Origin of the sequence: Neorhizobium puerariae (assembly GCF_042429745.1) — a bacterium.
In the GTDB taxonomy this organism is placed as follows: Bacteria; Pseudomonadota; Alphaproteobacteria; order Rhizobiales; family Rhizobiaceae; genus Neorhizobium; species Neorhizobium puerariae.
In genome coordinates, this window is the sequence record NZ_JBHMAA010000029.1 from 1 (window position 1) to 57,671 (window position 57,671).

Annotated in this window: 47 protein-coding genes and 3 pseudogenes; 15 read left to right on the forward strand and 35 right to left on the reverse strand. The window is 62.3% G+C overall.

What is annotated here, in order from left to right; genetic code table 11:
* From ACFFP0_RS23500 to repC, 3 genes and pseudogenes are all read left to right on the forward strand, one after another.
* Positions 1-147 (forward strand): annotated as a pseudogene (locus ACFFP0_RS23500) (plasmid partitioning protein RepA); the annotation flags it as partial.
* A 65-nt stretch (positions 148-212) separates the two neighbouring features.
* On the forward strand, positions 213-1,184 hold the full coding sequence (repB, locus tag ACFFP0_RS23505) for a plasmid partitioning protein RepB (protein WP_377264647.1): 972 nt from the start codon (positions 213-215) through the stop codon (positions 1,182-1,184).
* Positions 1,185-1,343: 159 nt separating this feature from the next.
* A complete protein-coding gene (gene repC, locus ACFFP0_RS23510) occupies positions 1,344-2,558 on the forward strand; it encodes a plasmid replication protein RepC (RefSeq protein ID WP_377264648.1) in 1,215 nt (404 codons plus the stop codon).
* 105 nt (positions 2,559-2,663) lie between these two features.
* On the opposite strand, the gene ACFFP0_RS23515 is transcribed toward repC, so the two are convergent.
* The gene (locus ACFFP0_RS23515; protein ID WP_377264649.1) at positions 2,664-3,593 is read right to left on the reverse strand and encodes a LysR family transcriptional regulator; all 930 of its coding nucleotides are present in this window, start codon (positions 3,591-3,593) and stop codon (positions 2,664-2,666) included.
* Positions 3,594-3,767: 174 nt separating this feature from the next.
* On the opposite strand from ACFFP0_RS23515, the gene ACFFP0_RS23520 reads away from it, so the two are divergent.
* Positions 3,768-4,544, forward strand: coding sequence for an SDR family oxidoreductase (locus tag ACFFP0_RS23520; RefSeq protein WP_377264650.1), 777 nt, complete (start codon positions 3,768-3,770; stop codon positions 4,542-4,544).
* Positions 4,537-4,938 (forward strand): GlcG/HbpS family heme-binding protein, encoded by a 402-nt coding sequence (locus ACFFP0_RS23525; protein ID WP_377264651.1) that lies wholly within the window; start codon positions 4,537-4,539, stop codon positions 4,936-4,938. Before ACFFP0_RS23520 ends, ACFFP0_RS23525 begins: the two co-directional genes overlap by 8 nt.
* Positions 4,939-5,866: 928 nt before the next feature.
* Here the strand turns inward: ACFFP0_RS23525 and ACFFP0_RS23530 are convergent.
* From ACFFP0_RS23530 to ACFFP0_RS23570, 9 genes and pseudogenes are all read right to left on the reverse strand, one after another.
* Positions 5,867-7,030, reverse strand: coding sequence for a PI-PLC domain-containing protein (locus ACFFP0_RS23530; protein ID WP_377264652.1), 1,164 nt, complete (start codon positions 7,028-7,030; stop codon positions 5,867-5,869).
* A 767-nt stretch (positions 7,031-7,797) separates the two neighbouring features.
* Positions 7,798-8,019: pseudogene (locus ACFFP0_RS23535) on the reverse strand (IS66 family transposase); the annotation flags it as partial.
* A 63-nt stretch (positions 8,020-8,082) separates the two neighbouring features.
* Positions 8,083-9,003, reverse strand: a complete 921-nt coding sequence (locus ACFFP0_RS23540) for an aldose 1-epimerase family protein (RefSeq protein WP_377264653.1) — start codon at positions 9,001-9,003, stop codon at positions 8,083-8,085.
* A 152-nt stretch (positions 9,004-9,155) separates the two neighbouring features.
* Positions 9,156-9,962 carry an inositol monophosphatase family protein gene (locus ACFFP0_RS23545; protein WP_377264654.1) on the reverse strand — a complete coding sequence of 269 codons (807 nt, stop codon included), beginning with the start codon at positions 9,960-9,962 and terminating at the stop codon, positions 9,156-9,158.
* A 99-nt stretch (positions 9,963-10,061) separates the two neighbouring features.
* Complete coding sequence (locus ACFFP0_RS23550) at positions 10,062-10,889, reverse strand: glycerophosphodiester phosphodiesterase (protein ID WP_377264655.1); 828 nt, start codon at positions 10,887-10,889, stop codon at positions 10,062-10,064.
* A gap of 75 nt (positions 10,890-10,964) precedes the next feature.
* Positions 10,965-11,786, reverse strand: coding sequence for a carbohydrate ABC transporter permease (locus ACFFP0_RS23555; RefSeq protein WP_377264656.1), 822 nt, complete (start codon positions 11,784-11,786; stop codon positions 10,965-10,967).
* On the reverse strand, positions 11,786-12,754 hold the full coding sequence (locus tag ACFFP0_RS23560; RefSeq protein ID WP_377264657.1) for a carbohydrate ABC transporter permease: 969 nt from the start codon (positions 12,752-12,754) through the stop codon (positions 11,786-11,788). The genes ACFFP0_RS23555 and ACFFP0_RS23560 overlap by 1 nt, the downstream gene beginning before the upstream one ends.
* The gene (locus ACFFP0_RS23565) at positions 12,751-13,992 is read right to left on the reverse strand and encodes an ABC transporter substrate-binding protein (protein WP_377264658.1); all 1,242 of its coding nucleotides are present in this window, start codon (positions 13,990-13,992) and stop codon (positions 12,751-12,753) included. Before ACFFP0_RS23565 ends, ACFFP0_RS23560 begins: the two co-directional genes overlap by 4 nt.
* Before the next feature lie 78 nt (positions 13,993-14,070).
* Positions 14,071-14,844: a DeoR/GlpR family DNA-binding transcription regulator gene (locus tag ACFFP0_RS23570; RefSeq protein WP_377264659.1), complete on the reverse strand. Its 774-nt coding sequence runs from the start codon at positions 14,842-14,844 to the stop codon at positions 14,071-14,073.
* Between the two features lie 419 nt (positions 14,845-15,263).
* Here ACFFP0_RS23570 and ACFFP0_RS23575 point away from each other — a divergent pair, with 419 nt between their 5' ends.
* From ACFFP0_RS23575 to ACFFP0_RS23585, 3 genes are all read left to right on the forward strand, one after another.
* Positions 15,264-16,376 (forward strand): ABC transporter ATP-binding protein, encoded by a 1,113-nt coding sequence (locus ACFFP0_RS23575; protein ID WP_377264660.1) that lies wholly within the window; start codon positions 15,264-15,266, stop codon positions 16,374-16,376.
* 461 nt (positions 16,377-16,837) lie between these two features.
* A complete protein-coding gene (locus ACFFP0_RS23580; RefSeq protein WP_377264661.1) occupies positions 16,838-17,080 on the forward strand; it encodes an AbrB/MazE/SpoVT family DNA-binding domain-containing protein in 243 nt (80 codons plus the stop codon).
* Positions 17,067-17,471 (forward strand): type II toxin-antitoxin system VapC family toxin, encoded by a 405-nt coding sequence (locus ACFFP0_RS23585; RefSeq protein ID WP_377264716.1) that lies wholly within the window; start codon positions 17,067-17,069, stop codon positions 17,469-17,471. Before ACFFP0_RS23580 ends, ACFFP0_RS23585 begins: the two co-directional genes overlap by 14 nt.
* 29 nt (positions 17,472-17,500) lie before the next feature.
* On the opposite strand, the gene ACFFP0_RS23590 is transcribed toward ACFFP0_RS23585, so the two are convergent.
* The 4 genes from ACFFP0_RS23590 to ACFFP0_RS23605 all read right to left on the reverse strand — a co-directional run bounded on the left by ACFFP0_RS23590 (position 17,501) and on the right by ACFFP0_RS23605 (position 19,723).
* Entirely contained in the window at positions 17,501-18,616 is a 1,116-nt protein-coding gene (locus tag ACFFP0_RS23590) for a site-specific integrase (protein WP_377264662.1), read from the reverse strand.
* Positions 18,613-19,020 (reverse strand): type II toxin-antitoxin system VapC family toxin, encoded by a 408-nt coding sequence (locus tag ACFFP0_RS23595; protein ID WP_377264663.1) that lies wholly within the window; start codon positions 19,018-19,020, stop codon positions 18,613-18,615. The genes ACFFP0_RS23590 and ACFFP0_RS23595 overlap by 4 nt, the downstream gene beginning before the upstream one ends.
* Entirely contained in the window at positions 19,020-19,274 is a 255-nt protein-coding gene (locus ACFFP0_RS23600; RefSeq protein ID WP_377264664.1) for a type II toxin-antitoxin system Phd/YefM family antitoxin, read from the reverse strand. The genes ACFFP0_RS23595 and ACFFP0_RS23600 overlap by 1 nt, the downstream gene beginning before the upstream one ends.
* A 158-nt stretch (positions 19,275-19,432) precedes the next feature.
* Entirely contained in the window at positions 19,433-19,723 is a 291-nt protein-coding gene (locus tag ACFFP0_RS23605; RefSeq protein ID WP_377264665.1) for a DUF1330 domain-containing protein, read from the reverse strand.
* 63 nt (positions 19,724-19,786) lie between these two features.
* Here ACFFP0_RS23605 and ACFFP0_RS23610 point away from each other — a divergent pair, with 63 nt between their 5' ends.
* Both ACFFP0_RS23610 and ACFFP0_RS23615 read left to right on the forward strand, forming a co-directional pair.
* The gene (locus ACFFP0_RS23610; protein WP_377264666.1) at positions 19,787-20,275 is read left to right on the forward strand and encodes a MarR family winged helix-turn-helix transcriptional regulator; all 489 of its coding nucleotides are present in this window, start codon (positions 19,787-19,789) and stop codon (positions 20,273-20,275) included.
* Between the two features lie 113 nt (positions 20,276-20,388).
* A pseudogene (locus tag ACFFP0_RS23615) lies at positions 20,389-20,544 on the forward strand (DUF1403 family protein); the annotation flags it as partial.
* A 60-nt stretch (positions 20,545-20,604) separates the two neighbouring features.
* On the opposite strand, the gene ACFFP0_RS23620 reads toward ACFFP0_RS23615, so the two are convergent.
* The 13 genes from ACFFP0_RS23620 to ACFFP0_RS23680 form a co-directional block, all read right to left on the reverse strand.
* Positions 20,605-21,693, reverse strand: a complete 1,089-nt coding sequence (locus ACFFP0_RS23620; protein ID WP_377264667.1) for a nucleotidyltransferase family protein — start codon at positions 21,691-21,693, stop codon at positions 20,605-20,607.
* Positions 21,694-21,979: 286 nt separating this feature from the next.
* Positions 21,980-23,716 carry a zeta toxin family protein gene (locus tag ACFFP0_RS23625; RefSeq protein WP_377264668.1) on the reverse strand — a complete coding sequence of 579 codons (1,737 nt, stop codon included), beginning with the start codon at positions 23,714-23,716 and terminating at the stop codon, positions 21,980-21,982.
* Positions 23,706-24,050: a hypothetical protein gene (locus ACFFP0_RS23630; protein ID WP_377264669.1), complete on the reverse strand. Its 345-nt coding sequence runs from the start codon at positions 24,048-24,050 to the stop codon at positions 23,706-23,708. The genes ACFFP0_RS23625 and ACFFP0_RS23630 overlap by 11 nt, the downstream gene beginning before the upstream one ends.
* Positions 24,051-24,241: 191 nt before the next feature.
* Positions 24,242-26,146 (reverse strand): ATP-binding protein, encoded by a 1,905-nt coding sequence (locus tag ACFFP0_RS23635; RefSeq protein WP_377264670.1) that lies wholly within the window; start codon positions 26,144-26,146, stop codon positions 24,242-24,244.
* An 11-nt stretch (positions 26,147-26,157) separates the two neighbouring features.
* Complete coding sequence (locus ACFFP0_RS23640) at positions 26,158-26,877, reverse strand: response regulator (RefSeq protein WP_377264671.1); 720 nt, start codon at positions 26,875-26,877, stop codon at positions 26,158-26,160.
* Positions 26,878-27,118: 241 nt separating this feature from the next.
* A complete protein-coding gene (locus tag ACFFP0_RS23645; RefSeq protein WP_377264672.1) occupies positions 27,119-28,762 on the reverse strand; it encodes a Na/Pi cotransporter family protein in 1,644 nt (547 codons plus the stop codon).
* Positions 28,763-28,921: 159 nt separating this feature from the next.
* Positions 28,922-29,998, reverse strand: a complete 1,077-nt coding sequence (locus ACFFP0_RS23650; protein ID WP_377264673.1) for an ABC transporter ATP-binding protein — start codon at positions 29,996-29,998, stop codon at positions 28,922-28,924.
* Between the two features lie 25 nt (positions 29,999-30,023).
* Positions 30,024-31,142, reverse strand: coding sequence for an ROK family transcriptional regulator (locus ACFFP0_RS23655; RefSeq protein WP_377264674.1), 1,119 nt, complete (start codon positions 31,140-31,142; stop codon positions 30,024-30,026).
* Positions 31,143-31,146: 4 nt separating this feature from the next.
* Positions 31,147-32,505, reverse strand: a complete 1,359-nt coding sequence (locus tag ACFFP0_RS23660) for a phosphodiester glycosidase family protein (RefSeq protein ID WP_377264675.1) — start codon at positions 32,503-32,505, stop codon at positions 31,147-31,149.
* Between the two features lie 47 nt (positions 32,506-32,552).
* Positions 32,553-33,386, reverse strand: a complete 834-nt coding sequence (locus ACFFP0_RS23665; RefSeq protein ID WP_377264676.1) for a carbohydrate ABC transporter permease — start codon at positions 33,384-33,386, stop codon at positions 32,553-32,555.
* Positions 33,379-34,257 carry a carbohydrate ABC transporter permease gene (locus ACFFP0_RS23670; RefSeq protein ID WP_377264677.1) on the reverse strand — a complete coding sequence of 293 codons (879 nt, stop codon included), beginning with the start codon at positions 34,255-34,257 and terminating at the stop codon, positions 33,379-33,381. The genes ACFFP0_RS23665 and ACFFP0_RS23670 overlap by 8 nt, the downstream gene beginning before the upstream one ends.
* Positions 34,258-34,396: 139 nt before the next feature.
* Positions 34,397-35,674, reverse strand: coding sequence for an ABC transporter substrate-binding protein (locus tag ACFFP0_RS23675; protein ID WP_377264678.1), 1,278 nt, complete (start codon positions 35,672-35,674; stop codon positions 34,397-34,399).
* Between the two features lie 420 nt (positions 35,675-36,094).
* Positions 36,095-37,732 carry a hypothetical protein gene (locus ACFFP0_RS23680; RefSeq protein ID WP_377264679.1) on the reverse strand — a complete coding sequence of 546 codons (1,638 nt, stop codon included), beginning with the start codon at positions 37,730-37,732 and terminating at the stop codon, positions 36,095-36,097.
* A gap of 558 nt (positions 37,733-38,290) precedes the next feature.
* Here ACFFP0_RS23680 and ACFFP0_RS23685 point away from each other — a divergent pair.
* Positions 38,291-38,794 (forward strand): hypothetical protein, encoded by a 504-nt coding sequence (locus ACFFP0_RS23685; RefSeq protein WP_377264680.1) that lies wholly within the window; start codon positions 38,291-38,293, stop codon positions 38,792-38,794.
* A 293-nt stretch (positions 38,795-39,087) separates the two neighbouring features.
* Here ACFFP0_RS23685 and ACFFP0_RS23690 read toward each other — a convergent pair whose 3' ends face one another.
* The 6 genes from ACFFP0_RS23690 to ACFFP0_RS23715 form a co-directional block, all read right to left on the reverse strand.
* Positions 39,088-40,257, reverse strand: a complete 1,170-nt coding sequence (locus tag ACFFP0_RS23690) for a hypothetical protein (RefSeq protein WP_377264681.1) — start codon at positions 40,255-40,257, stop codon at positions 39,088-39,090.
* A 916-nt stretch (positions 40,258-41,173) separates the two neighbouring features.
* The gene (locus ACFFP0_RS23695; protein WP_377264682.1) at positions 41,174-41,812 is read right to left on the reverse strand and encodes an outer membrane protein; all 639 of its coding nucleotides are present in this window, start codon (positions 41,810-41,812) and stop codon (positions 41,174-41,176) included.
* A 296-nt stretch (positions 41,813-42,108) separates the two neighbouring features.
* Entirely contained in the window at positions 42,109-43,752 is a 1,644-nt protein-coding gene (locus tag ACFFP0_RS23700) for a hypothetical protein (RefSeq protein WP_377264683.1), read from the reverse strand.
* Between the two features lie 448 nt (positions 43,753-44,200).
* Positions 44,201-45,121: a response regulator gene (locus tag ACFFP0_RS23705; protein WP_377264684.1), complete on the reverse strand. Its 921-nt coding sequence runs from the start codon at positions 45,119-45,121 to the stop codon at positions 44,201-44,203.
* An 84-nt stretch (positions 45,122-45,205) separates the two neighbouring features.
* Positions 45,206-46,918, reverse strand: coding sequence for a DAHL domain-containing sensor histidine kinase (locus ACFFP0_RS23710; protein ID WP_377264685.1), 1,713 nt, complete (start codon positions 46,916-46,918; stop codon positions 45,206-45,208).
* Positions 46,919-46,979: 61 nt separating this feature from the next.
* A complete protein-coding gene (locus ACFFP0_RS23715) occupies positions 46,980-48,062 on the reverse strand; it encodes a cytochrome-c peroxidase (RefSeq protein WP_377264686.1) in 1,083 nt (360 codons plus the stop codon).
* A 327-nt stretch (positions 48,063-48,389) separates the two neighbouring features.
* On the opposite strand from ACFFP0_RS23715, the gene ACFFP0_RS23720 reads away from it, so the two are divergent.
* The 4 genes from ACFFP0_RS23720 to ACFFP0_RS23735 all read left to right on the forward strand — a co-directional run bounded on the left by ACFFP0_RS23720 (position 48,390) and on the right by ACFFP0_RS23735 (position 55,826).
* Positions 48,390-51,572 (forward strand): FHA domain-containing protein, encoded by a 3,183-nt coding sequence (locus ACFFP0_RS23720; protein WP_377264687.1) that lies wholly within the window; start codon positions 48,390-48,392, stop codon positions 51,570-51,572.
* Positions 51,573-51,628: 56 nt separating this feature from the next.
* Positions 51,629-53,581 (forward strand): FAD-binding oxidoreductase, encoded by a 1,953-nt coding sequence (locus ACFFP0_RS23725; RefSeq protein WP_377264688.1) that lies wholly within the window; start codon positions 51,629-51,631, stop codon positions 53,579-53,581.
* Between the two features lie 272 nt (positions 53,582-53,853).
* Complete coding sequence (locus ACFFP0_RS23730) at positions 53,854-54,858, forward strand: LysR family transcriptional regulator (protein WP_377264689.1); 1,005 nt, start codon at positions 53,854-53,856, stop codon at positions 54,856-54,858.
* A gap of 5 nt (positions 54,859-54,863) precedes the next feature.
* Positions 54,864-55,826 carry a LysR family transcriptional regulator gene (locus ACFFP0_RS23735; protein ID WP_377264690.1) on the forward strand — a complete coding sequence of 321 codons (963 nt, stop codon included), beginning with the start codon at positions 54,864-54,866 and terminating at the stop codon, positions 55,824-55,826.
* 29 nt (positions 55,827-55,855) lie between these two features.
* Here the strand turns inward: ACFFP0_RS23735 and ACFFP0_RS23740 are convergent, their stop codons facing one another.
* On the reverse strand, positions 55,856-56,527 hold the full coding sequence (locus ACFFP0_RS23740) for a VirC2 family conjugal transfer protein (RefSeq protein WP_377264691.1): 672 nt from the start codon (positions 56,525-56,527) through the stop codon (positions 55,856-55,858).
* Between the two features lies 1 nt (position 56,528).
* Positions 56,529-57,224, reverse strand: coding sequence for a conjugal transfer ATPase VirC1 (locus ACFFP0_RS23745; protein ID WP_377264692.1), 696 nt, complete (start codon positions 57,222-57,224; stop codon positions 56,529-56,531).
* Positions 57,225-57,671: the final 447 nt, after the last annotated feature.

Consider the following 57,671-nt stretch of genomic DNA (forward strand, 5'->3'; position numbering starts at 1 on the left):
TCGGATGCCGGCCTGACCAAGCAGACGCTTTATGAAGTCGAGCGCAACAATTTCACCCGCGGCACCTACGACCGGGCCATCGAGTGCATGGACGCGGTGAATTTCGAGGTTCAGGGCCTGATCCATCGCGCATGGGGGCGGCTATGATGTTGACGGCCGTCAAAAGACCTGTTTTCGGCAACTTTCTCAATGAGATAGGAGGGTATTAGCCCATGGCGCGCAAAAACCCCTTCGCCAACCTGATGAACGAGGCCCGCCCGGATAACGGCGTCGCGCTGGATTATACGGTCAAGGGCGCCTCGCGCTCGATCATCTCCACCATCGACGAGCTGGCGGAACGGGCCGACAAGCTCCTGGAGGGCGAGACGGTGGTCGAGCTCGATCCGGCCGTGGTCGACGCCTCGTTCGTGCGCGATCGCCTGGAGGACGACCCCCAGGCTTTCGAGGATCTTGTCGCCGCGATCCGGGAGCAGGGCCAGACGAGCCCGATCCTGGTGCGGCCGCATGCCACGGAGAGCGGCCGCTACATGGTCGTGTTCGGCCATCGGCGCCTGAAGGCGGCCGAGCGCCTGGGGCGCAAGGTTCGCGCCGTGGTCAAGTCGATGGCGGACAGGGAGCATGTCATCGCGCAGGGGCAGGAGAATTCCGCCCGCTCGGATCTCTCCTTCATCGAGAAGGCGATGTTTGCCAGGCAGCTCGGCAGCCTGAATTACGACAGCGACAGCGCGACCGTGATGGCTGCCCTTTCCATCGACAGGGCGACGGTGTCCAAGATGCTGTCCGTGGCGAACATGCCCGACGACATTCTCGCGGCCATCGGGGGCGCGAGAGCGCCCGGCCGGGATCGCTGGTACGAACTGAAGCAGCTTCTGGAAAAGCCGAGCAATCTCGAATCGCTCCGCCGGACCCTGGCGGAGACCGATCTCGACGGCCTCAACGGAGACGCGCGTTTCGCCTTCGTCATGGATGCCCTGACCCGCCGCAAGCCGGTCGGGTCGGCCCGCGCGCCCAAGCAGGAGAAGTGGACGCCGCGCGACAAGACCGTGACGGCCAATATCCGCAACGACGGCAAGAATTACACGCTGGCGTTCAAGGCCAGGGATGCCGTCGGTTTCGGTGAGTTCATCGCCGCGAGCCTGGACGAGCTCTACGCGGCATATCGAAAGCAGGTCGGCAAGGAATAGGAGCAGACGCAAAAGAAAAAGGCCCCCAAAACGTTTCCGTCGTGGACGCCTCTCTCTGATTCAGCACCAGAAGAATCGCATTTCCACGAATCACAGTCAAGAGTCTTTGGCGCCGTTTTGGTGAGCGGGTTTCTTTTGCCTGAAGAAAGGTGAAGGAAAATGCGAAGTGGATATGTGACGACGCCCTTCGGGCGGCGGCCGATGACGCTTGCCCTGGTGAAACGGCAGGTCGCCGCGACGGAGATCAGGGAAGGGAAATCGGCCGAGAAGTGGAAGGTGTTTCGCGACGCCTCGGAAGCGCGGATGCTGCTTGGGCTGCAGGATCGCAGCCTGGCGGTCCTGGACGCCCTCCTCAGTTTTTACCCGGATAACGAACTGCGCCACGATGCGCAGATGATCGTTTTTCCCTCCAACGCGCAATTGACGCTGCGCGCCCACGGCATTGCCGGCGCGACCTTGCGCCGGCACCTGGCGATCCTCGTGGAGGCCGGCTTGATCGTGCGCAAGGACAGCGCCAACGGCAAGCGATATGCGCGCAAGGACGACGGGGGCGGGATCGAAAGCGCCTACGGGTTCGATTTGTCGCCCCTTCTGGCGCGCGCGGAGGAGCTGGCGATGATGGCGCAGCGGGTGATCGCCGACCGTGCGGCTTTCCGGCGGGCGAAAGAGAGCCTGACCGTCTGCCGGCGCGACGTCCGCAAGCTGATCACGGCCGCGATGGAGGAGGGGGCGGATGGCGACTGGGAGACGGTCGAAAGCCTGTATGTGGCCCTTGTCGGCCGTATTCCGCGCATTCCGTCGATCGACGACGTGGCCGATATCCTCGACGAGATGCTGCTGCTGAAGGAAGAAATCCTCAACCGACTAGAAACGCAGGCAAATTTCGAAAAAAACAACACCAATGCCGCCCATGATGAGCGCCACATACAGAATTCAAATCCCGAATCCATCCATGAATCTGAACTTTGCTCCAGAAACGAGCAAGGCGCAAAGCCGACGGGGAAAGATCGGCCGAAGAGCGGGCCGATGAAGGCGTTTCCGCTCGGTCTGGTCCTGAAGGCCTGTCCGCAGGTGCTGGACTATACCCCCGGCGGCGCGATTGGAAACTGGCGCGACCTGATGTCGGCGGCGGTCGTGGTCCGGTCGACGCTCGGCATCAGCCCATCCGCCTATCAGGAGGCCTGCGAGATCATGGGACCGGAAAACACGGCGATTGCGGTTGGCTGCATCCTGCAGCGGGCGAATTTCATCAACTCGGCCGGCGGCTACCTGAGAGATTTGACGCGACGGTCGGAGCGTGGCGAATTCTCGCTGGGACCGATGCTCATGGCTCTGCTGAAGGCGAATGGCGGGAGCGGGCGCAAGGTGGGATGACGCGCGGCTGCCCGGAAGAAGGAATGGCCGGGCCGGCTGAGAACGGGATGAAGGAGTGCGGCTTTCCGCGCCGCATGCCACGGCCTGCATGAAAACCGCAATCGGCTACGGGTTGAGATTCTGCGCTCGCAGTTCTTTCCTGATGGTGTCGATCAACGCTCGCAAGGCCGACGAAACATGGCGATGGCCCGGATAATAGAGGCACACGCCGGGGAAAGGCGGACACCAGCTGTCCAGCAATCGTTCGAGGCGTCCCGTGCGAAGGGCATCGGCAACAAGGAAGTCGGGCACGAAAGCAATTCCGATACCATCGATCGCCGCCTCCACCATCAGCGTCTGGTCGGTCAGGGTCAGCGGGCCGTTGACATTGATGGTTTCGACAATGCCGTGACGTTCGAATTCCCAGCGGTAGATCGCGCCGCTTTCGAAGCGAAAGCGGATGCAATCGTGTTGGTAGAGGTCTTGCGGTGCGGCGGGCCTGCCGCGAGCGGCGAGATAATCCGGCGATGCGATGGCGGCAAACCGTGCGGTTTCGGTGAGGCGAACCGCGATCATGTTCTGCGGCACCGCTTCCTCCAGGCGAATGCCTGCGTCGAAGCCTTCGGCGACGATATCGCCAAGCCTGCCGTCCGTAACGATATCGAGATGGACCTGGGGATAGTCGCGCCGGAAACGAGCCAATATCGGCCGCAGGATCATGCGGATGGCCGTGTCGCTGGCATTGATCCGCACCGTGCCGGTCGGAACGCCGCGAAAGTCGTTTACCTCCCGCAATGCTTCGGTGACCGACGACATGGCCGGCCGCAGTTTCGCGGCAAGCCGTTCACCCGCCTCCGTCAGCGAAACGCTGCGCGTCGTTCGGTTGAACAGGCGGACTCCAAGGCGCTGCTCGAGGCTTCTGATGGAGTGGCTGATCGCGGAGGGCGTTATATCGAGTTCAGGCGAGGCGGCCCGAAAACTCAGGTGATTGGCGACCGCCAGGAATACGTTCAGGGCGAACAGGTCGCCGCTTGTCGATTGGTGAATATCTTTCATCGCACCATCAAGCATTGTTGACATTGTTGTTGCAGTCAAGATTGCCTAGCTTTGAATCCGGCCGAGGAAATTTTGCGACAGGCGAAATTGCACATCGGATCTTCGCCCGACACGGGGATTCGACCTCCGCCGCGAAGATCGAACCGACATCAGCCATGGAGAAGAAGAATGACCATGACAAAGAAAATCCTGATCACGGGTGCCAGTTCCGGTTTTGGCCGTGGCGCGGCGATCGAGCTTGCGCGCCGTGGACACCAGGTTGTTGCAACCGCCGAAGCCTGGCCTCTGGTGCGGAGCCTGCGGTCCGATGCGGCGGAAGCGGGCGTCAAGCTTGAAGTCATCAAGCTCAATCTGCTGGACGACATCGACATCGCCCATGCGGCGACCTACGATCCCGACGTGCTCGTGCTCAATGCCGGTGTCATGGAAAGCGGCTCCGTCGTCGACATTCCGATGGAGCGGGTGCGCGAATCCTTCGAGATCAATGTTTTCGGCCATCTCAAGCTGGCGCAGGGCGTCGTTCCCAAGATGGTGGCGCGCAAGACCGGCAAGGTGGTGTGGACCTCGTCGATGGGCGGCATCCTCGTCATTCCGTTCGTGGGCATCTATTGCGCCACCAAGCATGCCATCGAGGCCATTGCCGGTTCGATGAGGGCCGAGCTGGCGCCATATGGCATCAAGGTCGCCACCGTGAACCCCGGCGTGTTCGGTACCGGCTTCAACGATACCGGCGCGGAGAGCCATACGCAGTGGTACGATGAAAGAACCGCTGTCGCCCCGATGCCGGATTTCGGCAATTCGCTGGCGGATCAAGCCGACCCGAAGGATATGATCGACGCGATGGTCGAGATCATCCCGGCGGAAGATCATCTCTACCGCACGATGCGTCCGCTCGGAACCATCGACGTCGCAAAGCAATGGCAGGAAACGGAGTGGACCCAGAATGCCTGACATTACGCTCGAATACGCGCAAGGCCTTGTCGCGAAGGGGCGAGCGGCGGCCGGGGATGCCGGCATGAAGGCGGTGTTTGCGGTTCTGGACAAGGGCGCGAATCTGGTGGCGTTCTCCCGTATGGACGGGGCCTGGCTGGCATCCAACGAACTGGCGATTGCCAAAGCACGCACGTCGGTGATGTTCCAGGCCCCCACCGACGCGCTGAACGCGCCGTTGGAGCTTGGCAAACCGGTCCTGCATTTCGATCATGTCCACCATGGCGGGCTGCTCCTGGTCGGTGGCGGCGTGCCGCTGTTCGACATCGGCGGGGTCCTGATCGGCGCTCTTGGAGTATCGGGCGGCACGCCCGAGCAGGATGCGGCGATCGCTCGCGCGACCACCGCCGGATAGAGCCACCGCCTCTGCCCGATCCCGGCGGCGGCAAGGACCACCCGATCATTCCGGCCGGTTCTTGCCGCCGATCACGTTGCATCGCCTACGGCTGCGGCCGAGGCGACGACCATCAAGACGGCAGAGCAACCGGCTGTTTCCGATACTGCCTGCCGAACCAAGCGGCCTGCTCGAAACCTGCATTCCGCCGTTGCGCGCCAACAAGACCGCCAGAACGCAGCGTCTGCGGCCGGCCCGTCGGGAGACGCTGGAAGACCCGGCTTCCGAACGCGCGATGACAAGGGCAAGCGGATTCCCCAGGAGCGGCTTGTGGCCGGGGCGGGGAGGGGCAACAGCATCAGCGTGCCGATGGGCTGCTATCGCGTACCCTGACCGGACGGTTACGCTGAAATAGGGTCAAATTATCCCTGTTATGTGGGTTGGCAGGATATATAGACATGTAGTCTTTTCCTAACCCTAACCCTAACCCTAACCCTAACCCTAACCCTAACCCTAACCCTAACCCTAACCCTAACCCTAACCCTGCGATTAGATCCGACGGTCATCCGTTCACGCCGAGGGGCTTCGGAACCGATCCATGCCTGCCTGCGGAACACGGTCTATCAAGATGCACGGGTATTCACGGAAGCAGTTGGTTTGAGCCGAAGTACGTGTATTTCGCGGCTAGCTAATTGGTTTATGGGATCAAGCAAAACAGCCCCGATAAGCGGGGAACGAAAATCAAGAAAGCATCAGGTGTCAAGCGAGCGGAAGGGGAAGTCGCATGCGCAGCGCGCCGACCTCCCGGACAAGAACAAATTGAAGAGAACCATTTCCCAACCAGGCATGCGTGTTGAAGCACATGCCACCGTGTCGTTGAAGACATCTCACCCACGTTCCATCTGCGACTGCAATCCTGCTCCTGCTACATCAGGTTCCCCGCAAGGCATCAATTGTCCGAGGACAAGACCAGGTCGAATTGGGGGTGGCGATATCCGTTGCTGTCATCGGCCTCGATGCCGCAGCACTCCAGGGCCGCCTTCTCGGGGGCGTCGGTGATCATCAGGTCAGGGCGAAGAACTCTCTCGCAGACGCCGGGAGTTGCGTACAGCTCCTTGATCTTCCTGAGAACCGCCGACTTGGGCCAGGGCACCGGCTTGCAGGTCATGAGATCGAAGGTATGGAACTCCAGCTGGCCATCCTCAAGAGGGATGGAGTAGTCGTAGGCACGGGTGCCGGACCCGATCTTCAGGTAGGGGAGTGCGGCGTTGTCCCGAGACCAGTTGACAAGCTTCACCATCGCCTCTTCCGCGAAAACGTTCTGGCGTTCGACCTTGGTCAAGTAGTCAAAACCGGGGAAATCCGACGGGGTCAGGCCGGAGTTCATCGCCAGAAGTCCGAAGAGGGGAAGCTGCGCCTTGATGTAGCTGTCCATAACAGCCTTGCCGGCATCCAGAAGCTGCTCGCAGGTATCCGCAGGCATGCCGAGGCGCGAGGCGACGGTGATCAACTCGCTCGGGTAGAAGTTGAGGAGGCGGTGGGTGCGGGCCTTCCAATCGGGGTGGTGAGGGAAACTCTCGACCTGACGCGCATGATCGTCGCCAAGCACAATCCGGAACGTGTAGAACATCATGACGACATGGTCGCAGATTTCATCCTCCATGAGACTGAGCTTGGCCGTGAACGGGGCACATTGCTCGTTGCGGAGGTCGGGATAGAAAGTGGCGGTGGGATCGAGCGACAATCCGTATCGGATCAGTCCGAACATCTCTTCGACGGTGTCGGCAGCCACGTTGACCCGGGGAGCGAAGCCAGCCGCCTGGAACTTGGAGATCGTCATCTTCACTCCGATGATCTGCTCGGACAGAAGGTCGCCGACCGGAGCATCGATGCCTGCTTCGCGCAACGCAAAGAAATCATGAAGGATGGCCACGACCTGGTCCTTGGTGAGCACGCCATCCAGTTCGTTGTGCCTTCGCCCCTGCTGAAGGTTCGCAACAAGGGAGCTGCGACTGTTCGCAGGCTTGCCCACGGCGGGAAACATCTGCGCGCGATGGTGGCCGAGCTGACGGTGTTTCCAATGCTCGTTGCGATGCTTGACCATGTCGGGCATGCAATGAAGTTTCCAGAACACCTCCTCCGACATGCCCTCGGGCAGGCGGGGCTTGGGCTGGTCTGCCTTGGGGTAATCGTAGATGGGGTCCTAGGATGCTGTCAGCACGAGTTTCGTGACACACTGGAGAGTTACTCACCGCCATTGCCGATGTTCGCTGCGGTTGGATTGGGATGCTGTGAGTATGCTGATGTTTGTTGGGGAAGATGATGGTGATGATGGTGTCGAAATCAGGAGAAATCGCCTGGCTTTATAGAAAGAAGTGCCTCTGGCCAGCGGAGGGTTGTTCCTCCGCGCTTACGCGTGATTGCGCGGATTTGAGCAGGTTTTCGTCAAGCTGACGTGGCCTTCAGCCCGAGGGGGCAGTGCATGCGTCATGCATGTCAGACAATTCGCTTATTTGTACCGTGCCGGAGGGATTATTGCTCCGTGCTGACCCGAGTGGCGCCTTGGCATGCATTAGCGTCACTTGGCATTCCGGCGGAGGGATTGTTGCCCCGAGCTGACCCGAGTGGTGTCTTGGCATGCATTAGCGTCTTGGCATTTCTTGGCATTGGCAGGATGTATATATGTGTATTGTTTGTAAGTTTGTCCGATAAATTGTGCGAATGATTGCAAATAAATTCGTACAGGCGCGACGTTTATTTGTCTCTTTATTCGTTTGTTCGTGCCGGGGTTGGCCAGAAAGATGGCGGCGGCGGCGCAGGCAAACCGTCGAATGGCCGGCATGGCATGTTCGCCCGCGATGCGGGAGAGATCGGCATGTTTGCTGCCCGGCCAACCTGGTCGGCCACTGTGGAGCGGTCGGGGGAAATGCCCTGTCGGCTCATGATCCGGTCCTGCCAGAGCGCCATGTGCGATGGTCGCTTCCGCCGGCAAGCCGGCCTGGATCGGTCGAGCGGAGCTGCGGGTGCAGGTCTCAGGGTTTCCGGCTCGACGATGAGTTCAATGCGCGGAAGGTGAGCGGTGATGGGCGGTCTCGTCGGCGCATTCTCGCCGATGGCAGGCACGTCCCTGGATAGGCATTGAGCCGCGGGCCCGACGATGTGAAATCAGGACATCAGGTTGAGTCCCAGCCGATAGGATGCCCGTTCTCCCGGCAGGAGCTCGGTCTCCCTGGACGCGCGTCTCATGGGTTCAAATGCGAGCGCGTAAACGCCTGACTGAAACGCGCGCCATATACCGAAGTCCGGTAGATTATCCCTGTCGAAAACAAGCTGCGTTCTTATGCCGCCCCCGATTGTCTCATTGCAGAGTTCGACAACGACTTCGGACGTGTCGGTCGCAACCGGGATTTCGCTAAAATAATCAATGAAATTATCCCGAGGAGCCTTATTTTCGGAGTTGAACATCTCCATCTGCGAGGGTTCCAGATTTCCCGCGATTCTGATCGTCTCGTCCAGAAACGGATAGCCGAAATTGACGTGATACAGGATGGCGTGCGGGGTCGGGCGAAAGCCTCTGTTCTCGACAATATCGTTGATCCGGATGGTTCCGCCGAAAACCTCGACTTCCACCCGGCGTCGCAGCACGAGATTCTCGCCAAAGACCGAGCTCTGCCTGACTACGCCCTCCGCCCAAATGACAGGAGCATCCTTCTCCCATTCGATGCCATAGCCGGAGATCGTCGCGCGCTGGCTGGAGATCCTGCCATGCAGCGGATTAAAGACTTCCTTCCGATGCTTATGCATGAAATGGGTTGCATCGCTCCGGCCCGCGGCACCGAAGTGATCCAGTCCGCAGGTGACGATGAAGCCATCCAGATTTCTGTAAAAGCCGACGCCATCTTCGGCATCGACGGAGTTGGGCGGCCAGGGCAGGTTGTTGGCACTGTTCCAGCCGATATTCACCCCGCGCCAGGTCGCGCTGCAAATGTCAAAGCCCCGATCGACGGCGATCTCCAGCCCGAGGCCGGTGGAATTGCGAAGGATGAACAATCGCTGCCCCCGGCCCGGGCCGTCCTCGACCTGCATCAGGCGTATATCGGCAACGCCACGAAGATCGACCGTCCTCTTGCGAAGTTCCGGAAGCGGTCGCGTGCCGACGGCACAGTGGTCTCCATATCCATTTGATGTCACGAGATCCTCTCAGGCCGGGGCAAGCGTCGTCTGGAACGCAGGATGCTCTAGGCGGCTTCGAGGAGCGGACGCAACCTTGCCAGATATGCGTCGCTTCCGCAGGCAAAACGAAGCTTGTCCTGCAGGTTGACCTTTTTCCAGTCGATCGTGTGGGACACGCCGAGACTTGCAAGTATGGCGAGGCCCGCCATGACGTCCCATGTGGAATCGTAGAGCGCGACATAGCCGTCGGTTTCCCCCGTGGCGATCTCGATGAGGGACAGGGTTGAAGATCCGCAGCAGCGGAAATTGATGTTGAGCTCGTCGAATATGAAGCGCAGGAGGTTCAGCCGGTCTTCCGTCGCCAGCGACGGATGAAGGCCGACGCCCGTTGAAGCACGGCTGACGTCGAACTCGGGAAGCTTTGGCACCGGGTTGCCGTTGATGCGCGCTTCGCTCGTCACTCCACCCGTCACCATCAGATCACGAGCCGGAGCGTACACCGCGCCGAAAATGGGCTGATGATCTTCATAGAGCCCGATCGATACGGCCCAGTTGTGGCTTCCGCGCACGAAATTGAACGTGCCGTCGATCGGGTCGAGGACCCAGATTCGCCCTGATCGTCCGGCGATCTCGCCACCCTCTTCGCCAAAAAATCCATCTTGTGGAAACGCTTCCCGCAAGCTCGCAATCAGGTACTCTTCAACCTCGCGATCGGCATTCGTCACCAGATCCAGATGCCCCTTCCTTTCAACCGGCAAGGTCGCCAGCGATCGAAAGTGCCGCAGCGCGATCTCTCCGGCACGGCGGGCTATCGCCTCGACGACGGTTGCCATGGAAGCGGGGGAAGACGGATGGTCTGCATTGTCAGCCATAGGCTTATTTCCTCATATCTACTGAAACATCGACACCATCGCGATGATGCCGATGACTCTTGCGCAGGACCCTTCGACGGGGTGGCTCTGCCCGGCGCTCTAGTCCGCGAACGGCAACCGGGCTGGTGACAGGCCGCAGGCCTTTGTGAACTCGACGATCCAGGCGACGTCGTCGCAGATGAGCATGTCTACCAGACCTGCCTGCATGTGGGATCGCAGCAGGTCGAGATAGTCGAAGCCGTATGCGCGTCTCAAGGCAAAGTGCTGCGGCGGGGGGACGTAGTGGCTGACGCAGACCCCTGCGGCGTGGAGGCTTTCGGCCAGGTCGGGCATGAACTGCGGATAGTCCGTGTTCATGACGTCCATGGCCGCCGAGCGGGCCGTCGAAGCGGGATCAACCAGCCGATGGTAGTTGATGCCCATCGTGCGGATGTCGGGGGCGAGACGCTTGATATCGCGCAACACCACATAATCGAACGAGCTGATCAGCACGCGCTCGATCATATTTGCCTGGCTGAGCAGCCGGATAACCTCTTCGAGATAGGACGTGCCCTCGAACTTGTCCTTGATCTCGACGATAAGGCCAAGGCCAAGGTCCCGGCTGTAGGCCAGGATGTCTTCGAACAGCTCGATCGGCTGGCCGCCAGCCGCCATGCCATTTCGGTTTTTCGTCTTCAGCCCGGTTATCCCGGCATAGTCCATTTGAGAGATCAGCCCTCGTCCGGTCGACGCGTTGTCGAGAATATCGTCGTGAAAAACGACAAGCCGACCATCGCGGGTCATGCGAAGATCGATCTCGCATAACGAAGCCCCGAGTTCCTTTGCCCGCAGCAGGGCAGGGCGGGTATTTTCATGTCCCTCGATCGAATGGCCGCGATGGCCGCCGACGAGTATGCGCCCGGAGCGCGAGGGCAAAAGGTCGAACATCGATTCCTCGTTCATTAAATGCGGGTTCCCCGGCATGTGCGGAACCGGGAAACTCAGGAAGACTGTCGAAGCGGGCTATTTCAGCCCGCTTCGGGCAAAGCTGGCGATGAACCTCTTCTGGAGGATCAGGAAGATGATAACCATCGGCAGGGCGGCCAGCACGCCCGCGGCCATCAGCACATTCCAGTCGGTCGTGTATTCGCCGCGCAGCAGGGCGAGGCCGGGTCCCAATGTCATCCTGTCGATGGATCTGTTGACGACGATCGGCCACAGCAGCTCCTTCCATTCGGCGAGCGTCGTCAGGATCGCCAGCGAGATGATGCCGCTGCGCGCGATCGGCACGACGATCGTCGCCAGGATGCGCAGATGGGAGGCGCCATCGATCCTCGCCGCCTCGATCAGCTCCTTCGGGACGCCGCGGAAGAACTGGTAGAGCAGGAAGACGCCGAACACGTCGAACAGCGACGGCAGCGCGAGCGCCACCAGCGTATCGGTCAGGCGCATCGAGGTGATGATCGAATAGCTCGGGATGATGAAGATATCGCCCGGGACCATGATCAGCGCCAGGATGATCAGGAGAATGAACTTCGCGCCGGGAACCTTGATGATGGCCAGCGCATAGGCCGCCATCGAGCAGATGACGATCGTGCCGATCACCCGCCCGATCGACACGACGATGGTGTTGGACAGCAGGATCGCGAAGGGAAGCCGGTTGAAGACTTCCCGCGTGCCGTCGAGGGTGGCCGGGGACGGTATGATGTTCGGCGGGACCTGCAGCGTCTGCGCCGTCGTCATCAGCGCCGTCGACACCATCCAGGCGAATGGTGCGAGGATCAGCAGGCCGACGAAGGTGACGGCAACGTAGGTCCACCATTGGACGCGATATTGAATCAACACTAGCCGTCCTCCCCATAGTGTACGAACCGGCGTTGAAGCCGGAGCAGAACGATCGAAACGCCGAGGATCAGGATGAGCAGGAACAGGGAAACGGCTGCCGCGTAGCCACGCTGGCCGGCGTCGACGAATGCGAGGTAGTAATAATAGTAGACCAGCGTGAGGCCGTAGTTCGTCGAGACCGAATGGTCGACAGGCGGCAGCAGGATGTAGACCGTGTCGAACAGCTTCAGAATGCCGATGGTCGACGTCAGGATCACGAAAAACAGCGACGGCGTCAAAAGCGGCAGGGTGATCGAGAAGAACCGGTGGACGGGCCCCGCGCCGTCAAGCATGGCCGCCTGGTAGACATCGGAGGGAATGTCCTGCATGCCTGCATAGAGGATGATCGCGGGAACGCTGAACGAGAGGTAGACCACGATTATCGAAACGACGGCCGTCACGCCGGCCTCGCTCCCGAACCAGCTGACCGGAGAAGAACCCATGGTCTGGATGACGGCGTTGACCAGGCCGTATTGCGTCTGGAACAGCCATCCGAAGACGAGGATGATCGCCGTCGGCAGACAGACCGCCGGCAGGAAGACGATCGCCCGGAACACCGACTCGCCGCGGAACCGGTATTGCATGAGCAACGCGCAGAGCAGCGAGACGATCACGACGCCCGGCACCGCGATCAGGGCAAATTTCACGGTGTTGTACAGTGCGACCACGAGCTGGCTGTCGGAAAGCAGCCGCCGGTAGTTGTCGAGGCCGATGAAGCGCGGCGGGCCGAACGCGCCGGCCTTCGTGAACGAAAGCCAGACATTGTAGCCGAACGCATAGAACCGGAAGACGATCAACCCGGCGAACAGCGGGATCAGAAAGAGATATCCTGCCCGCGCCTGCCGCCACTTCAGCCCCCCGGGCCACAGTTTCCTGTGGCCCGGTTGCGGTTCGGCGCTGTTGAGTGGAATTGGAGCGGCGCTGGTCACCGCAGTGCCTCGTCCAGTGCCTCGTCGATCTTCTTCGCGGTATCGGAAGCAGATACGGAACCTGCGTAGAAGGGACCCATCACCGCACTGTTGATCTTGCTGTTGGCCGTGATGATTTTCGGATACCGGGTGGTGGTGCGAAGGTAGCTCTTGTCGATCGTGACCGACAGCGCTTGCTCCAGGCCGCCAAGCTTCTCGTTCGCCTTCACAAAGGCCGAGAGCGTGGCCTTCGCGGTGTTGGCCGGGAGGCCCGCCCCGCCCTCGGCATGAAGCACGGCGCCCTCATCCGAGGTCAGAAACTTGATGAGCTTCCACGCCTCGTCCTTGTGCTTCGAATTGGTGTTCATCACGTAGACGAGGCCGTTGGTGTCCGTGGTCCACGATCCATTGACCGACGGCATCCGGACAGCCTGAAAGGTGCCGGCCGGAAGATCGGCCTTCGAGAGGAGGCTGAGGTTCCACGAGGGGATTTCGCCCATGGCCAGCTTGCCGGAGATCAGCGACGAAACCGGATTGAAGTCCGAGGAGTCGGCCACCTTGAGGATAAGCCCCTCGTCCTGGAGGGACTTGACCATTTCCAGCGCCTTGGTGCCGGCGGCCGACGACATGGCGCTCTTGTTGTTGTCGATCACCTTGCCGCCAAGCGCGTGAACGAGGCTCGCGACACCGTTGTTGAAGGAATAGTTGTAATAGAGCGGAACGTCGGAGGGGGCCTGTTTCGCCTTCAGTTCCTTCGCGATGCGAACCATGTCCTCCCATGTCCAGTCGGGCTTGGGCGCTTCCACGCCAAGCTTCTTGAAGATGCTGGCGTTGTAGATGAACGTCCAGGCGTCCATGTCCTTCGGCACGCCGTACTGCTCGCCGCCGATGTTGTAGAGGCCGGCGATCTGCTTGTTGTAGCCGTCAAGCGACAGGTTGTCCTTCTTGATGTAGCCGGTCAGGGGCTCCAGGGCGCCGCCCTCGACATAGTAGGACGCCCTCGAGCTCTGCCACATGACGTCCGGCCCCTCGCCGGCGCCGAGCGACGCGTCGAGCTTGGTGTAATACTGATCCGGAGGAACCTGAACGAGCGAGACCTTGATGGCAGGGTTCGCCGTCTGGAATGCATCCACCGCCTTCTGAACGCCAGCCTTCTGGGCCGGGTCCCAGATCATCAGGCTGAGGTTCACGTCGCCGGCGCTCCAGGCGCTGTCGACGCCCGACAGCGACGCAAGCATCATCACGGCCGTACCGAACATGATATGTCTTCTGCTGGCAAACATGGTCTTCTCCCTATTTCCGTTGGAAACTGTTGTTGGGTGGCGCGGCATCGCTACTCAGTTTGCGATGACGAATTTCCTTCTGAGCTTTTCCGGCGCGGTTTCGATGATGGCCTTGGCGCCCGCGTCGGTGACGATCGCGCCGACATCCTCGATCTTCGCGGTGACGGAAAAACTGGACTTCGTGAACTTGGTGTGGTCCGCGACCACGATCGTGCGGCTCGAAACCTCGATCATCGCCTTCTGGATGCTCGCGTTGACCGGCGACCCCGTGAAGATCAGGCCCCGGCCGAGATCGATCGAGGCGGCATTGAGAATGAGCTTGTCGACGTTGAACTGCCGGATGAAATGCTCGGCCAGCGGCCCCCGGAAGGACCGGTTGATCTCGGCGAATTCTCCCCCGACGGAATAGACGCTGGATGCGTCGTGCCGGATCAGTTCGGCGACGATGTCGGCGCCGTTGGTGATGAAGGTCAGCCCCTTGCGGCCCACGAGCAGCTTGGCGACTTCCAGCGCGGTCGTGCCGGCATCGAGAAGGACGACATCTCCGTCGGCGATCATCGCTGCCGCCGCCTCGGCGATGGCTCTCTTCTCCGCCCTTTGGGAAACCGCCCGCGTCGCGTTGGCCGGATCATGCGCCACCTGCGATACGCTGACCGCGCCGCCATGGGTGCGCCGCAGGAGACCCGCCTCTTCAAGCTCGACCAGATCACGCCGGGCGGTCGCGACCGAAATATCAAATCGCTTCGTCAGCGTCTTGATATCGAGGAACAGCTCCTCGCGAAGCAGGTCGACAATCTTCTCCTGGCGGTCTTCGGCGGTATTCAGCACGGCGGTTCCAGTTCAATATATGACGAATATCGCTCATACCGAGCGAATATGTTCGTTGTCAAGTCACCAAAACATGAAGGTTTTGTGACGTTACGTTGACGTATTGAACGGAAACAAGCGCCGTGCTACAGGCGTTTGCGAAGTATTGCATATCGAAATCGACGGGATGAGCGATTTCGTTCATATCAATCATGTCGCTGCGTCCCTCGCGGATCAGCCCGCGCGGCGGCGGCAGGTATGACTATGGGAGCGCGGGGAAATCCCGGTTTGCGGGTGAGAGGTTTCAACGTTTTGCTGGCCGCGGAAGCGCGCCGGCGCCGGTGGGCAGCACCCTCCCGGGCTGTCCGCCGGCCCTCTCGACCCGCAATGGAAGACCGAATGACGATCACAAGAACAGTGAGCCATGGAGGAGCTGCAAGATGGCAGGATTGGCAATCGACAACGTAAGGAAGACCTACGGCGCGTTGAACGTGCTTCACGGGGTATCGGTTGACATAGAGGACGGAGAATTCGTCATCCTTGTCGGCCCGTCCGGTTGCGGGAAATCGACGCTGCTGCGGATGATCGCCGGCCTTGAGGATATTTCGGGGGGAGAGGTCCGCATCGGTGATCGCGTCGTCAACGACGTGGAGCCGAAGGAGCGCGACATCGCGATGGTTTTCCAGAACTACGCGCTCTACCCGCACATGACCGTCGCCAACAACATGGCCTATTCGCTCAAACTGCGAAAAATCCCTTCCGCGGAGATCGCCACCCGGGTCAGGAGCGCGGCAGGCATTCTCGGCCTCGAAAAATATCTCGACCGTTTCCCCCGGCAATTGTCCGGCGGGCAGCGACAGCGCGTTGCGATGGGCCGGGCAATCGTCCGCAATCCGCAGGTCTTCCTCTTCGACGAACCCCTGTCGAACCTCGACGCGAAGCTGCGCGTCGCCATGCGCGCCGAGATCAAGGAACTGCACCAACGGCTGAAAACCACGACAGTGTATGTCACCCATGACCAGGTCGAGGCCATGACGATGGCCGACAAGATCGTCGTCATGCATGACGGCGTCGTCGAGCAGATCGGCGCTCCGCTGGAGCTCTACGATCGTCCGCGCAATCTGTTCGTCGCGAGTTTCATAGGCTCCCCGTCGATGAACTTCGTGCGCGGCAGGGTTCGGGACGGTGCATTCACGAGCGAGGACCGTTTGCGGCTGCCACTGCCACAGGCAACCGCCAGGGCCTTCGAAGGCCGCGCCGCAACCTATGGCGTCCGCCCGGAACATTTCCGCCTCACGACCGCCGGCGCGGCCGACGGCGTTCCGGTCGAAGTCGTCGTGGTCGAGCCGATGGGATCGGAAACGCAGGTGGTCGTTCGCGATCCGAATGCAAGGCCCGATCCTGCCGCGGAAGGAAATCAGGATCTGGTCTGCGTCTTCCGCGAACGGATCTCCGCCAGGCCCGGCGAGACGATCCACGTGGCGCCCGAGGCCGACAAGATCCATCTGTTCGATGCGGATAGCGGCCTGCGGCTCGTATTCGACGCCCGGTAGTCAACCATCCGGAAGGGGACCTTGCCTGTTGCGAGGCAATTTTCCTTCCCGGAAGCCCGGAGGATTCTCCGGGGCCTCGCATGTCTTGAACATCGCCATAACGGCTGTCGCGGCCGTTATCTGCGGGCCGGATTTTTCCGACCCGCGGTTCCTCCCGGAGGCGGGGCCATCGGTCGCCGGCCGATGGCCCTTCCGGGATTCGGGTGGAGAGAAGCCAGCCTGCAGTATCAGGATGCCTGTCCCGGGCCTTCGGCGCCAAGCTCCGGACCGGCCTGGCAAACCGGCCCCGCATTGCGATCATGTCCACCGTGGCGGGCTGCTCCCGGTCGGCGGCGGCGTGCCGCTGTCCGACACCGGCGGGGCCTTGATCGGTGCTCCTGGAGGTATCGGGCGGTCGAGGATTTGATTTTCGTCCCTGTTGGTAATACCTTTCCGAAATCTGGTATTACGAGGTCACGAAAATGACGACGACGGTCACGGCAAAAGGGCAGGTCACGATCCCGAAGGCGGTTCGGGACCTGCTTGGTATCGTTCCCGGCAGCAAGGTCGATTTCCATCGGGCCGCTGACGGAAGCGTTGTGCTGACGAGGGCCGACAAGACGCAGCCGACGAGCCGCTTCCAGAAACTTCGCGGCCATGCCGGGAAAGGACTCGATACCGATGCCATCATGGCGATGACGCGTGGCGAACGTGACCCTCGTTGACACCAATGTCCTGCTCGATCTCGTCACCGATGATCCGGTCTGGGCGGACTGGTCTGTCGCGCAGCTGGAAACCGCGAGCCTTGCAGGACCATTGTTGATCAACGATGTGATCTATGCGGAACTTGCCGTCCGTTATGAACGCATCGAGGAACTGGATGCGTTCATCGAGGAGGCTGGCCTGGAACTTACATCGCTGCCGCGCGCGGCGTTGTTTCTCGCCGGAAAGGTATTTACGCACTATCGCAGGGCCGGCGGTTCGCGCACCGGCGTGCTGCCGGACTTTTTCATCGGCGCGCAGGCCGCCGTGCAGAAACTGCCCCTGCTGACGCGGGACATCGGCCGTTATCGGACCTATTTCCCGACCGTTGAGCTGATCACCCCGGGTTCGTAACGTCGCATGAGGCGGGGGAGGGGCTTCGCCTACAGTCCGGAAGCCTTGGTGAGGTTGATCCGGAACCGGTCGCGACGGCGCTGGTATCGGCGCGTCATCTCGGCGGAAGCGTGGCCGAGCTGTTTTTGGACGTAGCGTTCGTCGACTTCGGCGGATGAGGCAAGCCCGGCCCGCAGCGAGTGGCCGGAAAACTTGAGAGCGCGCTCGATTTCGTTCAGGTCGCCGCGTATGCCCGCCGCCAAAGCCGTCTTCTTGACGAGGCGGGCCACCTGCCTGTCGGCCAGACGATCCGGCCCGACATTCCTGCCTTCGCCCGTCACCCTGCGGAAGAGGGGGCCGTGCGCGATCTTCGCGAATTTCAGCCAGGCCTGCAGCGCGGCGACGGGGCAGGTGGCTTCCGACGAGCCCCGGCCGATCTCGACTTCGCGCCAGCCGGTCTTGCCGCGGAGGAAGGCCACCATGCCCTTGTCGAGGATCTCGATCCAGCCTCGGCCGTCTTCCGTCTGGTCGCGGCCGACGTCGAACCCGACGATCTCGGACCGGCGCAGGCCGCCGGCGAAGCCGAACAGCAGCATCGCCCGGTCGCGCAGGCCCCGCAACGTGCTGCGGTCGAGCGTTTCCAGCATGGCGATCAGCTGTTCGGGCAGCACGGCTTCCTTCTGCCGGGGAGGGGCGGCGTGGGTGTTGCGGATGCCGGCGAGCACGGTGGCGATATGGCGGTCCTTGCGGTCGAGGGCGAGGCCGCGCTGGGTATAGTTCCAGGTGAGCGACGACAGCCGCCGCTCGATGGTCGAAACGGAGTTCGTTCTTGACCCCGGCCCGGCCGTGCCCGACGCGCAGGCGGTGATGTAGAGGCCGACGGTGTGCGGATCGGGCGGCAGCACGTCGAGCCCCTGCCGGCGGCACCAGCCGGTGAAATGCCTCCAGTCCGAGGCATAGGCCTTGCGGGTGTTGGCGGAGCTGGCCGCCTCGACATAGGTCCGCGCCCGATCGGCGAGCCGTTCGAGATGCGCTGGCAGCGCCGGGGTCGCTTCCGGAAGGGGAGAGGGGAGGCCGGCGCCCCGGGGGTCCGTGTCGGCCGCCGCGCCACCCGGGCGGGAAAGGTCGGCCTCCGGCGGTTCCGGGCCTGTCGCCGGGCCGCTCATGCCGGTGTCTCCCAGGGATTGACGATGGAGACGTCCGTATCCTCGAAATCCCTGACGTTGCGTGTGACGAGGATCAGGTCGTGGACGATCGCGGTCGCGGCGATCAGCCCGCCGATATCGCCCCTTGGCCCGATGGCGGCGATGCGGCCCCATTCGACGGCGATCTGGTCGGTCACCGGCAGGATGCGGTCGGCATGGTCGTGGCGCAGCCTGCGCAGCCACTCGGTGAGGTGCGCGGCGGCCTTGTGATCCGACTTCTGTTTCAGCGCTATGCCGCGCATGATTTCGCCAAGCGTCAGGGCGCTCAGATGGATGCCCAGCGGGTCGACCGAGCGCAGCCAGGCCACCGCCTGCGGCGTGCCGCGTCGCGCCTCCGACACGATATCGGTGTCGAGAAGATACATCAGAAGGCGACGTCGCGGCTCGGGGTCTTGGCGCGCACTTCGACCGCGTCGGCAAGCGCGTCGTCCCAGGCGGGGCCGCCGAGCAGATCGTCGACCAGCGTCGGCCGGCCGGCGCGCAGCGTGTCGTAGTCGCGGGCGGACAGCACCACCGCCGCACGCTCGCCGCGCAGCGTGACGACCTGCGGTCCCTCGCGGCGCGCCTTCTGCACCACTTTCGAGAACTGGTTCTTGGCGTCCTGCAGTTGCCATTCCATCGAACTGCTCCAAGCTGGCTAGCCAGTCTAGCTATATAGCTCCTTTGGCCGATGGATGAAAGAGCGGATTTTTCACCGCTCCGAGGGCTGTCTTTCCCGATCCGCCGTCGTTCAGCGCGACGCTTCCCGACCTTCGCGGGAATCCGGGATCGGGCGCTTCAGCCGGTTTCGACGACGAACATCCTCGCTTGCTGAGCCTCCCGGCGCTCGGCCTTGATCGGGGCGTATTTCTCGGAATTGTAGAAGGCCAGCGCCTGGGCCAGGGTCGGAAACTCAAACACGCCAGCCATCGGGAGAGGCGCCTCATCGCCTTCAAGAACCTGCGCAACCGGACCGAAGTGCAGAATCCGCCCGCCTGCCTCCCGCAGGGCCGCCTGAAAACGAGGCGCGAGCGCCGCCTGCCTGGCGGAATCGATGACACGCAGATTGATATGAACATATGCCGGCATAGTACTTCTCCAAATAATGCATATACACTATTATGTCCGCACAGGATTGTCGAGGACGTGGATATGAGCGGATTTGATCCGGAATCTCTGAAGGGCGTCGCAGCGGAATGTCCGGGCTTTCAGGCCCGTGCGACGGCGCGGGCCGTCACGCGCTATTACAACGCCTGCTTCAAGCCGCTCGGGCTGACGGCCGAGCAATTCAGCCTCCTGGTCGGGATCGGAGCGGCCGAGGGCGCTACGGTCGTCGATCTTGCTGTTGGCGCAGGGGTCGACGCGACGACTCTCAGCCGAAATGTCCAGAACCTGGAGGCGCGAGGCCTCGTCCAGGCTGAAGGCGGACGCGGCCGCGCGGGAAAGCGGCTGAACCTGACCCATTCCGGGCGCCGCCTCATGGCAGAGGCCCTTCCTCTATGGAAAACCGCCAAGGCGGAACTGTCCCGCCGGATGGGCGATGAACGGCTTCGATCGGCGACACGGGCAATGGCGCAATTGGCCAGGGCGGCGGCCTCGACGCAGGATTCCGCCCGCCCCGAAAACGCTCTTTCTATATAAGGAGAGCAATGTCCGATAAGGCAAGATTATCGGACGTTTTTGACGGCGACGGGGCGTGCGGTTCAATGCAGTATTTCCCGCATAAACCGCGCATTTGATTTATTCTCCATTCCATGGATTCGCTCGCGCCCGCCACCGGACCAGCCTTGACCTCGTCACTCCGCTTACCGAGCTGGGCGCTATCGCACGGCCGCGACATTGGCGAAACTGAGGCGGCCTTTGCCGCCGGTATCGCCCTGAAATCGCTCGACGATCTGATCCGCGCCGAGCCGCCATGGCTCGGCTGCCGGCGCGATCGCCTTGCTCTCAAATCGGCCGCCATTGTTTCATCAGAATGGCATGGTGGCGGTCTCACCGGTCTGCTGTGCTCCCAGTCGAAGCGCATCCCGGAGCCTCTGCTTTTCGGCTTCAGTGAGCATGGCCGCGCCGAAGCGAATGCCGTCCTGCCAGGCTGGGCCCCGCTCCCATGCCTCGGTGTAGGCAAGGGCGAGATCGGCATGCCGTCGTGTCTGATCGAGCGCTTCGAACAGGAGCGAGGACTGTCGGATATCTTTGTCCCGCTTTACGGCGCTTTGGCCGTCGTTGCGGCGTCGAGATGCGACGATGAGCTTATGGACTGCGTATCGTGACGGATCGGGAACCGTTACGGGGATGCCGCCCTTATGCAGAAGCATCGTTCTCGTTGGATCGCGGATGAGGAAGTCCAGGAAGCGGAGTGGATCGGCGCTTGCACCGCCAAGGGCAGGCATGCGGGCGGGTTGATCGACATGGTCGTCGCTTCCTCTATTCGATGTCAGGAATTCGACCCTGTATCCTGTGGCGTTTTGAAACGCCGAAGAAGCTGCCGCGCCTGATCGATGGGGGACCGGTCGGAAGGTTTCATCCACGGCCCGCAGTAAATCCAATATGGGGGGTAAGCTGTCTTCCACCTCGCGCGAGATCGCATAGTCCTGGGCGATGTCCGCATCTCCCGTCAGAAGGGCTGCAGCAGGAAGTCGAACACCGAGGATGCCGGCATATGTCTGGAACGCCACGGTGCCGATCAAGACGCCGCGAAGCCGGAATAATCCGCCGGCTGCCAGCGCTTCGACAATATCGCCTGACATTGGATCAGGTGCGATCATGCCGCCGTCGCGGGTAAGAGACGAGACCATGCGCCTGCGAGCGCGATAATCATCCTTTTCGCGTTTGAAGGTTTCAACTCGCTGAGAGATCTCAGGATCATCGACCGGGCCGACGTAGCGGCGTTTCTTGCTGCCGGTTTCGTCCGATAGATCGAAATACCAGTACCGCCTGCCTTTTACGGCTGCCTTGACGAAACGCCCCTCGGCTGGAAAGTCGGCCGTCCATGCTGCATCCGTTGCACGCTGCCCCAATTCCGCAAGCATGGTCTGGTACACGAGATCGATCGACTTCATGACTGGGCTCAGGCGTTATTACCATATTTTATAAAAGGTAATAACTGATGTCAGGTGAAAAGGAAAGGGAGTTGATACCGTTTGGTCGGTATCGTCGCATTGCCGACGCTCCCGTTGGGGCCGCCCTCGATGAGGGTGTTTTGCCGGCCCTGCGCCGGTCTCAACTGGACGGGTTGGCGCTGGGGCGCCGTCTGGCCCGGGAGTCTCGCCGAGATCGGCAGGAACGATGCGGCCTCGGCCGTTCCGAGGAGCCCGGGCAGCCGGGCGGCTTCGAGGGTCGGCTTGGTCAGCGGCCCCGGTCATCGCGTGAGCGTATCCGTGCGAGCGCATCGCGCTCGAGTTGCTTCACATCGACGCCTTCAAACGGGTCGGAACCGTAGTCCTGGTCACTCCCGGTGTTCGTTCTTGGGCCATGACGCCGTTGCAGGGCGTCATGTTCCAACTGGCTCAGGTTGGCTCCTTCGAAGGCGTCGGAGCCGTATTCGCCGTCGCTGGCGTGATCCGTCGCGCGGGCATGCCGCTGCCGTCTTGCGTCACGTTCCAGTTTTTCCAGGTCCACGCCGATGAATGGGTCCGATCCATATTCGTCGCTCCGCCCCCTCGCCGTGCCGATAGCGGCTGTTGGGTGCGCATGTTGGTCCACTTGCGTGTGGTGCGCTGTTTTCTCTGGTTGCCGTGTTCGCTCTGCCAGCGGACGCGCCTGTTGGTATCGCAAATTCCACCCGCCATGCTGCTCTCGCGTGGCCGAATGATCGATCGTTGGCCGATCGCCGCGCTTGTCTGCGAAACGATCGGTCTTGAACCGCTTTGCCTCTTGCGTGGCGTCTCCCGTAACTCCCGGATCGTCGGTCGGCGGATGGCGCTTCGCGGAGGTGTGACCGAGAGCCGGTCTGCCTGTTTGCGCGCGCTCGAAGCCGGCAGCGGCCTTTTCAGATATCTCGCGTTCCAGCGTATCGCAGAATGCCGTCAACGTTCTTGAGAAGTTTCGCTCGAAGGAAGCTTCCCGGAAATCACCTCTATTGCTTTTGTTCGCAAGGATCAGTTGGATGTCTTCTCGGACACCGCGCAGAAACCTTTCGGCCGGCTTGCGTTGGTCGCCAACCGGGGTCTTGTAGGGGTTGAAGTCGGCTTGCTTTCCAAGCGCCGTCACGACCTGATTCCGGATCGCCGGGATCGATACGTTCGCCGAGTCCGGGTGGAGTGCAAATTGCCGGCTGTTTGAAAGCCTTTCCCAGGTGCTTTTCAGCCAACGTTGCTGCGGGTCGCGGAGAGGTTCGTTTCGGGCGATCATCAGCGCGCGCATCGCGCTCGGCTCATTTTTCCAGGCCTGCCTGCCGTCGTTGCGCGTTACGACTTCGTTTTTATAGACGGTTTTTCCATTTCGCTGAACTATTGCGATACTGTCGAAATTCCTCGATTTTTCCACATCGACGGCAACGCGGGGCCAGAGGGAATAATAGTGGGAATGTGCGTCCGTACTGGGCAGCACGGTCGTTGCGACGAAGCCGTTCTTTATCGCTTTGTCGAAGCGATCGTGTATCGCGGTGACGCTGGTTATCTTGTCCGTCGCGACGATATTCAGCTGAGTTCTATATCCTCTCGATCGGGCCGTTTCCAGGGCGTAGGCATATATCTCGGGAGAATGGCATGCCTCGAGTATGATATTGTATTTGTTGTCCAGGCTGCGATCGAGAAGTTGCCGATACCAGGTCGATACCGCGAAGCTGTTTCGATCCTCGACCTTGTGATTGCCCTTCATCAGGGCTGCGTTGTTGCCGGGTATGTACGCATTGAGGTCGTCGCAGATGACGATTTGTGTCGGTTGCCCTGCAAAGCCATCTTTGATCTGACGGATCATCGTGCTCTTGCCCGCACCCTGCTGACCGCTCACGACTGCGAAGGTCGGGTTCTCTACCGCATCCCCGGATGCTCCGATTGCCGGCAGGATTTCCGTCCGGAATATTTCCTCCACCTGGGACGGGGACAGGACCGTCCCTCTTTGAGCCGCAGGATCAGGGCTCACCGCTCATGCTCTTCTCGATCTCGGCAAGCCAGGGATCGACCGCCGTTTCGACAAAGCGGACAAGTTCGTCAGTCAGTTCCGCCGCCTTGACGGCGTTGCCGGCGAGAAGGCCCAGCCGACGTGAAAACTCGATGCGCTTGGCGTTTGCCAGCGCGTATTGGAAGGCATTTTCTCCAAAGCTGCCGTGCTGGGCATATTTGAAAGTCATCAGTCGCGATGTGAGCGCCCCAACGTGGTCGTGCGCGTCATTCACGATCTCGAAAGCCGCCTTTTGCCAGTAAGCCTCGGCAAGTCCCAGCTCTTTGCCCGAACGACAATCAATTTCTTCAAGCATGATTCATTCACATGACTGTTGGTGTTCCGTATGTATTTTCCGTGGGAGCAAATATTCATACGTTATTTCCGTATTCAAAACTGTCCAGTGATGTATGGCTACATTTGTAATACATGAAAAATATTGCCGGTGGTGCCCGCGTTTGAAGCGGGACCCGTCGCAAACTGCCCTGTCGGCCGTCGCCAAACCGCCTATATCGATCTGGCCAGGATCATATCGCCGGATGCCTCGTCGCGCGGTCTGTCGCCGCCGGCCTGTATTCCCCTCGCTTTACTCATGTCGGCGAGGCACGGAAAAAACAGGTCGAACCTGGTGCCGAGGCCCGGCCTTGTCCACAGATCCATGGCGCCGCCGAGTTCCAGGACCGTTTGATGCACCACCGGAAGGCCGAGCCCCGTTCCCCCGCTCCCGGATTTGGTCGTGAAGTAGGGCTCGAAGATCTGCGCCGCATCGGCTTCCGGGATTCCCGGGCCGTCGTCCGCGACGCTCAGCCGGACGAAAGTCCCCGGCGCGATGCTGCCATGCGTAAAGGTCCGGTCGGCGGTCTGCTGCAATGAGGAGACGCTGACGGTCACGGTTCCGGTCGTCTTCATGGCCTCGCCGGCATTCTTGACCAGATTGATCAGTATCTGCTGCAGTTTCGCGGGCTCGCCCTGAATCCGGATCGGCAGGCCCGGCAGCAGCGCGTGAACACGGATCGGCGAAGGCACGCACATCTGCAGTTCCGGCATGATCTCGTCGACGGTCCTGACCGCGTCGAAGGACGCCGAGGAGTCCTCGTTTTGGTGACTGGATTCCAGCGTCTGCTCGATGATCGTCCTGGCGCGGTGCCCGGCCTTCTGGATGTTTTCGACATAGCGATGCGGTGACGAACCCGGGTTCAGGGCATCGGCGGCCATCTCCGCGTAGCCGGTGATCGAGGTCAGGACGTTCTTGAACTCATGGGCGACGCGTCCCGCCAGCTCTCTTGCGTTCCTCGATGCTTCGCGCGTGTTGGCGGCGTCGTCGTTGCGCGACTTTCCTTCGATCGCGAGCGCCAGAAGCTGGGTGATATGGTGCAGCGCCTGTGTCTCGTCCCTGAGAATGGCCGAGGTTGCCTCGGTGCATTCCGCAACGAGGAGAACGCCCAGGCTGTCGCTGACCCAGGCCATGGAGCTGATGGCATCGGGTTTCGTCCTGCTTCTGGAACGCAGGCCGTTGAGGCCGCGCCGCGGGCTTTTGGGATAACGCCAGAGCATCTGGTCGCGCGGCGCCTTCCCGCGCTTTCGAAGCTCCGAAAGGGCCTCCTCGACGAGTTTCGCGCACGAGAACGGCTGCAGCGTGGAGGCATAGGCGCGCTCTATCTCCCAGCTTGCCGGGCAGATCGTTATCACCGAGGTGGAGCGAAGCTGGAACAAGGTCTCGATCTTGCCGAGAACGTCCTGGACCCCGATGCGGAACGCATCCTCGCCGGCAGCAAGATGCGCGATCGAGTTGCGGATCGCCCGCATGGAAATCGCAAAACTCCTGCGGCGGCGGCTTTCCCTTCGCCATGAGGACGCGACCGCGCCGAGGACAAGAAGCGGCAGCCCGATCGAGACGACCAGCACCGCGTAAGTCGCAAATGCGCCGGTGGCGGCGAGGCTGGCCGTCGCGGGGATCGGCGGGGATCGCTTTTCGTCGACGATTTCCGGCAAGGGGCGGGGTATCGGGACCGGCACCTGCTCCGTTTTCGGAAGGTCGGCGGGCTGAATATCGGCAGGCGCGACGGCGGGTGTCGCCGCGGGCGCCCTGGAGCGCCGGCGCGTCGAGGGGGCCTCGGCTCCTCCGATACTTTCCAGGCCGCGCCTGATGGGACGCGTCAGGGCCCCCAACGGGTTTTTCCGGATGAATTGCTGCCAGTCGTCGGACTGGATGGCGGCGAGCTGCGGCTGGTTTGCGGCCGGCGGGAGGGGCGATGCCGCGGACGCGGCCGGTGCAATGCAGCGGCGGGCCGGGATCGTGGCCAGCTCGACGCAATCGCTCGACGGAGCGGGCATCCCGTGCCGCGCGTCGGCTTTGCGGGCATTCGCCGAATCGAGCACCAGCAGGGAAACGACGACGCTGAAAACCCCCAATGACCTCCTCATCAGACCAGCCTCATGCTGCTTTCGATCGAGACCGGGCAGTCGATGAAGTAGCCGGCGCCGCGCTGTGTTCTTATATAGTCGCGCCCTTCGCCGCTCCGGGAGAGCTTTCGGCGTAATCTCAAGATGGTGACGTCGACGCTCCGGTCGAAAATCTCCTGGTCGTGGACGCGTGTGGCGCGAAGCAGCTGCTCGCGGGAAAGCACCTGTCCGGGCGCTTCCAGCAGCGCCACCAGCAGGTTCAGTTCGCTTGTCGTCAGCTTCAGCTCGTTGCCGGATGGATCGCACAGGCGCCGGTTGCGCATGTTGAGGCGCCACCCGTCGAATTGATAGATCTTGAGCGATGCGGTGTTTCGTTGCGGAGCGGAACGCAAAGCGCTTCTGACGCGCGCCAGCATCTCGCGCAGGCTGAAGGGCTTGGCGATATAGTCCCGGGCGCCGAGTTCGAGCCCCTCGACCTTGTCGCCTTCCTTGAGCCGGTCGCCGCTCATGATGATGATCGGTACGTCGCCCTGTTCCGTCAGGGCGCGCACGATGTCCATGCCGTCCTCGTTTCCGAGGTTCATGTCGACAAGAAGAAGGTCTGGTTTCTGGGTGATCAATCGGCGTTTCAGGCCGGCGCTGTCTTCAACGACACTGACACCGAAGTCGTGCTGCGCAAAATATTCAGCCAACATGGCGCCCAGGGACGCGTCGTCATCAACAATGAGAATATTCTTCATTACAAATCTCCTTCTGAAGTGAAAACGCCCACGGTCAGAAATCTTATTTATCTGAAGCTACTACTCTATTTATTCCCCGGCGCTACCTGCCTTCGTTGAACATATTACGTACAACCAATTGTCGAACGAGGCAAAATTTGGGCAAATGCGATATTGTGTGGGCATCTGCCCGTGAACTGCACGTTGTGTGTAACACTTCGGTGACGGCTGGAGCGGCGTGCGTCCGCACTGACGTACCGCTCTAGCCGGTGCTTCGCAGCCTGCTTTCCGACAGCAGGCCGCTTTCGTCCAGGATCGGATGGGCAACCGAGACCAGATGGGCATTGATGCGCTTCAGGTCGCGCAGCACGTCCAGATGCAGCGAGCTTGTCTGCAGGCTGTCGGCGCGTCCTTTCCGCAATCGTTCGAGGTGATGCGCGGCCGAGCGCTTCTCCATGCGTCGAACCTCCACCTTGAGGTCCATCATCCGCTTGGCCAGATTGAAATCCCTGGTGACGAATATGGTCTGGGCCACCCGCATGTTGTCGATGGTGAGATCGAACATCTTCCTCAGCTCGCGGTAGCCGTCCTCGGAAAACCGGAGACCCAGGGAGGCCTTTTTTCCGATCTGCTCGGTCAATCCCTTCTCGATGATGTCGCCGATGTGCTCCAGGTTGATCGCATAGTCGATGATGGTGATCGAATGTCTCGCATCGTCGTCGCTCAGTTCTCCACGGCAAAGCTTTGAGAGATATATCTTTATCTCCTGTTGCAGCGCGTCCACCCGCTTTTCCAGCGCCCCGATTTCCGAGAGTTTCGAAAGGTCGTTGCTCTCGAAAGCGTCGGAGGCGCGCAGCAGCATGCGCTCGACCAGGTCGCCGACGCCCAGAACTTCGCGCGTGGCGCCCGCAAGGGCGACGACCGGCGTGGAGAGCGCCTGCATGTCGAGATATCTCGGTCCCGCCGTCGTTTGCGGATCTTCGGGGAGAAGGGCCGCGGTCAGCCGGGAAAGCGGAAGCGAAAAGGGCCATGCCAGGGCCGCCAGGGCGATGTTGAAGCCGAGATGAGCGTCGACCGGCAGCTTTTCCGGGCCGAACGGCAGCAGGTCGAACAGGGTCGCGCCGTAACCGGCAAGGGGAAGGGCGATCAGGCAGCCCGCCCCCCTGACGATGAGATTTCCCAGCGCGACGCGACGCGCCGCGACCGAGCCGCCCAATGTCGCGATGACCGGCGGAATGGCGCCGCCAAGGTTGGCGCCGAGCACCAGAACGACGATCAGCGCGGGTGACAGCGCACCGGTTGCCGCCAGCGAGAGCACGAGCACGACGGCGGCGAGGCTGGAGGACGCAACCAGCGCGATCGTCGCGGAAAGCAGGAGCGCCACGGGCCAGGCATTGTCGAGCAGGGTGACGAAGCTTGCCAGCGCCGCGGATTCCCGCATCGGCGCGGTGGCGTTGCTGAGGAGATGCAGCGACAGCAGCATCAGCCCGATGCCTATCAACGCCACTCCGCCGCCCTGTCTCGCCGCCGAGGCGTTGCGATAGAGGACGATGCCGGCCAGCAGCAGCAGGGGAGACAGCCACGCGATGCCGGCGGCGACCACCCAGGCGGTTATCGCGGTTCCGACGTTTGCGCCGAGCAGAACAAGCTGGGCCATGCGGGGCCTGACCAGACCGCGCTCGACGAAGGACGCGGTCATCATCGCCGTGGCGGTGGAGCTCTGCAGGGCGATGGTTGCGGCGAGGCCCGAAAGGAAGGACCGCGCGCCGCTTGCCGTGCCGGTTGCGAGACCGGTCCTGAGCCTGGCGCCAAACGCACGCGACGTGCCGTCCTTGACCTGGGCAAGGCCGAAGAGAAGCAATGCCACCGCACCGCACAGATTGATCATGACGATCGTGGACTGCATGACCCGCCTTTCCGCGAATGACTGGACGCCGACCGGTTTCTGTCCGTACCCGCCTCGTGTTTGCCGGCGCCTGGCGCGTCCGGAACCGACCTTCGGGCCGACATCGCCCGGGCGGCAAAGCGGAACGTTCCGATCACCGGCCCCGGGCGCTTTCGAGATTCATGCCGCGATCCGCAAACCGGAATCGGCGGAATAGAGATGGGTGTCCTTGGGATCGAACGCGAAACCGAGCCGCTCGCCCGGGCCGACGCGGATGTCCTGTGAGACCGTCGCCGCGAACGCGGCGTCGCCCACCAGCGAATGGATGATCCGGGTCGATCCGAGCTCCTCGATGAATTCCGCACAGGCGGTCAGCGCGCCGGGAGTGCCGGGTTCCACGAGGCGAACCGACTCGGCGCGGATGCCGAAGACGACCGCCTGTTCCGCATATTGTCCGGATACTTCCGGCCGGACCTTGATGTCGGTGCCATGGGGGTCCCGGAACCGGCCGTCGGCGGTGATGCTGCCTTCGAGCAGGTTCATCGCCGGAGTGCCGACGAAGCCGGCCACGAACCTGGTCGCCGGATTGTGATAGATTTCGGAAGGCGTGCCCACCTGCTCCACGCGCCCGCCGTTCATCACGATGATGCGGTCAGCCAGCGTCATGGCTTCATGCTGGTCGTGCGTGACGAAAATGGACGTGGCGGCAAGCTGGCGGTGCAGCCGCCGGATTTCCGCGCGCATCACCACCCTCAGCTTGGCGTCGAGATTCGACAGGGGTTCGTCGAACAGGAACACGGCCGGCTTGCGGATGATGGCCCTTGCCATCGCCACCCGCTGCCGCTGGCCGCCGGACAGTGCGGCCGGCTTGCGGCCGAGATAGTCGGTCAAACCGACGATCTTCGCCGTTTCCTCGACACGCCTCTGGCGCTCGGGCTTCGATACGCCCGCCACCTTCAGCGCATAGCCGATGTTGGCGGCAACCGTCATGTGCGGGTAGAGCGCGTAGTTCTGGAAGACCATGGCGCAACCGCGCTCCCGCGGCTCCAGGCGGTTGACGATCCTTCCGTCGATCGCCATGTCGCCCGACGTGATATCCTCCAGGCCGGCGATCATGCGCAGAAGGGTCGACTTTCCGCATCCGGAAGGCCCCAGGATCACGACAAACTCGCCGGAGCTGATTTCGAGGTCCACCCCGTGTATGACCGGATGGTCACCATAGGATTTCCGAATGTTGCGTAACGAAATCGGTGCCATGGGAATTCCCCTTTTTGTGTGCGGATTATGATTGCGGGTTTCGCGGATTGCGCAGGAAGTGATATCCGGCCAGCGCGCAGGCGCCGCGGTTGAGCGAGGTCTCGTTGATCGGGGTGACGACCGGCCACCGCAGCAGCCGGCGCGCATCCTCCGGGCTCAGCAGGTTGCTGCCGATGGGTTCGAGCCGGATGGCCGAGCAGATCGCCTGGAGGATGGGACCGGGCATATAGGAGCAGACGAACAGCCGGTCGACATCGTATGTCCTGACGACCATCTGGGCGGCGGGGGTCAGGGAGGCGCCGGCTTGCCTGCACCAGTCGCCGACGGAGGGAGGAAGCTCTCCGTCATGGCTCCAGTCCTCGACCCTTTCGAGATCTGCAACCTTGAGGAAATTCCCGATCGTCGGCCGGAAATCGTTCCTCGGAACGAAGTTGCCGATTTCGCCGGCGTTGGCCGAGACCCCTTCATAGAGTTCATTGTTGTGGACGAGGGCCCCGCCGACGCCTCCGCCGAGGTAGAAGCAGAAATAGTGGCTGTGCCGCCTCGACAGACCCTCGCGGATCGTGCCGACCGCGATTGCCTTGGCGTCGTTCTGGATGGTCACGGGGAGCGAGAAACACGTCTCGAAATGTGCTTTCAGGTCCACGCGCGACCATGCGAGGGGATTGCCTATCGAAACGACCCGGCGGCCCTTCTCGATGAAGAAACCCTGTGCGGCGATCCCGATGCCGACGAAACGTTCCGTCGCGCCGACGGCGGCGAACGCTTCCGTGATCATCGCGGTCGCCTTGTCGAGCGTCCGGTCCGGTTCGCGGAAATCCCCGCCGACCTCCCTTTTGTAGAGGCGCTCGCCGGCCAGGTCCTCGACCGTCACCACCAGACGCTCGTTTGCCAGCACCAGGCCGAGGACGAGCAGGCTTCCCGTTCGAAAGATCAGCCTTCTGGACGGCTGGCCGCGGGTTCCGGTCGATTCCGCCTGTTCATCGAGATAACCGTTGTCGACAAGACCCTTGACGGCGCGCGTCATGGTTTGCGGGGAAACGCCGAACTGGTGGGACAGCTCGAAGCGGCTCGGCGCCGCCCCGGAAATCACGGTCTCGAGCGTTTGAAGTTGAAGCTCGTTCAGCTCTCGATGAAACGTCACAGGATCAGCCCGCTTTTCTCAGTTTCAACCTTAGTCCCAACGGCAGAGGCCGGTCATAGTCCGCCTCCACGTCTTCATAACCCCGGCAGAAATTTCCCGGTCTGAGGATTGCGCCCCCGAAGGGACGGAACAGCTGGACCGAGCCTCCGCCGTCGAGATGCATGCCTTCCATCGCACCGTATCGCTGCAACAGTTCGGCGATATCGAACAGCGTCGCTCCCTGCGCGATCACGTCACGCGAGGCATAGGTGGATTTGCCTTCCACGGCGAGGAGAAACAGACCGCCGCCGGCATCGATGCCGGCGCCGAGCCTTGCGGCGCGTGTTTCATGCCAGTCCGCCTTCCAGTTGTAGGGCGATGGCTGGACCAGGTCTCCGGAAGCTCCTTCTATGAAGACCCCTTCCTTTTCGAAGATGGCGTCGTCGCTCAGCGCGGCGCCGCCTCTCACGAGCCGCGGACCGGCCTGCACACCCTCCACGACCGTGCCGTTCCCGATGGAATACGAGACCGGCCGCCCCTGCCGGAGAGCGTCGAGCAGGCCGGGATCGGGCTCATTCGGAAAGCGCAGCACGCAGCCCGTCCTGGGAACCGGCATGCCGCCGCCCCGGGACATGGCCACGGCGAAGCGCCCGACGACGGCGACCTCGACGGCATTTTCGTCCCGCGGCGTCAGACCGTCGATCGTACCGTAGTAACGGGCGATCGCGATAGGCCCGGCCGGCTCCTCCCGGAACGCTCCCGACGCATGGGAACGAAGAACGGTTCCGTCCGGAAGGGTCACGGCGACATCCGCGAAGCAGAGGTTCCTGATCGCGCTCGCCTCGCCGTCGAAGACCAGGCACGCCCTGGGAACCTGGGGAGGGTACCGGATCACGCCCGCCGCCGCGACCATCCCCACGGGGTCGCCATACGCTTCGAAATGGGTATCGAGCTCCCTGGGCTCGAAAAGGAAGTAATTGGCGTTCGAGAAGATCTCATCCCTGGCGAGACCGGCGCTGCGCAAGCGCATGTAGTCGGTATAGGCAACCGGGACGGGGTATTTCGAGGGCGCGGAGCTTCGTCTGTCGCTCCAGAGTTCGCAGGCGGACGCCCCGGCCTTCTCATATTGCTGCGCCATGGCCGCCGAGCGGGCGGCCCAAAGCTCCATCTTTTTTCCCTGAAGCTCCACCACGCTCTTGTCTTCTCCGGCGCGGCGTTCCGGGGGCGGAACCTGGTAGGTCGGCGCGCCGAGCCTCGCCGACGCCAGGGCTGCTTCGATCGATGCGACGGCCTCGCCCGGCGGCGAGTCGTTGAATGGCTCTACCTGGAATCGCTCGACGTGAACGACCGCAATATTTGCCTTAAGTCCGGAAGCAAGGGTCACGGTCTCTTTTCTGATAGATTGCATGGTAGAGCCTTTCATTTCGATCATTACTTCACGCCGCCCGCGACAAACCCCTGGATGACGTATCGCTGGCCAAGAATGTAGATCGCCACCAGGGGCAGGGTGGAAATGACCGACCCCGCCATGAACCAGGTCCACTGGGCGTCGAACTCGCTCACCAGGCTGATGAGGCCGCGCGGGACGGTGTAGAGTTCGGGCGAATTCAGGTAGAGGATCGGGCGGAGAAGCTCGTCCCAGCTGTGAATGAAGGCGACCACGAAGACGGAAATGAGCGCCGGCACGGAAAGCGGGAGATAGATATCCCGGAAGATCCGGAAGGCCGATGCCCCGTCCATGCGCCCGGCCTCGGCGTAGTCGTTCGGCAGGGCCGAGAAATACTCGCGCAGCATGAATGTTCCGAACGATCCGACGAGGAATGACGGCACGATCAACGGCAGGAACGTGTTGATCCATCCAAGCTGCCGCATCAGGAGATATTCCGGGATGATCGTCACCTCGTTCGGGACGAACGCCGTCGCCAGCACGACGGCAAAGAGAAAATTCCGCCCGCGAAACGGGACCTTCGCGAAGACATAACCCGCCATCGCGCAGGTGATGACCTGGCCCACCGCGGCCGAGGTCGAGACAATCAGCGAATTGACGAAATAGGTCGTGAAATCCCTCTCGGTGAGCACCGACGTGTAGTTCGCGAAGGGTGCGTCGGTCAGGAGCTGCGTCGGCACGAAGCTCGGCGGCAGGCGGAAAAGGTCCGCCGGCTCCTTGAACGAGGTGATCAGCATCCAGAGAAAGGGAGACAATGTCATGAGGGCGTAGAGTGCGAGCACGCCGTAGAGGGCGGCAAGGAGCGACCTTTTATTCATGGACCCATCTCCGGCGAACGTAGAAGTTGGTGAGTGTGATGAGGCCGACCACGAAGCACAGCAGATATGCGAGGGCCGAGGCATAACCCATCTGGAAATGCACGAACGCATTCTCGTAGATGAAGAAGGCGAGGGTGCTGGAGGCGCCGTTCGGCCCCCCGCCCGTCAGGGCGTAGGTCAGCTCGAAGGTCTGGGTCGACCGGACGAGCGCGATGATCAGCACGAAGAACAGGCTGCGGGACAGAAGCGGTATGGTGATCTCGAAGAACTGCCGAATCCTCCTGGCGCCGTCTATCTTCGCCGCCTCGTAGACGGAGGGGTCGATCGTCTGGAGCCCCGCGAGGAGAAGTAGCATGTAGAAGCCGCTGTCCTTCCATATGGCGACGATCGCCACGGCCGGAAGCGCCCAGGTCGGATCGGCCAGCCATGCCGGCGGCGCGGAAACGCCGAGCCAGAGCAGGAGGTTGTTGAGGATTCCGAACTTGGTCGAGAAAATCCAGCGCCACGCCAGCGCGACCGCGACGGTTGAGGTGATGTAGGGGAGGAAGAATGCCCCCCGGAAGAACGCGGATATCCGCAATGCGTTGTTCAGCAGGACGGCCAGGACCGTCGCCAGGGCGATTGCGCCTGGAACGTAGAGAAGGGTGAACCATGCCGTGTTGAGGAAGACCTTCGCCGCCGCCGGCGAGGTGAGGATCTGGATGTAATTGTCGAGACCGACCCACCGGGGCTGGTCGAAGATTTGCCACCGCGTGAACGACATGATGAACGCCCACACCACCGGCACCAGGCGGAAAACCGTCAGGCCGACAAGCGTTGGCAGCAGGAAGAAAAGGGCGATCCAGGGGAATGCGCGGGCGTTACTCTGCATGGTGCTCTCCTGCGCCGGGAAAGAGAGGCTCTTTCCCAGCAACAAAAATTCAAGGAGTTTGTTGGTGCCGTTTGCTGGAGCATCGGCCCGAAAACCGGAAGCGGTTTTCGGGAAGCACGATGCGTGGATTCGACGGGTTCTAGCGCTTGAGGACGCTGTTGCCGTAGTCGACAAAGCTCTTGACGGCCTCGTTCAGGGACTTGCGCCCGTTGAAGACCTCGTCCAGCTCGCCGTTCACGCCGCCCGAGCCGGAGGCTCCGTAGCCCCTCCAGGCGTCCCAGTTCTTGGAGAAGCCGGTATAGAGCTGCTGCTGGCCGATCTTGAGGATGACTTCCTTGTTGCCCGGCTGCTGGTCCCGCTCAAGCCATTCCTCGCGCTCCGCGATTTCCTTGAAGGCCGGGACCTTGCCGCCGCGGAAATCCTTGGCGCTGCGCGAGCCGTCCGTCATGTGCTTGATGAAGGCGGTCGCGAGCTTCTGGTTCTTGGACGTGGCGCCGACGGCGAGCATGTCCGGCCAGGCATAGGCGCGCGCGGTTTCCGGCGTCGCGTCGGGACCGAGCGGGATTTCGGCGATGCCCCATCGGAACTTGTTGCCGATGACGGTGCGATTGTTCGAGATGTTCCAGGAACCGTCGACCCACATCGCGGCCATGCCGAGGGGGAAAACGTCCTGGAAGCGCACGCCTTCCATGTCCTTGGGCGGCGGGGCGACCTTTTCCTTCACGACGAGGTCGGTCAGGAACGAAAGGGCGGAAATCGCCTGCGGATTGGGCTGCAGGGCGGTTGCATCGGCATTCAGGTAGCGGCCGCCGTTGCGGTAGACCCATCCATCCGTCTGCGCGTAGCGCCCGAAGACCGAATATCCCCATCGATCGGGATTGCCGTCGCCGTTCTTGTCCACGGTGAGCTTGTGCGCAGCTTCCAGGAAGTCCTTCCATGTCCAATTGCCTGTCGGGTAGGACAGGCCGGCGGCGTCGAAGGCATCCTGGTTGTAGTAGAGGACCGGGCCCTGCCAGCTCTGCGGGACCGCGAACAATCCCCCCTTTATCCGGGCGACATCGACGGCGCTTTCGGTGTAACCGGCCAGATTCAGGGATGTGGCGAAGGACGTCAGGTCCGCGAGGTTGCCCGCTTCGACCCATTGCTGGATGTAGCCCGACGACATCATCATCACATCCGGCAGGCTGCCCGAGGCGGCAAGTGCCGACAGGTTCGGCCAGTAGTCCTTCTGCGGCAAGGCCTGGGCCTGAACCTTGACGCCCGGATTGGCCGCCTCGAATGCCGCGATGGCCGGCTTTTCCTGCTCCAGCTGGACAGGATCGAAGCTCATATACCGCAGGGTTACGTCAGCCGCCCACGCGGGGCTTGTCATGGCGGTGGTGGCGAGCGCCACGGCGAATGTCGCATTGCGAATCATTTAGCTTACTCCCTTTTATTGTTCCCAATTAATTTCCACCATGGAAATTAATTGATGTCAACGTCTCTAGTGATGTTTTGCAACAGGCTGATGACGACAGGCCGGAGATGGTTTCCGCCACACGGCCGCCGGGCGAGCGGATTTCGACGGTGGGATGGCAGGATATATGCACCTGTAGTCAGTTTGGTTCAGATCACATTTCTCGGTGGCGCTGCGCTTGAGTGAAAGACGGACTTGATTGAAATCATTCTGGAATACCTAAATACAAACTGCTCGAAACCATTTCCGACACCGGCCAGTTGATTGGTCCGGCGATCCCCGCAGCCGGGTTGCCCTTGTTGAAAGGACCCGGGAAACACCTCCTATCCTCCTATCCTCCTATCCTCCTATCCTCCTATCCTCCGCAAACTCATCCCCGCACTAGGCCGTCGACCCAAGGGCGCGGTCCGTATCGTCCATGATGTCGATCACTGCGTCCCAGGTGGAGCGGGCGTCGAAGAACTCGTCGGGCTCGGAACTCTCGGTCTCGCCGGCGGGGTCCGGGCCCAGGAGGATCTCGAGCGCATCGTGGTAGACCTCGTCCTCCTCCGATTGTTCGCCCTCCAGATATTCCACGGCATCGTGGAACTCGCCGTCACGCGATGCCTCCATGTCCTGCCACTTCTTCCGGGCGAAGCGTACGAATGCCGGGCCTGCATCCTGGAGAGCGAACATGATGGCGGGGCCATACTGGATGACCGTGAGATTGACGGTGGAAAGGGCCGCCGTGATGCCGGCCTTGAGCTTGACGTCGTCAAACGCGCGGGAGCCCTTCTTTTGCAGGACGGCCGAAATCGATGCGAGCTGGAGAAGCGCCAGCGCGCCGGAGCGGGCGAAGAGATTGATCATGTCCTGCAGGTTCTGGGTTTGCCTGAAGAGGACTTCGAGCATCCTCATCTTGGCGAACGACGTGTAGGGAATGAGCGCGCCGATCTGTGCATCATTCTCCCTTGCCGCGTAGAACATGAAGCCCAGGATGATATCCCACAGGCCCACGATCTGGGACTTTTTCAGGAAATCGGGTTGTTTTTCGGCGATGTGCTGACCCGCGGCCCGGCTCAGAAGCTCCGAGGTCCTGTGGGCCTTGCCGCTGATCCGTGTCAGGGCATCGTCCGTTCCCTGCGAGAGGACGAACCGGTTCGCCAAATCCTTCAGGGACTTCTGATATCGGTTCAGGCGCTCGGACTGCGTGATCATGGCGTCCCGGATCGCCAGCAGTTCGGAGGCTTCATCCTCGGGCGCAGGCATCTTCCCGGCCTTGTTCACATCCATGTTCTGCTTGATGGCGATGATCTTCTGGGGCAGGTTGAACGCAAGCATCAGCAGGACGGACGACACGCCGACCGAGGTGATGTAGCGCGATTTGTCCTGGTAGAAGTCGTCGTGATGGATGCCGGTGGTGAGATTGATGCGCTGGCTGACCCCCAGGAAGACCCTGTCCTGGAAGATGGCGTCGAAAAACTGCCGCCAGTTGGCTCCGGGAGAGATCAGGAAACCGATCGTCAGGGGAACGGTTCCGACCGAGAAGGGAACGACCCGCGGGAAGAGGGAGCTGTCCGGAACATTGCTGACGGACCAGACATCCCAGGCGATCGCCCCGCCGGTCATGGTGCCCATCATGAGGCTCTGCCACAAGGGCATGCCATCCTTGAAGGCCTGAATTCTGCCTCGGGTCTTGCCCGCGTTGGACCTGATGTGGTCCTTGGCGGCCTTGGGAAGAGCCGCCCATTCCTCCTCGATCGCACGCTCGATGTCCCTGCACTCCCTGGCGAGCAGGCCGAGCGCCTCGATGCCCTCCTTTTGCTCGGGCGTCAGGTTGCTGGCCGCCTCGACGATCTCCGGGGGGAGATCGAGACCCGTCTCGTGATGGGCGAGATAGGCGCACAGCATCTTGTAGACATCATGGCTCTGCCCCTGGCGGATGTTCTGGACGGCGTTGGTCTTGAGGAAGGCGTTGCGGTAGAAGAAGTCGCAGACTTTCTGGAGCGTGCCTTGGACGGTGGAAGCGGGCGAAGCCATGGTGAAGGGAGTTGCTGGATGATGATTGAAGTCGCTTTGGTCTGATGATCTGTTGGTTTTCTGGTTGATCGAAAGGCCAATGTCGGGGAACCCGCCGCCTTTTATGCTTCCCGTGCCTCCGACGGGGATTGCCGGGGAGGGCCATGCCCGACGCTAGCCGGGTTAACCCGCGCGGAGGCGCAGTGCATGCACCTCGTATCCGTCGGTGGAGCGGATGCTCAGCTGAGCAGGTGTCTGCGGCATTTTCGGACGTGCGGAAATGAGGATCGGCGGCCGGCGGGCCAATGGGTCTGGACACGTAGGCTCGTATCTGCAGACATTCGGGCCGATACCTGGTCAGCCGGTCAGCATCGGGTTTCACCGGGCGCCTGCGTGGACCGCGTGCCTTCTTCGAGCCAGGCGATTGGCTGATGGCTGGAGCGGCAATCTTTCCGCGCGGGGTAATCGTACGACGGGGTCGTACGATGCTACGCGCCAGTAGGACGATATTTTGGGAACGGGCTTTCGCAGTGCCCGAGAGCCTGCCGATATCCGCTTGAAAAGGCGCCGAAGAAGCCCATGCGATATTGGTTCGCCAGATCAATCAATCCCTCCACATCACCGACACGCATTCTCAAGAATTCATCCATTCTCAACTGCATCATGACCTCCGACATCACGCGACAGCCCGGCGCCAGGCGGTTTGTTGCATCGGTCCCGAACGAATGCCTGTCAGACCCGAACTGGGCGATCGCGTTCGACGCTGCGCGAAAAGCAGTTCAGAAACTCGAAGACGAGCTGGCCGTGTTCCAGCAACTCGATGCATCTGCCTCGTCTGACGACAAGCCGTACTCCAGGATGCTGGCCGCGCAGAAAGCGGATCGATTGCAAACTGCGAGGAGCATCCTTCTGGAATACGAGCGAGAGGAGAGCAGGCGGGAAGCAGCCCGGCAGCGTCAACTCGCAGCGACCGCAGCAAATGCAGCTCAGCCCCAGGAGTTCATGATGGTTATCATCGAGCACCACAATGACGGACCTTCCTCTGAGCCCCCCCCTTCGTACGAGGAGGCGACCAGGGGATGATGGTGGAGGACCGGGCTTGGAAAGGGGGAGGGCGGAAGATAGTTCGTTTCGGTCGATAGGGAGATAGTCGAAATGAATTTCAGTTTTTGGGATGTCTATTTTTCCACATCGCGCAAATGCAATTTTTAGTTGTTTTCACATGCGAATGACGATTTTCTCAATCAATGATCAATTCAATTCAGGCGACTATCTGGAAACTAAAGGGCGGAGTTGAAGCCGCCAACCAAGCTCAAGGTGTTGAACCTTCAAAACACAATCCCGCACAATCCCGGCAAAACGATCCGAACCTCCACTTAGGCTTCCTCCTCGACACCCTGGGCCCAGGCAGCGATCATGTTGGGCAGCTTGCGCATGGTGTCCGGGTCCACCGGAATGTTAGCGCTCTGTTCCAGGAGACCGCCTTGGGCGAGCAGGCGGGTAGCGCCATGAGCATCGACGTGCATGATGCAGATGGAAGGGCCTCCGTCATTCGCCCAGATGTCGTCGTCGGTTGCAATGACATTCCCGGAGAGGGCGACGAATTTCTTGGTGAGCGTGCCGAATTCGTTCATGGTGAGGCCCTTGGCCCGCAGGGAGTTATAGGCGAAGAAGTACCAGGCGTCCTGGCCTCGGAAGACACCGGCGCGCTCGTTGGGCTCGGTGACGTGGGAAAGGTTGCCGGGAACCTGCGCCCAGAAGGATTTGACGAATTCATTGGCGGGAGGGGATCTGGCCAAACCCCACTCGCCTGAGGGGAGCAGCGTCCATTTCTTCATGGCCTCGACCAGGTAGTCATCCTCAATGTGCGTGCGCATCGTTGTCGCGGCCTGGAAGTTGGGGTTCGCATCGTTCTTCAGGCGTTGCTTGTCCCATTCGCCCAGGGAAGCCCAAACGGGGCTCTCGATCTTGTTGCCGTCGGGCCCGATCGCGAAATAGTTGAAGCGGCCGGCCGGGCCGTTGAGCTGGTCGAAGGTGGGCGGCTCGATCAACAGTGGCTGCCCCAGGGAGGGACCGGTGACGAAGAAGGAATTGTCGGTCATCTCGCGTTTCTTCAGAAGGTCCGCATAGGCTGGATGAACCTTCACATACTTTCCGGACTGCTCGGTTGCGCTGGAGGGGCCGACGGTCTGCGTGACCTTGTCATCGGGAAGGAGGGAACCGTCCGCGGCGCGGAAGAGCTTGGTGAGATGGATGAAAAAGCCACCGTTGATGGCCACGAAGGGCCCTTTCAGATCGCGGACGATCCGCAGGGAAATATCAACGCCGCTGGAAGGGCTGATGGTGCTTGTCCGGGCGTTGGCGATGCGAACGACGGTGAAGGCGCCATCGTCCTTCATGAGGGAAAGGATGGCGTGGGCTTCGGAATTGGCCGGGTGGGCGGTGTCCCAGCCGTCGGTGCGCTGAAAGCGATAGTGGGTGATGCCTTCAGACAGCTCATTGACGAGCAGGCTGTCGTGCGTGGTGGGGGCAAATGCGGAAGACATCGCGTCGGGAGTGGAGTTCGGAGGAATGATGATGGGTGCTTTGGATTGATGGGACTGTGAGTGTCGATGGACTGTCTTTCGAAGGAAATGCCCGGATATTTATGCTCGCGGCAGCTCTGGTGATCGACCGCTGACGCCAAGCGAGGGGGCAGTGCAAGGTCGGCTGAGCAGGTTTGCGCGATTTTTCGGCGAGACCGAAATGAGGATCGGCGGTTGCCTGCATGCATGGTGGGCCACGTAAGCTCGTATCTGCAGGTGCAGGGGTGCCGAAACAGGGCGTGCGTCAGCCGGGTGGATCACGCGCCATGGCCACATCTCGTATTCGCAATACATTCCGGATCAGGAAACCGCCGTGCGGATCACATGCCGTTTCGGGTTAGCGGCGACTGGGCTTCCGGATTTGGACTAGCGTCTTGGAAAGTGGGGTATCGATGGCAGGATATATGGATGTGTAATGTATCTTTGTATGTTGGTTCACGCGTTTCTGTACATAAAACATTGTTCATTGTATAAATAAGTTGTTTTAAGGGTTTGATATTTATTTTTAAGTCCATAAGTCCATAAGTCCATAAGTCCATAAGTCCATAAGTCCATAAGTCCATAAGTCCATAAGTCCATAAGTCCATAAGTCCATAAGTCTATTTAATGGATTGTCGGTATATGTGTTGATGCGATTGTATGTGGAAAAATTTGTGTCTCTACGCTCGCGAGCAGGATGTGCATTCGGATGGTCGTCCGACGCACCCGGCATGTGAAGGATAATACCCCGATCGGGAGAAGAAGCGTTGTCTGCCCTGTCGCTCCGGCGACTGCGGGCCCGTTGTCCGGAAGCCTGGAAGGGCGTGGTTGCAGCCGGCGTGGCGGCGCAAGGCCATAGGATCGCATAGCCCGTCCGGACTATGCGATCCGGGGCCGCTCAGAACCTGTGAGCGATACCGATGCTGAAGACGTCCTGGTCGAAATCGACCTCGACGCCGGACAGTGTCGCGGGCGAATAATCGTTGTAGCGGTATTCGGCGCGCAGGAAGGTCGTGTCGCTGACGGCCCAGTCGATGCCCACCCCCAGCGTCCATCCGTGGGCGAAGGCGGTGTCGTCGGGGTTCTCGACATAGAGGTTCGCCGCCGTCCATCCGGCGGCGGCGTAGACCAGGACGTTGCCGATCTCTTCGCCGAGGCGCATGCGCACGGACCCCGAAAGATCGGTGCCCACATGCGCCCCGTAGAGATCGATCTCATTCCAGTCGTAGTTGATGTCGCCTTCGATGCCGATCCACGACCGGTTTGCCAGCCGCCAGTTGTGGCCTGCGAACAATCCGGCTCGCCTGTCCGAGGTCTCGGCCGTCGTTTCGCAGGCGCAGCGTTCCGTAAAGACGCCCTCCAGCTGGCTGAAGCCGAGATGCAGGCCGGCATAGGAGCCATCCCAGCCGCGCTCGGGCGGCGTATCGTCGACAGGCGGGGTCAGGATGAACGGGGGCGATTCCGGCAGGTCCGCGGCATGTCCGCAAGTAAAAGACAAAGCCGTGGCGATAATTGCGATAGGGATTGATTTTTTCATCTTTGCCTTCTGAAATAAACATAAATTGAACAATTTCAGGATGACTACATCCCGCGTATTCCATCAATCCAAAGTGCGTTGCATTTGTAGTGGAGCCCTTGCAATACGGCCGATGGCCACGGATGTTGCCGGAATGCTCCGGGTCCCGGCGCGGCCGTTGCCCGGGATGGCGGGCCTGTTCTTGCCTGTGAGCGCCGGGCGCGACGAGGAAGGATGGCGCGAGGAGCATCCGTCGCGGCAGGGAACCGCCGGCTGCGGCAGGATATGGCCGCCCCTCGCGGGCCGGCTTCCGGCCGTCAGCGGCCGCGTTCCGGCGGCCGCTGGTTGACCAGCGCGTTACGCCGCTGTGTGGCGCCCTCCGTGCCTGAGGGGCGGTGCGGGCCGGCGACTGGCGGGGGCCGGGGTGCGGAATGGTCCTGCGCCGCCCGTAAGGTCCCGGGGCGATCCTGTCCGGTGTCGCCGGGCGTTTCGTTTTCGAGCTGCCGTTGCAGGCGTTCGAGATTGCGGCGCGTCGGGGGCGACGTCTTCTCCAGTTCCAGGCGGGAGCGCGAACAAAACTCGTCTTCCGGCCGCCGGCTGACCGCATACGCGTCGAGTTCGTCCCGCTTGTCCGCCACGGCGGCCCGCCAGGAGGCCGTGTCCCGGGGCGTCTCCCGCCGGTCCGCAAGGCTGTCCGCCGGCGACGGGTCGCGAAACCTCTCCGGGATGGAAGGGGCGTCATGGTCCGGAATGTTCGCGTTCGCCATCATAAGATCGTGGAGGCCATCGAGTGCGGCGAGATCGTTCGTTTCGACCAGGTATGAAACGGACGGCTGCAGCGGCCGGACCCGCCGCCTTCCCGCGTCGCCCGGCGGGCGTGGATTTTCCCCCGATCCCGGATTTCCGGTTATGGCGGCGGCCTGCTCCTGGGACAGATTGTTGTATTGGCTGCCCCTGAAGGAGGGCAGCTCGGTGTAGTTGCCGGCCTTGCCGCCGCTATCCCCCTTGCGGGCGAAGATGTCCGCTTCCGGCACGATCTGATCGAGCCGTTCCCCGCGGGCGGCGATCACCGGTCTCATCGCCTCGCCGCTGATGAACGTATGGCGGTCGCGGCGGACCAGAAAGGCAGGCACGCTGCCGTGATGGGGAGGCGGACGATCCGCGATCTCCGGATTGAGGTGATGGGCGACGACGATATTGTGAAAATGATGCGGGTTGTTGAGGCGCGTCGTGCCCGCCGAGAAATAGGATTTGCCGTTCATCGCCAGGATCAGGACATGGCGATTTCGCAACTCCTCGTCAAACCCGCGTGTGTGGTTGAAAGGGTGCCGGGCGTGCACGATCCTGGCAAAATGCTCGTGGCTGACGAACAGATCCCTGTTGATCTGGACGAGGACCTTGGGAATGTCGTCTCGGGCGGGGCGTTCCGTGAACGTCGTATAGGCCTGCTCGGCGGCGTTCCTGACGTATTTTGAGCTATGTAGCCTGTCGTACCCGTCCGGAGTGAGAAACCTGCCGTCGGGATCTTTCAGAAAGACATTCTCCCGGCCGCATTTTGCGATCCAGAATTCGAGGTTGTCGACTTTCTCCCTCTCGGGGCGAACCCAGACGAACTTGCCCGGTTTGTGACGCACCATCATGCGCATGGAAGCAAGGGCATTGTTTTGTGCCGGCGCGTTCAGCTCGTAGGTCTCGTCGCTGCCCCGCGGGACAAGGGCAACCTGCAGGTCGGCCTCGTTCATCGCGCGCCCCATGTTGAACTTGAAGACGGGCGTTCCGTAAAGTCTGGGCCGGTCATAGGAAAGCGTTTCGCGATCGAGGACGATGTGGAATTCGCGGACGGCTATCGATGCGAAATATTCGGCATCGTGCCGGTTCGGCCAGTCTACCGCGGGCTCTTCCGGCGTCTGCTTGTAAAAGATCGACTGCTTGCCGGGACGCCCATAGGGGTCGTATCGCACCAGGCGCTGTTCTGGCCTGGGCGGATGGAGTGGGGTCGGCGCTGCGTATTCGAGCGAACTCTGGGTGCTCTCTTCATCGGTCGGGGCTACGGGCGCCGGCGTCGGGGCTTTGGAACCATGCGGCGCGGCGGTTGACCGGCGAAGGCGCTTGACACCGGGGGGCTCGTCACCATCGGGGCCTCCGCGTTTTCGGAGGTTGCCGGGCTTCGACGGTGGGAGTTTTCTGTCCATGGTGCGATGTCACCATAAATGTTTCCGGAAACATCCGGGGCGCCGCCGGTCTTTCGCGCCACGCATCACCCGGTCCTGTTCGCTTTGACCATCAGCGAAGGATAATGGCGGGAATGGCCTGCCGTAACCGATTTACGGCTACAGTTGTAATGGAAACAGCCCCGGACAATCTGTCCGGGGCTGTCGAAACGGGACCGGGACGGCTCCGTTCCGGCCGTCAGTGGACCTCGGTGAAGCGTCCGAGGCTTTCGACGAAGCTCGAATAGATTTCGTCATTGCCGCCCTCCCGTTGCATGCGGCGCCGGACGACGCGGGGATCGGCGAGCCGGCGATGGTGTTCGCGCATCGCCGCATTCACCGCCAGCCTGAAGAGGTTGGGACTGAGCGGCTTGATGGCGAACCGGTAGATGCGGCCGCTGTTGATCAGCTTGATGATCGTGTCGCTCTGCGGCGAGGCCGTCATCACCACCACGGTGATCGCGGGGTCGATGCGGGCGACCTCCGCGAGCAGGTCGGTGATGTCCATCCCGTCCACCTCCGCATTGGTCACGATCACGCCCACCTGTTCCTGGATGAGGACCTGGATCGCCTCCTTGAGACTTGACGCGGAATGGATGCGGTAGTCGTAGGTGAACATCTCGACAAGCTCCTGCCGGTCGGCGTCGCAGCCTTCGATCGCAAGGAGCTGCGAAGCGATCGAAAACTGGCTTCCCTCCGTGTTCCCCTGCCATACGGGCTCGATCACCTGGCGCGTGGCCCTGGCGCTGCGTGCCGTTTCGACCGCCTCGGCGACGACCGCGCGGAGCTCGGACTGGTTCCACGGTTTGTTGAGGAAGCGGAACACTTCGCCCTCGTTGACGGCGCCGATGATGGCGACGAGGTCGCTGTATCCGGTCAGAAGAAGCCTGACGGTTGCCGGCCAGCGCTCCCGGACCTGTGCGAGAAGCTGGATTCCCGTCGTTTCGGGCATTCTCTGGTCGCTGGCGATCACGTCCACGGAGACCGTTTCCATGATGTCCAGGGCCTCCCGCGCGCTGAGGGCGGTGTAGACCTCGTACTGGCCGCGGAACATGATCTTGAGCAGGCGAACGATCCGCTCTTCGTCATCGACGAACAGGAGTACGGGTTTATCGTTCATATCGTCTACACCTCTGGTTGGATCGTTTTGTTGACGGCGATCGCCACTGCAGGCTCGCACCGCGCTTGGATGGTCGTTGTGGGTTCACGCTGCGGCGGGCGGATTTATCTGCCGGGGCAGGGCTGGCGATTTTTCGTCCTGGCGCGGCAGGGTGATCGTGAAGACCGTGCCCCGCCCGGGCTTGGAATTGACCGTGATGGTGCCGCCATGGTTTTCGATGATGCGGTAGCAGATCGGCAGGCCCATTCCCGTTCCTTCGCCAACCGGCTTGGTGGTGAAGAAGGGGTCGAAGATGCGCGCCAGGACATCTTCGGGAATGCCCGGCCCGTTGTCGGCAACGTCGATCTGGACCGTATCCGACGAAGTGAGCCGCGTGCGCAGCGTCAGGGTGCCGCGCCGGTCGAGGGTGCTCATCGCATCGACGGCATTGACGATGAGATTGAGGATGACCTGGCGGAGCTGCGACGGCGAGCCCATGATCGACGGCACGCCGTCGAACTCGCGCTTCACGTCGGCCACGTATTTGAGCTGCGGGCGGGCGATCAGGAGTGCGCTCTCAATGCCTTCCTCGACGGAGAAGCTCTCGATATGTCCCTTGTCGAGGCGGCTGAAGTTCTTCATCGTCCTGACGAGGGTCGCCATCTCCTCCAGGCCGTGCAGCCCGTCATTGAGCAGCACTTCGAGTTCGTCGTGCGTTCCCCTGCTTTCTTCGTCCGCCTGCTTGTTGTCGAACTCGGACAGGACGCGCTCCTTGATCAGCTCGAATACGGCTTTGACATAGGCGAGCGGCGTATTGATCTCGTGCGTGATGCCCGCGACCATCTGGCCAAGCGCGGAGAGCTTGGCCGACTGCATCAGCTGCTCCTCGACATCCTGGTTGGCCTGGATGAGCATGCGGTTGTCGTTGTCGAGCTGCGCGAAACGGCTGCGCAGGGCGAACACGAAGGCTGCGAAACTGAGGACGATCAGCGCGGAGACCAGGAGCGCGAAATTCCACAGGCGTTCCTCCGCGCCGGCGTCGCTGTTCTCCAGCGCGACAAGCTGGGCCTGTATCCGGTCGGCGGCGGCCGCGGTGGGAACCTCGGTGACCTGCAGCATCAGCTGGTTTCCCCGCTGCCTTTCCTCGACCACCACCTCGATCTGGACGAGGAAGCGTTCGACCGTCCGGGCAAGGTCGGCCGGCATCTGCTGCATTGCGGCGCGGGTCGTGGCGATCCGGCCCTGGATCGCATCGCGCAAGAGGGGGGTCGGCGAAATCGTGAAGCTGACCATGCCGGTGATCGTTTCGGTGATCAGGTCGGCGGCGCGCTTGTTGATGCCGGGCAGGATCTGCAGCACATCCGCATCCCGGTAGCTGTCGGAGATCGCATTCGGCAGGACGCTGACGGAGTTGCGCAGCATGGCATAGCTCGCCTTCACCTGTTCGGAGAGCCAGGCCTTGTCGTTCACGGCGTTTGCATATCCCTCGATCGCCGGCTGCAGCCCGGCGAGAGAGGCATGCGTCTCCACCATTTCCTTGAGGGCGGCAAGCCGCATCTTCATGTCGCGCGCGGCCTGGGTGACCGCGTCGTAATTCGGCGCGATGCCGAGCTGGATCGACAGGATTTCCCTGTCCCAGCGCCCGTCCAGCGCGCGGATGTTCTCGAAGCGGCTGCGGAAATCGGATGCCGAGCGGTCCGTCGTCTGGATGCGCCAGACCAGCCAGCCCAGACAGGCCGACAGTGCGACGATCAGCCCGATGCAGGCCGCCCAGCTCCGCCTGGAGGCGAACAGCTCTCGGATGGTGGGATATGTCAAGGCGCTCACTCTTTTCATGGCTCGGATCTGTCGGAACGGAAGCATGTGGCGGGAAACGGCACTAGTTGACCGGGGGCAGGGGAGGATCGCCGCTCAGGCTGTCCAGGAAGCTCTCGATCTTCGAGACGTCGCCGTCGGAGATTTCCCGGCCGAGCTGGTACTGCGCCATCATGGAAATGGCCTCGCGAAGCGACCGGGCGGAGCCGTCGTGGAAATAGGGAGCGGTCTGGGCGACGTTTCGCAGCGAGGGCACACGAAAGACCGGTTTGTCGTCGGCAATGCCCGAGCCCTGCGCGGCGCCGGCGGTGTTCGCGCCGTCCGTCGCCGATGTCGGCGTGCCGAAAATGCCGAAGACCTGCAGCATGTTGCCGCCGACATTGACGCCCTGGTGGCAGGAGATGCAGCCATAATCCTTGAAGATGCGATAGCCCGCCTTGGCGTCCTCGCCGATCGCGTCGGTTTCGCCGCGCAGAAAGCGGTCGAATGGCGCGTTGGGCGTGACGAGCGACTTTTCATATTCGGCGATCGCGTCGACGACGTTCTTGCGGGTGAGGCCGTCGGCATAGATCCGGCCGAATGCGGTCGTCAGGCCGCTGTCGGCCGACAGGTCGGAAAGGACAGTTTCCCATCGCCCGCCCATTGTCCGCTTGTTTTCAATGACCTTGTCGGCCTGCTCTTCCAGCGACAAGGTCTGGCCGCTCCAGGAGAACTTGGTGTTGAAGCCGACATTCAGAACGGTCAGCGTGTTGACGACACCCTCGTAGTGGGGAAGCCCGCTGGAGACCGGTTTCCCGTCCGCCATGCCGAGCGCGGGCTGATGACAGCTTGCGCAGGACAGCCCGTTTCCGGAGGACAGGCGGCTGTCGGTGAACAGCCGCCGGCCAAGCAGCACCTTCCGCCCGTCGAGTTCGATCGATTGAGGCAGCGGGATGATGGGCTCCTGTATCCTGGGAGCCGGAAGGTCCGGCAGCGTGGCGGGGGAACCGTCCTGCGCCGTCGCTATCGTCAGGCCGGCGGCCCCGCACAGGAATGTCGCAGCCGACAGGGCCGCGAGCATTGCCGTCATGGGGATGCCTTTCTTCCGGGCCGCAGCGTCCGATGCCGTCGGGATGGCGGGATGCGGGCCTGAAGGGTCGCTGGTCATCGCAGGCTGTTCTCCTTGCTCCATCTTCCGGCGCCCCATCTTGCGGCGCTCCGTCTGCCGGCGGTTCGGCGCTGGCGGGCCGCGGCCGCATTCGCTCGCAGACTTATGCCCGAGGTGGGCCGATCGACCAGCATGCATAATAGCTATACCGCCATGTGCCCTCCGGCCGTTTGCGAGGTCGCGTTCTTCCGTAAGCTGTCGGTGGAGCGCGCTGAAGTCCGGCGCATCGAAGCGAATGGCGGGCACGGGAAGAGGTGCCGCCATCGATGCATGAGATCCTACGATTTTCAGGGGTGGTTGATGCTTTCAAGGGTGTCGGAGCGGAAGATGCTGAGTGCGCGGGGCCTGCTGCTCACCGCATGGCTTGTTCTGATCGCCTCGCTCTTCTGGGACCCATACACGGCCAGCCTGACCGAACCCGGCAACCACGCCAGCCCGTTCAGCATCACCGACGATGTCGTGACCGTGCAGGGCAGGCAGCTCACCGTCGATCCCTATGCGCTGGGGGCGCGCATCTTCTGGACCATGGCGGTCCCCATCCTGCCGCTGTTCCTCATGGTCTTCGGCCATGAGGCCTGGCGGCGCCTGTGCCCCCTGTCGCTTGCCTCGCAGATACCCGGCATGGCCGGCCTGCGTCGCTATCGCAACGTGCTCGAACGCCGCACCGGCATCATCCGCAGGTCCCTGCCGCTGATCGATCGCCAGAGCTGGCTGGCGCGCAACAACTGGTATGTGCAGTTCGGCCTGCTTTTTTCGGGCATCGTGGCGCGGCTGCTCATCATCAATACCGACCGCACGGCCATGGGCATCGCCCTCCTGTCGGTCATCGGCATGGCGATGCTCACCGGCCTGCTGTGGGGCGGCAAGACCTGGTGCAACTATTTCTGCCCGGCGAACATCGTCCAGAAGATCTATACCGAGCCGGGCGGCATCCTGGAGAGCGCGCCTCATTTCTCCCGCCCGAAGCTGCCGCAGTCGATGTGCCGCAAGCCGAGCCCCAAGGGCGACGTGAGCGCCTGCGTGAGCTGCCTTGCCAATTGCGGCGACATCGACCTGCAGCGTTCCTACTGGAACGGCATCCTCGATCCGCAGCGCCGCAACGTCTATTACATGTTCTTCGGCCTGATCGTCGGATTCTACGGGTATTATTACCTGTATTCCGGCAACTGGGACTATTATTTCTCCGGCATCTGGACGCATGAGGAAGGCATCCGCGACAAGCTGCTCGGGCCGGGCCTTTTCCTCTTCGGCCAGACGGTGCCTGTCCCGAAGCTGGTTGCCGCGCCGCTGACGCTCGCTCTCGCCTGCGCCCTGTCGCTCGGCCTCGGCCGGGGGCTTGAAAGCCTCTATCGCCGCTGGCGCGTGGGCAACGAGCCGATGATGGAGAAAGTGGTCGTCCACCATTGCCTTTCCGTCGCCGCGTGGTTGTCCTTCAACTGTTTCTATCTTTTCGGCGGGCGCCCCAACATTCTGCTGCTCACCCCGCTCGGCGGCCGCCTGATCGACATCGCCATCGTGGCGCTGAGCACGATCTGGCTGCGTCGCACCCTCCAGCAGACCCCCTTCCGCTACCAGCAGGAGAGCATGGCGTCGGGCCTGCTCGCCGAGCTGAAAAAGATGAAGGTCAATGTCAGCAAGTTCCTCGACGGGCGCAACCTCGATCAGTTGAAGGCCAGCGAGCTCTATCTCCTGAACAAGGCCTTGCCCGGTTATTCCAAGCAGCAGAAGCTCAACGCCTACCGGAAGATCCTGGACGAAGCCGTCAGCAAGGGGACGACGGCCAACAGCTCGGCGATCAGGCTGCTGGGCGAGTTCCGCGCCCAGATGGAGATATCGGAAGAAGAGCACAATGCGCTGCTGGAGGAGCTCGGGCTCTCCGACATCGCCGGAGCCGACGTGGCCACGATCACCGCCGAGGAGAAGATGGCCTCGCTCCATCACTATCGCGGCATCGTCGGCGACATCGTCGTCAGCCGCCTGAACGAGGGCGCGGCGATCCAGAACCTGCTGACGGAGGAAAGCTTCAGGCTGACGATCGACGTGGTGCGCCACAGCCTGCAGATTTCCGAGGGGGAACATCAGGCCATCATCGACGAGGTCGTCTCCGAAACGGGCGTCGTCGGCGCCCGGATGGAGGAAATTCTCGACGCGCTCCTGCGCCGCCGCTCGGTCCGGCTTTGCCTGGAGGCGGCGGAAATCTCCGATCCGATCGGCACGGCGCTCCTGCACCTGCTGCTCGACGCACTCGATACCCACGAACAGGCCCTGCGCCTGCAGGCGCTGCAGATCCTGCGCAACCTGAAGCCCGGGCCGAACGCTTTCCGCTACGCCGAAGAACTGGCCGGCATGTCGGGCCACGCCATCGATCTCCTCCTGAGGCAGGCCGTGCCGGGCGCGCCCATGCTTCACTGGCACGATGTCCTGGAGCCGCAGGTCATGGCGATCGTCGCCGGCGGCCGGCAGCCGGCCGGGGCCGGTGGCGCTGCCGACGCCGGCGAGATGCGCACGCAGCGCGCGGCCATCGCCGGAAGCCTGGACATCGAGGCGAACCTTGCGGAACTGCTGCTGTTCGATGATCCGGTCCTGCGCTCGATCGCGCTGATGATCTTCAGCTACATCGATCCTTCGATCGCGAGAGATGCGGCGCAGCGCATGCTGAGCGACCGGCCGCTCGACGACCAGCCGCTGCTTTCCGCGACCGTCCTGCACCTGGCCGGCATGGGCGCGACGGACGAGCGGCGGCTGTCGGGGCCGATCCTGAAGCTGACCACGCGGATCAACGGGCAGATGCAGCCGGTCTCGACCTTCCGGCAGGACTACGTGACCATAGGCCGGGCGCCCGACAACGATGTGGTGATATCCGATCCCGCGGCATGGACGTATCACGCCGCCATCAGCGTGCATCAGGACGAGATCCGGGTCCTGCGGCTCGATGGCGGGAAGGTTTTCGTGGACGGCCATCCCATGCAGGGCGAATCCGCGGTTCTGCGCAAGGCGAGCCTCGTGACGTTCGACAACCGGTCGGGGAACGCCCCGGAAATCATGGTCGACTGGATTGGCGCCGGCGAAGATGGAGCGCCGATCCCGATTCACCCGATCCTGCGCCTTGGGATGATCGCCCAGAACGACCGGCTTGCCTGCCTTTCGCTGAACAGCCTCGCGCAGATCGCCATCGAATCCCGCGTGCTGCGCTACGTGCGGGGAGGGCAGATGGAGGACGTCGGCGGCGACCATTTCCTGATCCATCAGGGCGAAGTCCGGCTGTTCGACCCGGCGGCCATGAATTTCGTCCCCGATGTCGCATTCGGGTCTGGCGACCTCATCGGGCCGGACCTCTTCGGCTCCGGCGCCCGGGTGTTCGCGGAGATCACCAGTGATTTCGCGGTGATCGTGGAGTTGCATTCCACGCCGGAAGTCCGCGCCGTGGCGACCCGTTCCGGTTCCCGGGAGGGACGGTCGGCCGAGATGTTGATGCAGATGCGGCGCTTTTCCGCAGAACCGGGACGGTAAGGCGGCCGTTCCGCCAGGTTTTTGATTTTACGACCATATTTAAGAGATCATTGAAGATGTCGATTATGAACCCCGTATTGCCAAACACGTCCGCAGAGGTCGCGCGCATAGCCTTTTCGCTCTTCGTTTATGTCGCCGACATAGACAGGAACATAACGGCCCAGGAAGTCCGGCGTTTTCAGGTCCTGCTCAACGATACCGCGTGGGTGGAGAACGACGACCTGAGGGCAGGGCTACAGGAGCTCAAGGACCGGTATTCCACCTTCTGGGCGAATTACGAGGACGGCGTGTTCTCGGCCGACGTTCAGGCGATCGCCGAGGTGATGGAGCGGATTCGGCGATATGTCGGCGAAGAGCGCGCCAAGGCATTGAAAGTCGCGCTCGGCCGTTTCCTGGTTCTTCTCGACCGCGGTTCCTTCGGGGGCAAGCTTGGGCAGAAGGACAATCCCGCACGGGTGCAGGCCAAGAAGGAACTGGCCGCGATCCTGCTGGGCGGCGGCCTGCCGGCTCTTCCCGCCCCGGCTGCCGATTCCGCGCGGATGCCGCAGCCGTTCCCGCCCCGGCTCGTATCGCCGCCTCCCGCCGCGACGGCGGAACTGCCGGTTGCGGAAGCGAGGACATCGTCGCCCCAACCGGCATCCCCGGCGGTTCCGGCGCAGATGCCGGAATCCGGGGACCAGCCCGGGCCGGTCGCGCCTGCCGCAAATCCCCATCCGAGGCCGGACGAATGCACGGTGTGGTCGGGGCGCACCAGGCTCTATTGCGTGTCCGTGGCGGCCGAGACGCACGACACCAAGACCTACAGTTTTGTCGGCGAGCCGGGCACGCTGTTTCACTATCGCCCGGGCCAGGCGATCACCATCGAGGTGCCGGTCCAGGGCAGCGTCCTTCGCCGCACCTACACGATTTCCTCTTCGCCGTCCCGACCCTATCTCCTGTCGATCACCGTGAAGAAGGTGCCGATGGGCTGGATGTCCAACTGGCTTTTCGACAACATGGCGCCTGGCGTCGAATGCATGGCCAACGGTCCGTTCGGCAAGTTCACCTGCCTCGATCATTCGGTTCGCAAACTGCTTTTCCTTGCCGCGGGCAGCGGCGTCACCCCGCTGATGTCCATGCTGCGCTGGCTCGCGGACATGGCGCGCGACGTCGACGTGGTTTTCATCTACAACGTGTCGACGCCGGCCGACATCATCTTCCATCAGGAACTGCTGCATCTGGCCACCCGGTTCGGCAGCCGCCTGCGTCTCGTCATCGTCCCCGCCGCGCCGGCGATAGGCTTCCCGTGGCACGGCTCGATGGGCCGGATCGACGAGATGCTGATCCGGTCCCAGGTGGCGGACCTTGCCGAGCGCGAAGCCTTCGTCTGCGGGCCGGCGGGCTACATGGCGGCCGCAAGATCGATCCTGATCTCTCTCGGATTGCCGGAAGAGCTTTATCATCAGGAAGCCTTCGGAGCGGCAAAGCCCGAAACCGCCGCTGCCAAGGCGGCGCCGTCCCAGGGCGGAGCCGCAGCCGTCGCTCCGGCAACCGCGCCAGCCGTTCCGGCGCCGCCTGCCATCGGCAAGCCTCAGCCGGCCGGCTCCCTGCCTGCACCGGCCCGGCCCGCAGCCCCGCCAGCGCCTGCCGCCGCCCGCAAACCGGCATTGCCTGCCTCGCCGGCAGGCTCCGGCGCAGCGCCGGAAACAGCGGCCCGGGCAACCCCTCCGTCCGCCGCGCCGCCGGCGCCTGCCGCCGCCGGGAAACCGCAGGTCACCATCGAAAGCAGCGGCGAACGTTTTGCCGTCCGGCCGGACCAGACGATCCTCGATGCCGCGGACGAGGCGGGCATCCAGCTTGAGCATTCGTGCCGCTCCGGCAATTGCGGCTCCTGCAAGATGCGCGCCGTGTCGGGCGAGGTGCGCATGGAGCCGGGGCATTGCCTTTCGGCGGACGAGGTCGGCGCGGGCTACATCCTCACCTGCGTTGCCCGGCCGGCGGGCTCCGGGAATGTTACTATTGTAGTTTGAGTTTGCTTGACAAGACATCGGGCAAAATGCAGCATCGCTTTGTTATTTAAGAAGAACTTATCTTCCGGACGTGGCGGGGCGGGTGCCCGGCCTGTGCGGGAAAACCAGATTCGAGACGAATGCTGCGTTTCGTGACCCAGCTTGTGAAGTCATAATTTACTCCGTGTGGAGCTTGACATGAACAAACCTGCCCGCCGCGGCCCGCATGCAAGGTCGATGACGCGATACGGCCGAGAATTCGTTTCCCGGGGCGGCGGTTAGGCTCAGGACCTATGGATCGCTGCGAAAATTCCAGCGGGGCGACCGTCTCCGACGGCGCCCTGGACAAGAAGCTTGCCGGCATCGACCTCAATCTGCTGGTGGCTCTCGAAATGCTGCTTCACTATCGCAACGTCACCCATGCGGCGCGGCGTCTGGGACAGGCCCAGCCGACCGTGAGCCGGGCTCTCGCGCGTCTGCGCGATCTCCTCGGGGACGACCTTCTGGTCCGGGGGGCGAACGGGATGAAGCTCACCGCGCGCGGCGAGCATCTGGCGACGATCGTTCCGACGGCGATGTCGCATGTTCGTGACGTCCTGTCCTCGCGCCAGTCCGCCTCCAGCGTCCGCATCAGCATCGGCGCCACGCTGATGCCCGCGCTGCTTCCCCATTTCATCCAGTGGACGTCGCGCGAGAACGATCCGCTCAAGATCAACATGCACAAGTTCCCCGAGGACGGGGTGGCCGCGCTTCGCACCAAGACGGCGCAGTTCATCCTCGGCTCGGCCAGCCAGGACGATCTGCGGGAAAGCGACATAGAACGCGAAGTGCTGGTTCGCGAAGACTTCGTGACCCTGGTCTCGTTCGACACGCATCGGCTTGGCGGCATACGGCCGTGCAGGGAAACCTTCATGGAGCTTTCGCATGTCAACCTGGTGGAGAACGGCAAGGAGCTGTTTGCGCAGGTTGCGCACTCGCTGTTGACGGCAGGCGTCAGCCGCTCGCGCCTGATCGACATCCCCGACGTGACCGCGGCGGCGCTCATGGCGGCGGAGAACGGTTTCGCGCTGACCGTGCCGCGCGCCATCGCCGGCTGGCTGACCAAGACCCTGCACCTGTCTGCGCTGGTGCCGCCGATCGAGATTGCCGCCCATGAGATCGAGCTCTGCTGGCACCGTGACCGTCCGCAGGCGGAGTGCGGCCGGCTCGTCACCGAGATCGGCAATGCGACCCGCGAAGCGATCGCCCGGGATCAGGCGGCAATACGCACCGTGCGCCTGCTGCCGGCGGATGGGTGACGCGCATGACCGTAAGCCTGGCCCTGCAGGAGGAATCCGATGACGCCTTCGATCTGGGGGCCGTCGATCTCAACCTGCTGCTCGTCCTGCATGCGCTTCTGAAATTCCGCAACATCACCCATGCCGGCAACGAGGTTCGGCTCAGCCAGCCCGCGACGAGCCGCGCGTTGTCGCGCCTGCGCGAGATCTTCAATGACGAGCTTCTCGTCCGCCACAACAGGCTGTTCGAGCTGACGCCGCTTGCCGAGAAGCTGGCGCCGAAGGTCGAAGCGGCCCTGGAAAACATCGGCACGATCTTCAGCAGCCGGCCGGCGCCGCTGGAGCGTTTCTGCGTGGCCATGCCGGATCACCTCGCTCTTCTGCTGGTCGGCCAGCTCAGCGGCTATTTCCGGGAGGTTTCCCCAACCACCGTTTTCCTGCCGTCGGTCAGCTTCTCCAACGTCCTCAGCCAGCTGGAGAACGGGCAGGTCGATCTGGCATTGGGGCTTGCCGACGATGCCCCGCCGGGCTTCTATTGCCGCGCGCTTCCGCCCATCATGACCCTGTGCCTCAGCCGGCCGGGACACTCGGCCCTCAAGGGGCGGGTCGCATATGCGGATCTCAACCGTTTCCTGTCGATCCGCATCGGCGTCGGCCACAATCCCGGCTTCGGGGAATTCTACGACGGGCTGGAAAGCCTGCGCCCGCGTGGCGGCGAAACGCTGACGGTGCCGGACATCCATACCGCGGCCCGCCTCGTGCAGGACACCGATGCCGTCCTCGTGCTGCCGGCGCCTTCCGCCCGCTATCTCGCATCGCGATACCGGCTGGAGACGTTCCTGCCGGGCAAGGGAGCCGCGCCGCCGGCCTACAATGCCTCGCTGATCTGGCATGAGCGCTGGCACCGCAACAGCATCCATGCGGGCGTGCGCAGCATGATCGCCTCGCATGTGCTGCAGGACGGGCCGGCCGGAGGGCCGCCGTCCTGAGCGCCGAGCCTGTCGGCCCCCGCCGCGATCTATCGGCCGGCGGCTTCGCGGGCAAAAAAGCTCGCCAGCGCCGCATTCGCCAGCTTGCGGCCGAAGCTGCGGGTGCTTTCGAGGCCCAGCGGATCGAAGTGGGCCCTTGCGATGCCGACCAGTGCTTTCGGCATCATCCGCGAGGTCTGGATGAAATCCTCCGGGCTTGCCGCCTGGTCCACAGCGTAGGCTTCGGGAGATGTCTGGAAGGACCCGTTTTCGAGCATCGCCTCGTAATCGTGAAGCGCACGCCTGAGCACCATCTGCAGGGCCTTCTGCGACGGATATTGCCGGCACAGGATCTCGTAGATGGCGGACACGCCGGGGGCGGGAAGAGGCGCGGATATGAAGACCTGCACCTTGTCCCCCTGTACGGGCATGAGCGCCCTCGGATAGGGGATCGCGCCCGCCCTGCCGCCGGAATCCGAAGGCGGAGCAGGCGCGGGCTCCGTTTCCTTCCGCGGCGGTGGCGCCCGGCGCTCGACAGGCCCGTCGAGGCGTTTGGCCGCCGGCGGCGGCGTGGTGGGCTGGGGCGCCGGGTTCTGGGCGGCCGGCCGAACCTGGCTGCCATCCGGTGCGATGGCCTCGGCCTCGGCCCTGCTGGTTGCCGACCGCGTCTCGGCCAGCCGGCGTGCTTCCGAGACGGTGAGCGACGGCTTACGGATACCCATGTCAGGCCTCCAGCGTTTCCGTCACGAAATCTCCGAGCAACAGCAGTTCCTCCATGGCCGTCTCCAGGTTGCGAAGCGCCAGCCGCATGCCGGGATCGGCGGAGACCTTGCCGACGTTGAGATGCAGCATGCCGCGGTCCTTCATGGAGGCGAAGGCGTCGCGTTCGTGCAGGGGGCTGTCGGTCAGGGGAAGGGCGTGCAGCATGTCCGAGACCGAGCGCTGCGAGATGGTGAGGCGGCCCACCGGAACGCGCTGGCGCAGGATGGCGGTGGGGATGACGAGATCCTCGCCCATCAGCAGCTCGATGATGTAGCGATAGGTCGCGAGCGCCTCGTCGACATCGAGCGGCGTGAGCATCGTCGGGACGATGAGCAGGTTCGAACTCGCGATGATCGTGTTGTTCAGCTCGCTGGAGCCGCCCTCCGTATCGACGAGGACATAGTCGAAACCGTCCTCCTCCGCTTCCGCATAGGCGGCTTCGAGCAGCGGCAGCTCGTCGGCGACGAAGATGCTGCAGCCGGGGTCCCAGGCGTCGCGCTTGACGGCATTGTCCTGCCAGCGGCTCAAGGGGCGATTCTCGTCGGCTTCGAAGAGGGCGACGCGCCGGCCTTCCTTGACCAGCGCCGAGCACAGTCCCATCAGGGCTGTCGTCTTTCCGGCGCCGCCCTTGAACGAGCAGAATGTCACGAGTTTCACGGAGATCACCTCGATTTCGTCAGTAAAATAAATAAATAAATATGTTATTTCCGGATCATATAAGGATGATTTTTTCATTCAAGAGAAGTTTTGACGGGAGATTTTGGAAATGTATTTCGAATGTAACAATGGCGGGATGTGCGTTGCCACAGGGGAAGCCGGATCATTGCCCGGATGTGGATACCGGCCCGAAGAGCTGGGGCCAGGCGGACAACGGTAAGGACGGGCGCACCTGTCTCCCTCATCCGCGACCGGCGCCGTTACGCTTCTGTCCGATGTGCCGGAAATCCTGCAGTCCGGTTGTCCTGAATGTTGTTCAATTGTACGAATGTAAATAAGTAAGCATAAAATCCGTATATCCTGTATTATTCCTGTCTGAATTCGAAAATACTCCCACTGTTACAGATGTAACGATGTTATGTTGCGCCGTTGTTGACGGATGTCCTG

What these genes read in the sequence shown, in the direction of transcription:
- repB (WP_377264647.1), top strand. Translation starts at nt 213, where the DNA reads ATGGCGCGCAAAAACCCCTTCGCCAACCTGATGAACGAGGCCCGCCCG.
- repC (WP_377264648.1), top strand. Translation starts at nt 1,344, where the DNA reads ATGCGAAGTGGATATGTGACGACGCCCTTCGGGCGGCGGCCGATGACG.
- ACFFP0_RS23515 (WP_377264649.1), bottom strand. Translation starts at nt 3,593, where the DNA reads ATGAAAGATATTCACCAATCGACAAGCGGCGACCTGTTCGCCCTGAAC.
- ACFFP0_RS23520 (WP_377264650.1), top strand. Translation starts at nt 3,768, where the DNA reads ATGACAAAGAAAATCCTGATCACGGGTGCCAGTTCCGGTTTTGGCCGT.
- ACFFP0_RS23525 (WP_377264651.1), top strand. Translation starts at nt 4,537, where the DNA reads ATGCCTGACATTACGCTCGAATACGCGCAAGGCCTTGTCGCGAAGGGG.
- ACFFP0_RS23530 (WP_377264652.1), bottom strand. Translation starts at nt 7,030, where the DNA reads ATGCCCGACATGGTCAAGCATCGCAACGAGCATTGGAAACACCGTCAG.
- ACFFP0_RS23540 (WP_377264653.1), bottom strand. Translation starts at nt 9,003, where the DNA reads ATGCAGGTCGAGGACGGCCCGGGCCGGGGGCAGCGATTGTTCATCCTT.
- ACFFP0_RS23545 (WP_377264654.1), bottom strand. Translation starts at nt 9,962, where the DNA reads ATGGCTGACAATGCAGACCATCCGTCTTCCCCCGCTTCCATGGCAACC.
- ACFFP0_RS23550 (WP_377264655.1), bottom strand. Translation starts at nt 10,889, where the DNA reads ATGTTCGACCTTTTGCCCTCGCGCTCCGGGCGCATACTCGTCGGCGGC.
- ACFFP0_RS23565 (WP_377264658.1), bottom strand. Translation starts at nt 13,992, where the DNA reads ATGTTCGGTACGGCCGTGATGATGCTTGCGTCGCTGTCGGGCGTCGAC.
- ACFFP0_RS23575 (WP_377264660.1), top strand. Translation starts at nt 15,264, where the DNA reads ATGGCAGGATTGGCAATCGACAACGTAAGGAAGACCTACGGCGCGTTG.
- ACFFP0_RS23580 (WP_377264661.1), top strand. Translation starts at nt 16,838, where the DNA reads ATGACGACGACGGTCACGGCAAAAGGGCAGGTCACGATCCCGAAGGCG.
- ACFFP0_RS23590 (WP_377264662.1), bottom strand. Translation starts at nt 18,616, where the DNA reads ATGAGCGGCCCGGCGACAGGCCCGGAACCGCCGGAGGCCGACCTTTCC.
- ACFFP0_RS23595 (WP_377264663.1), bottom strand. Translation starts at nt 19,020, where the DNA reads ATGTATCTTCTCGACACCGATATCGTGTCGGAGGCGCGACGCGGCACG.
- ACFFP0_RS23600 (WP_377264664.1), bottom strand. Translation starts at nt 19,274, where the DNA reads ATGGAATGGCAACTGCAGGACGCCAAGAACCAGTTCTCGAAAGTGGTG.
- ACFFP0_RS23605 (WP_377264665.1), bottom strand. Translation starts at nt 19,723, where the DNA reads ATGCCGGCATATGTTCATATCAATCTGCGTGTCATCGATTCCGCCAGG.
- ACFFP0_RS23610 (WP_377264666.1), top strand. Translation starts at nt 19,787, where the DNA reads ATGAGCGGATTTGATCCGGAATCTCTGAAGGGCGTCGCAGCGGAATGT.
- ACFFP0_RS23620 (WP_377264667.1), bottom strand. Translation starts at nt 21,693, where the DNA reads ATGAAGTCGATCGATCTCGTGTACCAGACCATGCTTGCGGAATTGGGG.
- ACFFP0_RS23630 (WP_377264669.1), bottom strand. Translation starts at nt 24,050, where the DNA reads ATGCTTGAAGAAATTGATTGTCGTTCGGGCAAAGAGCTGGGACTTGCC.
- ACFFP0_RS23640 (WP_377264671.1), bottom strand. Translation starts at nt 26,877, where the DNA reads ATGAAGAATATTCTCATTGTTGATGACGACGCGTCCCTGGGCGCCATG.
- ACFFP0_RS23645 (WP_377264672.1), bottom strand. Translation starts at nt 28,762, where the DNA reads ATGCAGTCCACGATCGTCATGATCAATCTGTGCGGTGCGGTGGCATTG.
- ACFFP0_RS23650 (WP_377264673.1), bottom strand. Translation starts at nt 29,998, where the DNA reads ATGGCACCGATTTCGTTACGCAACATTCGGAAATCCTATGGTGACCAT.
- ACFFP0_RS23665 (WP_377264676.1), bottom strand. Translation starts at nt 33,386, where the DNA reads ATGAATAAAAGGTCGCTCCTTGCCGCCCTCTACGGCGTGCTCGCACTC.
- ACFFP0_RS23670 (WP_377264677.1), bottom strand. Translation starts at nt 34,257, where the DNA reads ATGCAGAGTAACGCCCGCGCATTCCCCTGGATCGCCCTTTTCTTCCTG.
- ACFFP0_RS23675 (WP_377264678.1), bottom strand. Translation starts at nt 35,674, where the DNA reads ATGATTCGCAATGCGACATTCGCCGTGGCGCTCGCCACCACCGCCATG.
- ACFFP0_RS23680 (WP_377264679.1), bottom strand. Translation starts at nt 37,732, where the DNA reads ATGGCTTCGCCCGCTTCCACCGTCCAAGGCACGCTCCAGAAAGTCTGC.
- ACFFP0_RS23685 (WP_377264680.1), top strand. Translation starts at nt 38,291, where the DNA reads ATGCGATATTGGTTCGCCAGATCAATCAATCCCTCCACATCACCGACA.
- ACFFP0_RS23690 (WP_377264681.1), bottom strand. Translation starts at nt 40,257, where the DNA reads ATGTCTTCCGCATTTGCCCCCACCACGCACGACAGCCTGCTCGTCAAT.
- ACFFP0_RS23695 (WP_377264682.1), bottom strand. Translation starts at nt 41,812, where the DNA reads ATGAAAAAATCAATCCCTATCGCAATTATCGCCACGGCTTTGTCTTTT.
- ACFFP0_RS23705 (WP_377264684.1), bottom strand. Translation starts at nt 45,121, where the DNA reads ATGAACGATAAACCCGTACTCCTGTTCGTCGATGACGAAGAGCGGATC.
- ACFFP0_RS23715 (WP_377264686.1), bottom strand. Translation starts at nt 48,062, where the DNA reads ATGACCAGCGACCCTTCAGGCCCGCATCCCGCCATCCCGACGGCATCG.
- ACFFP0_RS23720 (WP_377264687.1), top strand. Translation starts at nt 48,390, where the DNA reads ATGCTGAGTGCGCGGGGCCTGCTGCTCACCGCATGGCTTGTTCTGATC.
- ACFFP0_RS23725 (WP_377264688.1), top strand. Translation starts at nt 51,629, where the DNA reads ATGTCGATTATGAACCCCGTATTGCCAAACACGTCCGCAGAGGTCGCG.
- ACFFP0_RS23730 (WP_377264689.1), top strand. Translation starts at nt 53,854, where the DNA reads ATGGATCGCTGCGAAAATTCCAGCGGGGCGACCGTCTCCGACGGCGCC.
- ACFFP0_RS23735 (WP_377264690.1), top strand. Translation starts at nt 54,864, where the DNA reads ATGACCGTAAGCCTGGCCCTGCAGGAGGAATCCGATGACGCCTTCGAT.
- ACFFP0_RS23740 (WP_377264691.1), bottom strand. Translation starts at nt 56,527, where the DNA reads ATGGGTATCCGTAAGCCGTCGCTCACCGTCTCGGAAGCACGCCGGCTG.